Annotated in this window: 52 protein-coding genes, 1 tRNA gene and 3 pseudogenes (1 of these 56 cut by a window edge); 31 read left to right on the plus strand and 25 right to left on the minus strand. The window is 70.8% G+C overall.

The genetic code is table 11. The features are described from left to right. Positions 1–143: 143 nt before the first annotated feature. The 3 genes and pseudogenes from ACIQV3_RS19505 to ACIQV3_RS19515 form a co-directional block, all read left to right on the plus strand. Positions 144–926: a ribonuclease BN gene (locus tag ACIQV3_RS19505; RefSeq protein WP_403713651.1), complete on the plus strand. Its 783-nt coding sequence runs from the start codon at positions 144–146 to the stop codon at positions 924–926. 135 nt (positions 927–1,061) lie between these two features. Continuing rightward, positions 1,062–1,448, plus strand: coding sequence for a hypothetical protein (locus ACIQV3_RS19510; protein WP_403713652.1), 387 nt, complete (start codon positions 1,062–1,064; stop codon positions 1,446–1,448). Positions 1,449–1,606: 158 nt separating this feature from the next. Further along, positions 1,607–2,300: pseudogene (locus tag ACIQV3_RS19515) on the plus strand (VOC family protein); the annotation flags it as partial. Between the two features lie 521 nt (positions 2,301–2,821). Here ACIQV3_RS19515 and ACIQV3_RS19520 read toward each other — a convergent pair. Beyond that, positions 2,822–3,685, minus strand: a complete 864-nt coding sequence (locus ACIQV3_RS19520; RefSeq protein WP_112446191.1) for an MBL fold metallo-hydrolase — start codon at positions 3,683–3,685, stop codon at positions 2,822–2,824. 459 nt (positions 3,686–4,144) lie between these two features. On the opposite strand from ACIQV3_RS19520, the gene ACIQV3_RS19525 reads away from it, so the two are divergent. Further along, a complete protein-coding gene (locus ACIQV3_RS19525) occupies positions 4,145–5,392 on the plus strand; it encodes an NAD(P)/FAD-dependent oxidoreductase (protein WP_403713653.1) in 1,248 nt (415 codons plus the stop codon). 119 nt (positions 5,393–5,511) lie between these two features. Here ACIQV3_RS19525 and ACIQV3_RS19530 read toward each other — a convergent pair whose 3' ends face one another. Both ACIQV3_RS19530 and ACIQV3_RS19535 read right to left on the minus strand, forming a co-directional pair. After that, positions 5,512–6,780: an MFS transporter gene (locus ACIQV3_RS19530; RefSeq protein WP_403713654.1), complete on the minus strand. Its 1,269-nt coding sequence runs from the start codon at positions 6,778–6,780 to the stop codon at positions 5,512–5,514. After that, complete coding sequence (locus ACIQV3_RS19535) at positions 6,777–8,141, minus strand: rhodanese-like domain-containing protein (protein WP_403713655.1); 1,365 nt, start codon at positions 8,139–8,141, stop codon at positions 6,777–6,779. The genes ACIQV3_RS19530 and ACIQV3_RS19535 overlap by 4 nt, the downstream gene beginning before the upstream one ends. 86 nt (positions 8,142–8,227) lie before the next feature. Here ACIQV3_RS19535 and ACIQV3_RS19540 point away from each other — a divergent pair, with 86 nt between their 5' ends. Beyond that, on the plus strand, positions 8,228–8,893 hold the full coding sequence (locus ACIQV3_RS19540) for an ArsR/SmtB family transcription factor (protein ID WP_403713656.1): 666 nt from the start codon (positions 8,228–8,230) through the stop codon (positions 8,891–8,893). Positions 8,894–8,948: 55 nt separating this feature from the next. Here the strand turns inward: ACIQV3_RS19540 and ACIQV3_RS19545 are convergent, their stop codons facing one another. Beyond that, entirely contained in the window at positions 8,949–9,077 is a 129-nt protein-coding gene (locus ACIQV3_RS19545; RefSeq protein ID WP_403713657.1) for a hypothetical protein, read from the minus strand. Between the two features lie 176 nt (positions 9,078–9,253). Here ACIQV3_RS19545 and cutA point away from each other — a divergent pair, with 176 nt between their 5' ends. After that, positions 9,254–9,571: a divalent-cation tolerance protein CutA gene (gene cutA / locus ACIQV3_RS19550; protein ID WP_376508244.1), complete on the plus strand. Its 318-nt coding sequence runs from the start codon at positions 9,254–9,256 to the stop codon at positions 9,569–9,571. Here the strand turns inward: cutA and ACIQV3_RS19555 are convergent. Further along, positions 9,568–10,851, minus strand: coding sequence for a helix-turn-helix domain-containing protein (locus ACIQV3_RS19555; RefSeq protein ID WP_403713658.1), 1,284 nt, complete (start codon positions 10,849–10,851; stop codon positions 9,568–9,570). The genes cutA and ACIQV3_RS19555 overlap by 4 nt on opposite strands. A gap of 238 nt (positions 10,852–11,089) precedes the next feature. On the opposite strand from ACIQV3_RS19555, the gene ACIQV3_RS19560 reads away from it, so the two are divergent. The 6 genes from ACIQV3_RS19560 to ACIQV3_RS19585 all read left to right on the plus strand — a co-directional run bounded on the left by ACIQV3_RS19560 (position 11,090) and on the right by ACIQV3_RS19585 (position 15,022). Continuing rightward, on the plus strand, positions 11,090–11,317 hold the full coding sequence (locus ACIQV3_RS19560; RefSeq protein ID WP_037929703.1) for a hypothetical protein: 228 nt from the start codon (positions 11,090–11,092) through the stop codon (positions 11,315–11,317). A 201-nt stretch (positions 11,318–11,518) separates the two neighbouring features. Next, the gene (locus ACIQV3_RS19565; protein WP_403713659.1) at positions 11,519–11,650 is read left to right on the plus strand and encodes a hypothetical protein; all 132 of its coding nucleotides are present in this window, start codon (positions 11,519–11,521) and stop codon (positions 11,648–11,650) included. Positions 11,651–11,669: 19 nt separating this feature from the next. Then, positions 11,670–12,854 (plus strand): cupin domain-containing protein, encoded by a 1,185-nt coding sequence (locus ACIQV3_RS19570; RefSeq protein ID WP_403713660.1) that lies wholly within the window; start codon positions 11,670–11,672, stop codon positions 12,852–12,854. A gap of 156 nt (positions 12,855–13,010) precedes the next feature. Continuing rightward, positions 13,011–13,745 (plus strand): hypothetical protein, encoded by a 735-nt coding sequence (locus ACIQV3_RS19575; protein ID WP_403713661.1) that lies wholly within the window; start codon positions 13,011–13,013, stop codon positions 13,743–13,745. Then, positions 13,726–14,556 carry a hypothetical protein gene (locus ACIQV3_RS19580; RefSeq protein ID WP_403713662.1) on the plus strand — a complete coding sequence of 277 codons (831 nt, stop codon included), beginning with the start codon at positions 13,726–13,728 and terminating at the stop codon, positions 14,554–14,556. The genes ACIQV3_RS19575 and ACIQV3_RS19580 overlap by 20 nt, the downstream gene beginning before the upstream one ends. Before the next feature lie 28 nt (positions 14,557–14,584). After that, positions 14,585–15,022 (plus strand): NUDIX domain-containing protein, encoded by a 438-nt coding sequence (locus tag ACIQV3_RS19585; protein WP_403713663.1) that lies wholly within the window; start codon positions 14,585–14,587, stop codon positions 15,020–15,022. Positions 15,023–15,181: 159 nt separating this feature from the next. Here ACIQV3_RS19585 and ACIQV3_RS19590 read toward each other — a convergent pair whose 3' ends face one another. From ACIQV3_RS19590 to ACIQV3_RS19610, 5 genes are all read right to left on the minus strand, one after another. Further along, positions 15,182–15,478 carry a hypothetical protein gene (locus tag ACIQV3_RS19590; protein WP_403713664.1) on the minus strand — a complete coding sequence of 99 codons (297 nt, stop codon included), beginning with the start codon at positions 15,476–15,478 and terminating at the stop codon, positions 15,182–15,184. A gap of 358 nt (positions 15,479–15,836) precedes the next feature. After that, positions 15,837–17,537: a relaxase/mobilization nuclease domain-containing protein gene (locus tag ACIQV3_RS19595; RefSeq protein WP_403713665.1), complete on the minus strand. Its 1,701-nt coding sequence runs from the start codon at positions 17,535–17,537 to the stop codon at positions 15,837–15,839. Then, on the minus strand, positions 17,534–17,995 hold the full coding sequence (locus tag ACIQV3_RS19600) for a plasmid mobilization protein (RefSeq protein ID WP_403713666.1): 462 nt from the start codon (positions 17,993–17,995) through the stop codon (positions 17,534–17,536). The genes ACIQV3_RS19595 and ACIQV3_RS19600 overlap by 4 nt, the downstream gene beginning before the upstream one ends. Before the next feature lie 194 nt (positions 17,996–18,189). Beyond that, positions 18,190–19,014: a DUF2637 domain-containing protein gene (locus ACIQV3_RS19605; RefSeq protein ID WP_403713667.1), complete on the minus strand. Its 825-nt coding sequence runs from the start codon at positions 19,012–19,014 to the stop codon at positions 18,190–18,192. Positions 19,015–19,337: 323 nt separating this feature from the next. Then, positions 19,338–20,615, minus strand: a complete 1,278-nt coding sequence (locus tag ACIQV3_RS19610) for an AAA family ATPase (protein WP_403713862.1) — start codon at positions 20,613–20,615, stop codon at positions 19,338–19,340. 1 nt (position 20,616) lies between these two features. Between ACIQV3_RS19610 and ACIQV3_RS19615 the strand changes: the two are divergent. Continuing rightward, a pseudogene (locus tag ACIQV3_RS19615) lies at positions 20,617–20,979 on the plus strand (tyrosine-type recombinase/integrase); the annotation flags it as partial. A gap of 223 nt (positions 20,980–21,202) precedes the next feature. Here ACIQV3_RS19615 and ACIQV3_RS19620 read toward each other — a convergent pair. The 3 genes from ACIQV3_RS19620 to ACIQV3_RS19630 form a co-directional block, all read right to left on the minus strand. Next, complete coding sequence (locus ACIQV3_RS19620; protein ID WP_403713668.1) at positions 21,203–21,763, minus strand: hypothetical protein; 561 nt, start codon at positions 21,761–21,763, stop codon at positions 21,203–21,205. 112 nt (positions 21,764–21,875) lie between these two features. Continuing rightward, a complete protein-coding gene (locus ACIQV3_RS19625) occupies positions 21,876–22,904 on the minus strand; it encodes a hemolysin family protein (protein WP_403713669.1) in 1,029 nt (342 codons plus the stop codon). Then, positions 22,901–24,232, minus strand: coding sequence for a hemolysin family protein (locus ACIQV3_RS19630; protein ID WP_403713670.1), 1,332 nt, complete (start codon positions 24,230–24,232; stop codon positions 22,901–22,903). Before ACIQV3_RS19630 ends, ACIQV3_RS19625 begins: the two co-directional genes overlap by 4 nt. Positions 24,233–24,643: 411 nt before the next feature. Here ACIQV3_RS19630 and ACIQV3_RS19635 point away from each other — a divergent pair, with 411 nt between their 5' ends. The 3 genes from ACIQV3_RS19635 (at position 24,644) to ACIQV3_RS19645 (ending at position 26,519) form a co-directional block, all read left to right on the plus strand. Continuing rightward, the gene (locus ACIQV3_RS19635; protein ID WP_403713671.1) at positions 24,644–24,865 is read left to right on the plus strand and encodes a hypothetical protein; all 222 of its coding nucleotides are present in this window, start codon (positions 24,644–24,646) and stop codon (positions 24,863–24,865) included. An 86-nt stretch (positions 24,866–24,951) separates the two neighbouring features. Next, entirely contained in the window at positions 24,952–25,956 is a 1,005-nt protein-coding gene (locus tag ACIQV3_RS19640) for a sporulation protein (RefSeq protein WP_403713672.1), read from the plus strand. Between the two features lie 107 nt (positions 25,957–26,063). Continuing rightward, a complete protein-coding gene (locus tag ACIQV3_RS19645) occupies positions 26,064–26,519 on the plus strand; it encodes a tellurite resistance TerB family protein (RefSeq protein WP_403713673.1) in 456 nt (151 codons plus the stop codon). Between the two features lie 65 nt (positions 26,520–26,584). Here ACIQV3_RS19645 and ACIQV3_RS19650 read toward each other — a convergent pair. Beyond that, positions 26,585–27,522: pseudogene (locus tag ACIQV3_RS19650) on the minus strand (M56 family metallopeptidase). 4 nt (positions 27,523–27,526) lie between these two features. Beyond that, positions 27,527–27,937 (minus strand): BlaI/MecI/CopY family transcriptional regulator, encoded by a 411-nt coding sequence (locus ACIQV3_RS19655; protein WP_403713674.1) that lies wholly within the window; start codon positions 27,935–27,937, stop codon positions 27,527–27,529. Positions 27,938–28,113: 176 nt separating this feature from the next. On the opposite strand from ACIQV3_RS19655, the gene ACIQV3_RS19660 reads away from it, so the two are divergent. After that, positions 28,114–28,683, plus strand: coding sequence for a TerD family protein (locus tag ACIQV3_RS19660; RefSeq protein WP_403713675.1), 570 nt, complete (start codon positions 28,114–28,116; stop codon positions 28,681–28,683). Positions 28,684–28,792: 109 nt separating this feature from the next. Here ACIQV3_RS19660 and ACIQV3_RS19665 read toward each other — a convergent pair whose 3' ends face one another. Together ACIQV3_RS19665 and ACIQV3_RS19670 are read right to left on the minus strand one after the other, a co-directional pair. Next, positions 28,793–29,497, minus strand: a complete 705-nt coding sequence (locus tag ACIQV3_RS19665; protein ID WP_403713676.1) for a restriction endonuclease — start codon at positions 29,495–29,497, stop codon at positions 28,793–28,795. Positions 29,498–30,238: 741 nt separating this feature from the next. Then, a tRNA-Gly gene (locus ACIQV3_RS19670) sits at positions 30,239–30,309 on the minus strand. A gap of 455 nt (positions 30,310–30,764) precedes the next feature. Here ACIQV3_RS19670 and dcd point away from each other — a divergent pair. Together dcd and ACIQV3_RS19680 are read left to right on the plus strand one after the other, a co-directional pair. After that, entirely contained in the window at positions 30,765–31,352 is a 588-nt protein-coding gene (gene dcd / locus ACIQV3_RS19675) for a dCTP deaminase (protein WP_243330723.1), read from the plus strand. Further along, positions 31,349–31,861: a phosphoribosyltransferase gene (locus tag ACIQV3_RS19680; RefSeq protein ID WP_403713677.1), complete on the plus strand. Its 513-nt coding sequence runs from the start codon at positions 31,349–31,351 to the stop codon at positions 31,859–31,861. The genes dcd and ACIQV3_RS19680 overlap by 4 nt, the downstream gene beginning before the upstream one ends. A 127-nt stretch (positions 31,862–31,988) precedes the next feature. Here the strand turns inward: ACIQV3_RS19680 and ACIQV3_RS19685 are convergent, their stop codons facing one another. Beyond that, on the minus strand, positions 31,989–32,927 hold the full coding sequence (locus ACIQV3_RS19685; RefSeq protein ID WP_403713678.1) for a Yip1 family protein: 939 nt from the start codon (positions 32,925–32,927) through the stop codon (positions 31,989–31,991). A gap of 252 nt (positions 32,928–33,179) precedes the next feature. On the opposite strand from ACIQV3_RS19685, the gene ACIQV3_RS19690 reads away from it, so the two are divergent. Continuing rightward, positions 33,180–34,250: a hypothetical protein gene (locus tag ACIQV3_RS19690; protein WP_403713679.1), complete on the plus strand. Its 1,071-nt coding sequence runs from the start codon at positions 33,180–33,182 to the stop codon at positions 34,248–34,250. 111 nt (positions 34,251–34,361) lie between these two features. On the opposite strand, the gene ACIQV3_RS19695 is transcribed toward ACIQV3_RS19690, so the two are convergent. Together ACIQV3_RS19695 and ACIQV3_RS19700 are read right to left on the minus strand one after the other, a co-directional pair. After that, positions 34,362–36,980 (minus strand): (Fe-S)-binding protein, encoded by a 2,619-nt coding sequence (locus ACIQV3_RS19695; protein ID WP_403713680.1) that lies wholly within the window; start codon positions 36,978–36,980, stop codon positions 34,362–34,364. A gap of 187 nt (positions 36,981–37,167) precedes the next feature. Continuing rightward, positions 37,168–37,728: a sugar transferase gene (locus ACIQV3_RS19700; RefSeq protein WP_403713681.1), complete on the minus strand. Its 561-nt coding sequence runs from the start codon at positions 37,726–37,728 to the stop codon at positions 37,168–37,170. 184 nt (positions 37,729–37,912) lie between these two features. On the opposite strand from ACIQV3_RS19700, the gene dnaK reads away from it, so the two are divergent. From dnaK to ACIQV3_RS19720, 4 genes are read left to right on the plus strand one after another with little or no spacing between them, the layout of a single operon-like run. Then, positions 37,913–39,760, plus strand: a complete 1,848-nt coding sequence (dnaK, locus tag ACIQV3_RS19705; protein ID WP_403713682.1) for a molecular chaperone DnaK — start codon at positions 37,913–37,915, stop codon at positions 39,758–39,760. Further along, positions 39,760–40,437 (plus strand): nucleotide exchange factor GrpE, encoded by a 678-nt coding sequence (gene grpE, locus ACIQV3_RS19710; protein ID WP_403713683.1) that lies wholly within the window; start codon positions 39,760–39,762, stop codon positions 40,435–40,437. The genes dnaK and grpE overlap by 1 nt, the downstream gene beginning before the upstream one ends. Positions 40,438–40,497: 60 nt before the next feature. Next, positions 40,498–41,685 (plus strand): molecular chaperone DnaJ, encoded by a 1,188-nt coding sequence (gene dnaJ, locus ACIQV3_RS19715; protein ID WP_403713684.1) that lies wholly within the window; start codon positions 40,498–40,500, stop codon positions 41,683–41,685. Position 41,686: 1 nt separating this feature from the next. Further along, positions 41,687–42,139 (plus strand): heat shock protein transcriptional repressor HspR, encoded by a 453-nt coding sequence (locus ACIQV3_RS19720; RefSeq protein WP_403713685.1) that lies wholly within the window; start codon positions 41,687–41,689, stop codon positions 42,137–42,139. A 168-nt stretch (positions 42,140–42,307) separates the two neighbouring features. Here ACIQV3_RS19720 and ACIQV3_RS19725 read toward each other — a convergent pair whose 3' ends face one another. Then, a complete protein-coding gene (locus ACIQV3_RS19725; protein WP_403713687.1) occupies positions 42,308–43,342 on the minus strand; it encodes a helix-turn-helix transcriptional regulator in 1,035 nt (344 codons plus the stop codon). A gap of 288 nt (positions 43,343–43,630) precedes the next feature. Here ACIQV3_RS19725 and ACIQV3_RS19730 point away from each other — a divergent pair, with 288 nt between their 5' ends. Continuing rightward, complete coding sequence (locus ACIQV3_RS19730; protein WP_403713689.1) at positions 43,631–43,942, plus strand: (2Fe-2S)-binding protein; 312 nt, start codon at positions 43,631–43,633, stop codon at positions 43,940–43,942. Positions 43,943–44,126: 184 nt separating this feature from the next. Here the strand turns inward: ACIQV3_RS19730 and ACIQV3_RS19735 are convergent, their stop codons facing one another. Beyond that, a complete protein-coding gene (locus ACIQV3_RS19735) occupies positions 44,127–44,573 on the minus strand; it encodes a pyridoxamine 5'-phosphate oxidase family protein (protein WP_403713691.1) in 447 nt (148 codons plus the stop codon). Between the two features lie 99 nt (positions 44,574–44,672). On the opposite strand from ACIQV3_RS19735, the gene clpB reads away from it, so the two are divergent. Further along, positions 44,673–47,258 carry an ATP-dependent chaperone ClpB gene (gene clpB, locus ACIQV3_RS19740; RefSeq protein ID WP_403713692.1) on the plus strand — a complete coding sequence of 862 codons (2,586 nt, stop codon included), beginning with the start codon at positions 44,673–44,675 and terminating at the stop codon, positions 47,256–47,258. 61 nt (positions 47,259–47,319) lie between these two features. Here clpB and ACIQV3_RS19745 read toward each other — a convergent pair whose 3' ends face one another. Then, a complete protein-coding gene (locus ACIQV3_RS19745; protein ID WP_403713693.1) occupies positions 47,320–47,877 on the minus strand; it encodes a hypothetical protein in 558 nt (185 codons plus the stop codon). A gap of 120 nt (positions 47,878–47,997) precedes the next feature. On the opposite strand from ACIQV3_RS19745, the gene ACIQV3_RS19750 reads away from it, so the two are divergent. Further along, entirely contained in the window at positions 47,998–48,552 is a 555-nt protein-coding gene (locus ACIQV3_RS19750) for a YbjN domain-containing protein (protein ID WP_403713694.1), read from the plus strand. Positions 48,553–48,586: 34 nt separating this feature from the next. On the opposite strand, the gene ACIQV3_RS19755 is transcribed toward ACIQV3_RS19750, so the two are convergent. Both ACIQV3_RS19755 and ACIQV3_RS19760 read right to left on the minus strand, forming a co-directional pair. Further along, on the minus strand, positions 48,587–49,780 hold the full coding sequence (locus ACIQV3_RS19755) for a mannosyltransferase family protein (protein ID WP_403713696.1): 1,194 nt from the start codon (positions 49,778–49,780) through the stop codon (positions 48,587–48,589). A gap of 123 nt (positions 49,781–49,903) precedes the next feature. Continuing rightward, positions 49,904–51,088: a pyridoxal phosphate-dependent aminotransferase gene (locus tag ACIQV3_RS19760; protein WP_403713697.1), complete on the minus strand. Its 1,185-nt coding sequence runs from the start codon at positions 51,086–51,088 to the stop codon at positions 49,904–49,906. Positions 51,089–51,852: 764 nt separating this feature from the next. Here ACIQV3_RS19760 and ACIQV3_RS19765 point away from each other — a divergent pair. The 4 genes from ACIQV3_RS19765 to ACIQV3_RS19780 all read left to right on the plus strand — a co-directional run. Beyond that, positions 51,853–52,452 carry a DUF2617 family protein gene (locus ACIQV3_RS19765; RefSeq protein ID WP_403713698.1) on the plus strand — a complete coding sequence of 200 codons (600 nt, stop codon included), beginning with the start codon at positions 51,853–51,855 and terminating at the stop codon, positions 52,450–52,452. A gap of 228 nt (positions 52,453–52,680) precedes the next feature. Further along, on the plus strand, positions 52,681–54,354 hold the full coding sequence (locus ACIQV3_RS19770; protein ID WP_403713699.1) for a polyamine aminopropyltransferase: 1,674 nt from the start codon (positions 52,681–52,683) through the stop codon (positions 54,352–54,354). Positions 54,355–54,429: 75 nt separating this feature from the next. Beyond that, on the plus strand, positions 54,430–55,374 hold the full coding sequence (locus ACIQV3_RS19775; protein WP_403713701.1) for a CoxG family protein: 945 nt from the start codon (positions 54,430–54,432) through the stop codon (positions 55,372–55,374). Positions 55,375–55,530: 156 nt separating this feature from the next. Next, on the plus strand, positions 55,531–55,801 hold the 5' end (the start) of the coding sequence (locus tag ACIQV3_RS19780; RefSeq protein ID WP_403713702.1) for an aldose 1-epimerase. It continues 518 nt past the right edge of the window; the window shows 271 of its 789 coding nt (coding positions 1–271); the start codon lies at positions 55,531–55,533; the stop codon falls past the right edge of the window.

Consider the following 55,801-nt stretch of genomic DNA (forward strand, 5'->3'; position numbering starts at 1 on the left):
GCCGCCGCGATCTGGCACAACCACAAGACCCGCCAGCCGGTCACACGATCACTGATCGCCTACGACCACTGATCATTCGGAATGACTCGTCTAGCGAGGGCATCTCCTCCGATGCCGTGGGCCGCTTGTCTCCGCTCGGGCGCTTGCGCAGCGCGATCCGCCGCTCGCGGGCCGGGCGCAGGTGGGGGCGGGGCAGCGATATCGACCTGTGGCAGCAGGCGCTGGGGTTCGCGGCGCTCGGGTTCCTGACGCTGGTGCCGCTGCTGATCGTTGTGTCGGCGGCCGATCCGGCGAGCGGTCGGGGGTTCGCGCAGTGGCTGGGAGACGGGCTCGGCGTCTCCACGGCCGCCAGGGGGGAGATCGAGCGATTGTTCGCCCTGCCGGGCCAGGCGTGGCGGACCACGACGGCGTTCGGCCTCGCCGTGCTCGCCGTATTCGGTCTGTCGTTCGGAGCGGCGGTGCAGTGCGGCTACGAGAAGATCTGGGATCTGCCCCCGGCCCGCTGGTGGGCCAGGTGGCGGCACGTACTGTGGCTCGCCGTCCTCATCGGGATCCTCTTCCTGTCCGCGATCACACCCCTGTGGCGGGACTCCTCGGCCCGCGGAGCGGTCACGGTGCTGAGCGGCACCCTGTTCTTCTGGTGGTCCCAGCGGCTCCTGCTCGGCGGCAGGGTCGCCTGGGCCACCCTGCTGCCCGGGGCGGTCGCCACCATGCTCGGGCTGCTCGGCCTCAGGCTGTTCTCCAGACTTGTGTTCTCACCGCTGATCGCATCCAGCGCCGTCACCTACGGCCCGTTCGGAACCGTCCTGGTCATCCAGTCCTGGCTCGTCGGCGTCGGAGTCGTCGTATTCGGCGGCGCCCTGGCAGGCCGACTGCTCCACGACGAGGCCCCCCGCCTGGCACGCGCGCTGAAACGGCGAGACTGAGGTCCGGTCGTCAGAACAGGAGAACCCTTGCGGCCTGACATGACCGCTCGGCAGGCAGGTGGGAGAATTTCACTAACACGGGTAAAGCGCGCGTACGTGTGCGTCCATCCCGATACAAGGACAGCAGGTCAGGCCATGACCAAGCAACCGAAGCCGTCCCAGCCCCGCGATGGCGAGGGCATCAGCCGGCACAAGGGGAAGCAGCACGGCTGGTCTCCGGATGTGGACGAGACCCACCAGGAAGAGAACCCCAGCGCGCACCGCTCCTTCCACCCGGAAAAGTACGCTCCCGACAAGGGCCCCGGCAGAACGATCTCCAAGGAAGAAGCGGGCAACCCCCACGGCAACCCCTCCAAGAGCATGGGCGCCCGCGGGGAGGATCAGAGCAAGGGGTCCGGAGCCAAGGGCATGCACGACCTCGGCCCGCGAGGCCGCTCACAACGCCCCAGCGGAACCAAGGACGCCTCCGCCTCCACTGGTGTTGACCCCCAGGACCCGCCCGGTATACGCAGCGCCGGATAGCGCGCTCACAGGCGTCGGTCGTTTCTCGACGGCGGCCCGAACGTACGCAGGTGCCGCCCGGCGCCAAGGCGGGCCCCGCCCCAGTGACGGTGAGCGGCGGATGAACCATGCCAACGTCAAGCCGTGAGGTGTTCGGCGCACCGTGCTGGGTCAGCCTGATGGCCCAGGACCTTGCCTCGGCTCAGCGGTTCTACGGGGCCGTGATGGGCTGGGAGTTCCGCAGCACCCGGCCCGGGGAGGGGTTCGCCGTCGCTGTCCGCGAGGGAGCCCCGGTCGCCGGCATCGGCGTACTGGCTCGTCGCCTGGGTTTGCCGGTGTCGTGGACGCCGTACTTCGCCGTTGACGACGCGGACGTGACCGCCGCAAGGATCCGAGAGCGCGGCGCCACCGTGGTGGCGGCCCGCTCTCCTTCGGCACGGGACGCGCGGCGCTGGCCGCCGAGCCCAACGGGGCGGTCTTCGGATTCTGGCGAGGGACAGTGATCCCCGACTGGACGGTCGGCCGCGGTAGAGCCCCGCATGGCTTGAACTCCGCACCCGCGACGCCTTCACCGCCGCCATCTTCTACGGGGAAGTCCTCGCCTGGGCCTGCGAACGCCCCGGCTGCTGCGACGTCGCTTACGAACACGGCCACGTCGTGATCCGCCACGGCAACGACACCGTCGCACGGATCAGCGGCGGAGCCCTCGAAGCCGACCCCGACCCACAGGTCCGGCCACGCTGGCACGTCCACTTCCACGTGCCCGGCCTGGAAGCGGCGGTGGGAACAGCCACCCGCCTCGGAGGCCAGGCCGTCTCACCGGTCCAAACCTCGCCAGTCAGCCGCTGGACCGCTCTGAGCGACCCCGACGGCGCCCGAGATGCCCTCCGAGCAGGGCATTCCTGCGAGTTGGGGCACGCGGAGGGCACGGAAGGGCCTGAAAGGTCTAGACAACGAAGAAGGCCCAGGTCGCTGACCTGGGCCTTCTTGTAAGAGCGGATGACGGGAATCGAACCCGCGCTATAAGCTTGGGAATCTACTGCGCGGAGCGTGTGGAGATGGCGCCTGACCTGCATAAACAGTTCCTGGGGTGTCCTTCGTAGAGCCCCTCCGTGATCCCCTTCTGACCGCTGCTGACCGTCCTTAAGGGCACGGTTGGGGCACGTACCCGGCACACGCCCGGCGAGGGTTCGACCCAGGTGGCGATACCGGCGATGCCGAGGCCCAACGACGGCATGCCCGAGAGGGGACCTTGCAAGCGCAATCGCTGCTTCGCTGGGCGGCTCGACCTGTGCGATGCCGAGGGCTGGTCTCTGGGTCAGGGGCTTCGGCTCCCGAGTGGCCCCGGCAGGCGAGTCTGAGCGTCGGCGGTCTGTCGTTGGCCGGGCTTGACGTTACTGCGATGACGCCTTGGCCCGCTTTGCTCCACCCCAGAGTGAGCCCGGGTTCGCCCGGGTCGGGTACAGAGCGAGCATCGCCTCGTACAGTTCGGCCGCAGTCTTGGTCTCGGCGTCGAGCCGGTTGAAGTCCGCCAGGTACTGCTTGGTCTCGGCCAGGATCTTCGGGTCGTCGGGCAGGTCGGGGTTCTTGTGGCCGGCGACGACGTAGGCGGGGTCGAGTGCGGCGAGGGTGTCGGTGGCGCGCATCCACTCCTCGCGTGACGCGGTGGTGGTCTCGCCCAGGTACTGGTGGATGCCGTTGTAGGCGACATCGCCGGCGACGACCAGCCGCAGGTCCGCCGCCCACAGCGCGGTGCTGCCCTCGCAGTCGGTGAAGCCGGTCTCCACTGCCCGTAGCTCATGGCCTTCGAGGGTGAAGGTGTCGCCTTCAAGGACTTCCGGGAAGACCTGGGGCAGCGGGACCTGCCCAGGGAAACGCGAGGTCCAGAAGGTGTCGACGTAGGGCGGTGTGCCCTCGAACCTGGCCTTGGCCACGGCTGCGGCGGTCGAGATCGCCTTGGCCTCGGGAAATGCCTCGAGGAGCTGCTTCACGCCGAAGCCGTGGTCGCCATGGCCGTGCGTGATGTAGACGTAGGCCAGGTTGCGGTCGTGGGCCTTCACCCAGTCGACGAGCTGCTGGTTCTGTTCGACGGTGAGGAACGTGTCGACCAGCGCGGCGTCACGCTCACCGAGGATCAGTGTCGCGGTGTTGACCACCCACTGGAGCTCTGGCGGAGTGCCGGCCGGCAGGTCGCGGGTCAGACCTGACCGGCGCAAGCACAACGTCTCGTACCGCAGCGCTGATGTGGCTTCCGGCATGTAGTGGCTACCTTCCACTCTCGTCGAGATCCAGGCCAACACATCCGGCTTGGTCGGGCGCCAGGTTGGCCTCGGACCCAGGGCCGGGACTCGACGAGCTGCCGACCCGACTTCCAAGACCCATCCTGCGGGCTCGCATCCGATCCGCAACACGACCACCAGCCCGCCGCCGTCCGGCGTCCAGGCCTGTCACCGGTCACGTAGGCACAGGCCGGCGTGTTCAGCCCTCGATGCGGGCTGCTCGTCCGCGTAGCTCCCGTGTTTCCGGGACACCACTGACGGGATCGCGGTGAAGGTCTCCGCAACCTCCTCGACGTGCTCCGGCGGGCCCCGAAGCCGAGCCTGGTCTAGCGTGGAAGGGGGCCGAAACCGCATCGCGACGACGGGTGGGCCTCCCGGCTCCTGATCGACCGGATCAGGAGCCGGGAGGGCGGTGCCGACCGATGGGCAGGTGGGGCCATGACCAGTGCAGCCAGCGCGACTGGCACCGACACCGGCACCCGCGACCACGACGTGATCGTCGTCGGTGGACGCTGCGCAGGGGCACCGACCGCCATGCTTCTCGCCCGCCTCGGACACAGGGTCCTCCTGGTCGACCGGGCGACGTTTCCGAGCGACACGATCTCCACCCATCTGATCCACCCGCCGGGCCTCGCCGCGCTGGAGCGTTGGGGGTTGCTGGATCGGGTGGTCGAGACCGGTTGCCCGCCCATCGACACCTACGCGTTTGACCTCGGCCCCTTCACCATCACGGGTTCGCCGGCCGGAGAGGGCTTCGACGCCTCGTACGCACCGCGACGCACCGTCCTGGACGAGATCCTCATCGACGCTGCGGCGGAGTCCGGTGCCGAGGTGCGCCAGGGGTTCACCGTCGAGGAGATCTTGACCGACGGGGACACGGTGACCGGTATCAAGGGCCACGGCAAGGACGGGAGGACCGTCACCGAGTACGCCCGGTTCGTCGTGGGCGCGGACGGACTCCACTCGTCGGTCGCGAAGGCGGTGGGCGCCGTCGGCTACGCGGAGAAACCGAAGATCAACGCCTACTACTACACCTACTGGTCCGGGCTTCCGATGCGCGGGACGTTCGAGGCGTACGACCGCGGGGACCGGGCCTTCGCCGCCTGGCCCACCAACGACGATCTGACACTGCTCATCTGCGCCTGGCCGATGCGTGACTTCGAGGCCAACCGTGCGGACGTCGAAGGCAATTACCGTGCGACGCTGGCCCTGGCGCCGGCCTTCGCCGAGCGGGTCTCGGCCGCCACCCGGGCCGAGCGGTTCCTGGGCATGGCCATCCCCAACTACTTCCGCAAGCCCTACGGCCCAGGCTGGGTGCTGGTCGGCGATGCCGGATACCTGAAGGACCCCATCACCGCCCAGGGCATCCAGGACGCCTTCCGGGATGCGGAGCGGTGCGCCCGGGCACTGGGCGACACACTCGACGGACGGCAGCCCTTCGACGAAGCCATGCGGGCGACCCAGGAGGCGAGGGATGCCCAGGTCATGAGCATGTACGAATTCACGGCGGAGTTCGCAACGTTGGAGCCGCCGCCTCCTGAGATGGAGCAGCTGCTCCTCGCGGTGTCCCAGAGCCCGTCGGCGCAGGACGAGTTCGCCAGGGTGACGGCTGGAGTGACGCCGCCCGAGGTGTTCTTCGGACACATGGAGGAACGGATGAGCGGCCATACGGGGAACGCGGCCTGACCGCCTTGACCGGCGTAGTGGCACGCGCCCCGGCGTAGCGTGTCGTCACCGGGAGGTTCGGCGACGCCGACAGGTGCCACGGCGCCTCGTGTGGCTGGGGAACCTCGACGGTGTGGTGGTCAGGTGCGGGGGTGTGTTTCGTACATGCGGACGGCGACGAGGAGGCCGGAGGCGGCGGTGAGGGCGGCGATGGCGTAGATGGCGGTGGTCAGGCCGTAGGCGTCGGCGAGGACGCCGGCGAGGAGTGCGCCGACGGCGAAGCCGCCGTCTCGCCAGAGGCGGTAGACGCCGACGGCGCGGGCGCGCCAGGCGGGGTGGGCGACGTCGCCGATGACGGCGAGCAGGGTCGGGTAGACCAAGGCGGTGCCGATGCCCAGCAGGATTTGCGCGGTGGCCCAGACACCGAAGGTGGTGCCGGCGGCGACGAGCGCGATGGCGGCGGCCTGGAGCAGCATGCCCGCGGTGATGAGGTGCTTGCGGCCGATGTGGTCGGACCACCAGCCCGTCAGCATCTGTCCGGCGCCCCAGACGGCCGGGTAGAGGGCGGCGAGGATGCCGATCTGGGCGATGGACAGGCCGTGGGCGGCGAAGAGCAGGGGGAAGATGCCCCAGGCGAGGGCGTCGTTGAGGTTGTTGACGAGGCCGGCCTGGCTGGCGGCCGAGAGGGCCTTGTCGCGGAGGCTGGTCAGGCGGGCGATCTGGCCGGTGGTCAGTTCCGCGTCGTGACCGCCGCCTGTGGGGTTGGTGTGGCGGGCGGCTTCGAAGCGGGCGTGGTCGCGGGTCTCGCGTACGGCGAAGGTGGACAGGCCCAGCGCCAGGACGGCGTAGGCGGCCCCGAGGAGGAACGGGGCGGGGCGCAGGCCGGCGTGTTCGGCGATGGCGCCGGTGGCCATGGCGGTGGCGGCGACGGCGACGTATCCGGCGGCTTCGTTGAAGCCCATGGCGAGTCCCCGGCGTTCGGGGCCGGCCAGGTCGATCTTCATGATGACGGTGGTGGACCAGGTCAGGCCCTGGTTGATGCCGAGCAGGATGTTCGCGGCGATGATCCAGCCCCAGGACGGGCCCCAAGCGAGCATGGCGGGCACGGGCAGGGCGATGAGCCAGCCGGCGATGAGGACCGGTTTGCGGCCGTACCGGTCCGACCAGGTCCCGGCGAAGAAGTTGGTGACGGCCTTCGTCGCGCCGAACGCCACGATGTAGGTGAGGGCGGCGGTGTAGGCGGACAGGTGGAAGACGTCGTCGGCGAGCAGCGGCAGGACGGTGCGTTCCTGGCCGAGCATCCCGCCGACGAGCGCGTTGACCGCGACGAGCAGGGCGAACTGGGGGAGGTTGGCCCGCAGTCCGAGCCGTATGCCGGTACTGGAATCGCCGCTTGCGTGGATGCTCACGCCCCCTCCTGCAGGGGGCGGCCGGTGGCCTCGGCCCAGTCGCCCGGGCCGCCGTCGAGGACGGCGAGGTCCCGCTGCCCGGCGCGCTGCAGGAGGCTGGCGGCCGTCATGGCACGTTCGCCGTGACCGCAGGCCACCACGGCACCCTCCGGAGTCTCACCGGAGCGGGCTGCGAGATCGCCGAGTTCGATGTGGACCGCGTCAGCGATGTGCCCCGCGGTGTGTTCCGCACGCTGGCGGACGTCCAGTACGGGCCGGCCCCCGATGCGGTCGGCGGTGAGCAGTTCGATGCTCTGGCGCCGTCCCCCGGCGGTGGTCCAGGCGTCCATGCCGCCTTCGAGGTGCCCGGCCAGCCGCTCGTATCCGATCTTCAGGGCCTGCCAGGTGAGCTCCGCGAGGTCCTGACCGGGGGAGGTGACGAACACGAGCGGGCTGTCGTCGGGCAGCAGCCAGCCGAGCCAGGTGGCGAACTGCCCGCGCAGCGGGTTGGAGATCGCGCCGGGTATGTGGCCTGCGGCGAAATCGGCGACGGAGCGGACGTCGACGAGCTGAGCGCCCTGCCCGAGGAGGCCGCGGACCTCGGCCACCGTGAGCGGGGCGAGCGTGGGTGCGGAGCCTAGGACCGCGGGCCCGCGCCGGTTCACCTCACCGAGCCGGTCGAAGTACGCCGGGTAGGAACCGAGACTCCCCAGCAGCTGCCGCACGAAGGCGTCCTCGTCCGGCGCAGCGAGCAGCGGGTTGGCCCGACGCTGGTCACCGATGGTTGTGGTGCGCTCGGCGCCGGGAGGGGCGGAGCAGAACGAGCCCGCGCCGTGGGTCGGCCAGACCGCCGTGCTGTCCGGCAGCTCGACCAGGCGCCCCAGCGACCGGTACTGGGCGCGGGCCAGCTCCTCGGCGCGGTCGGCGCCGAGGAGGTCGGTGCGCGCGGCTGAGCCGACGATCAGCGAACCCCCGGTGAAGACGCCCAGCTCGCGTGTGCCGTCCAGGAGCAGGAAGGAGAGGTGTTCGTCGGTGTGGCCGGGGGTGGCCAGCGCACGGAGGGTCAGGCCGCCGAGGTCGGTCTCGTCGCCGTCGGCGAGGGGTGTGTGCGGGAAGGCACGGTGGCCGGCGGCCGAGGCCAGGACCGTCGCGTCGTCGTCGTGCGCGAGCTGGACGGCGCCGGAGAGGAAATCGGCGTGCAGGTGGGTGTCGGCCGCGTACGCCACCCGCAGCCGCCGCCGTCCGGCAGAGGCACGCAGTGCGCGCAGGTCCCGGCTCGCGTCCACCGCGAGGGCACGTCCGTCACCGAGGTCGACGAGGTAGGAGCTGTTTCCCAGCCCCTCGTCAACCAGCGGTATCAAGTGATCGTCGGCGAAGCCCATCAGGTCCTCCAGATGTCACGGTAGGGGCTCGGTGGTCCCAGCGCCTACCCACAGATACAATATTCCATGGATCTATGGAGGATGTCATGGGAGATGCCGCACGCAAGTCGGCCCTGTACGACGCTTTCGCCCTCACGGGCAAGGCACTGAGCAGCGGGAAGCGCTTGGAACTGCTCGACCTGCTGGCGCAGGGCGAGCGCACGGTCGACGCGCTCGCCAAGGCGGCCGGACTGAACCTGACCACGGCCTCGGCGCACCTGCAGACCCTCAAGCAGGCCGGACTCGTCGCCACCCGCCGAGAGGGGGTACGGATCCACTACCGCCTCGCCGGCGACGACGTCGCCGCCCTCTACGCCCTCCTGCGACAGGTAGCCCAGACCCACCAGGCCGCTGTCGAACCGGCTCGCACCGCATATCTCGGCACGGACGCAGCGGAAGAGGTCGACCGCGAGGAACTACGGGCCCGCGCCCAAGCGGGCGAAGTCGTCGTCCTCGACGTCCGCCCGGCCGAGGAATACGCCGCAGGCCACATCCCTGGTGCGATCTCCATCCCGGTCGAGGAACTCGCCGAGCGCATCGCCGAACTACCGGACGACGTCGAGGTCGTCGCGTACTGCCGCGGCGCCTACTGCGTCCTCGCCCACGACGCCGTACGCCTGCTCCACCAGCACGGCCGCAAGGCCCTGCGACTCACCGACGGCATGCTGGAATGGCGCCTGGCCGACCTGCCCGTCGAGGCGGACGCCGCCTGATCCTTTGCCTGCACCCGTCCCACGAGTCACGCGCTCCGCTGGGGGCTGTACCGGCTCATGGCGCCGCCGTCGAGGCGGGAGCTGGCCAGGCCTTCTGGGTGACGAGGGTGTCCGGAGGGAGTGCGTCGAGGTCGATGCCGGGGTTGGTCATGCGGTGATCGTTCTTCCCGTTCTTCAGGTACATGCTCCGAAAGTAGGGTTCCGGCAGGCGCGGTAAAGGCTCGCGTCACCCGTTTGGCCAGGAGCGCGTAAAGGTGCTGGGGTCGTGCGGGGCGCCCGGCGTGATCGGTTCTCGTCGATCTCGCCGGAATCAATGGCCTGTGCAAGCCAACGCAGCGTCAGGCCAGGTACGTTGCCCCCATGGCTGACTTCTTGATCGTGATCACGACCGTGGACAATCAGGACGCCGCGCGGAAGCTATCGCGCTCAGCAGTGGAGGCGAATCTGGCCGCTTCCGGGCAGGTGACCGGGCCCATCGAGACGACGTACCGGCACCTCGGAGAGGTCTCCGAGGGGAACGAGTTCCAGGTGACCTTCCGTACGGCCGGTGACCGGCGCGAAGCGCTGGAGAAGCACCTGGTGGACAACCATCCCTACGACTCGCCCGAGGTCATCGCCTTCACCATCGACGCCGGCCGAGCGGAGTACCTGGACTGGATCACTCGGGCCACCCGCTAACCTTTGGCCCGTTCCAGCAGGGCACCAACTGGGGCGAGGGACCGGTGGGGCTCCAGTCGCTTGACCATCAGGCGGGCCCGCACCATCGGCCGGATCGAGGCGAGTCCCTCGGAGAGGTCGAACACCCGGGTCGTGATCGCGGTCGCGTGCTCGATCTCGCCGGCATCCAGGTAGGCCGCCGCAAGCCACGACAGGTAGAGCGCCTTGTCACGGGACCGGGAGTCGTCGTACCGGTCCAGGGCGTCCTCCAGGGCCGGGATCGCCCGCAGGGGCCGGTGCAGCTCCGACCAGCACCTGCCCGTCATGATCGCGACCTCGTCGCGGTCCACCCAGTACGCCCAGTCGGGGCCCAGCTCGTCGCCGGGCTCGTGGATCGCCTCCTCGGCGAGGCCCAGGGCGTAGTCCGCGTCCCGGGCGTTCCCGGAGGTCGCGTGCTGCCAGGCCAGTCGGTCGGCCAGTAGTGCCCGTACGACGGGTGCCGTCCCCGAACCGAGCGCCTCGTACGCGGCCGTGGCGAAGCGGATCCCGGAGCCGCTGCCCACGGTCCATTCCAGGTAGGCGAGGAAGGCCAGCGAGTTGCCTTCCAGAGAGCTGTCCTCGGCCGTGCGTGATGCGGCCAAGGCGGTCATGTAGTGCCCGCGGGCCTCCACGTACTGGCCCGCGTCGTACGCTGCCCAGCCTGCGAGTTGGGCCTGCTCGGCGATGATTCCCCGCAGCCCCCTGCCGGTCGCCTCGCTGTAGACCCCCTCGTCGGCCAGCCGGGTCGTGGTCGCCAGCTCCCGGACGTACATCTGGTAGGTGTCGCCGCCGCCCACGAAGTCGTCGAGGCGCCGGAGCCGGGCGGTGCGCTGGCTCAACTGCCTTGGAACGTCGGCTCCGATTCTCCGTCCTGACGAGAGCAGGGAAGAGGGCTGTATGACGGCGATCCCAGCGCCGGCCGAAGCCGTCATGAATCCGCGGCGGTCGAACACTTCGTTCTCCTGGTCGGTCTGGTCCTTCTGCTCCTGTCGGCGAAGGCGCCGGGCGAGAGAGACGGCCCGGCGGAGCTCCTCCTCCGGTACGCCGAACTCCGCGGCCAGCAGTGCCCGTGAAGCCGGGTCCGGGAGCCGCTCGTGGGTCTCCCACCTGGAGACCGCGCCCTGCTCCAGCGGGTACCCCCGTCGTGCGGAGAGATCGGCCGCCAGGCCCTCCTGTGTGCGTCCGCCGGCCATGCGCAGGCGCCGCAGCAGCGGCCCGATCGGCTCCACACCGTCGCCCTCGTTCGTGGTCATCATCGCCATCCCCCGACCGTCGGCAGAGCCCTGATCCCAGCCTGGCCATAAAACCTGGCCATGTCCCCGGAATGGCCATGCCTTCTGGCCCATCCATCCAAACGCGTAAGGCAGTTGACTGGTTACAGCCGCCCGGGAAGGGCGGCCTCCCCCTCGCAGCGGGTCGTAAGGCCGTACCCCATGTCGCACCTGCGGCCCGCTGCGTTCCCGGAGCGAAGCGCGCCAGCCCGAGACCAAGGAGAGAGTCGTGGCCCCTCAGATCCGTCCGCGACAGCGTCAGACCGTGCCCGGCTGGGTCAGCGAAGGAACGCCGGTCTTCGACCCGCTGGAAAACCGGCGGGGCATCGTCCAGTTCATCGGCGAGTACGAAGACCCGGCCACCCGTGTTTCGTACGCGAACGCGGTCTTTGCCCGGCCCGAGGGCGGAGGCTCGGAGTGGATCGTCAAGGACCCCTCCAGCCTGGAGCGAGGCTGAACCGCAGGGCCCTGCGGGGATGGCGCCAGCAACTCGCAGTCCTGCTCTACATCGCAGCCACCTGCGTCCTGGTGGTCGCTCTCGCCCTCGCCGGCGATACCGGGCCCTGACCCCGCGGGTGCACGCGCAGCACCATCCCCACCCCCAGATTTCCCGCAGGAACCCCTGCGGGCCACATCAAGGATCAGGAAGGAGTACGGGATGAACGAGAACGCTCCCACCGAGCAGGCCAGCGGTCTGCTGATCGGTGTCGGCCGGATCAACGCGGCGCGGTCGCGCGCCGAAGAGGCTTCGGACAACACCGGTGGCAAGTCGGACATGAACGACACCTGATCGACCGAGGAGACCCACGGTGATTGATTCCGCATCGTGGGCGCAGCGTCTGGGCGGGGACACGTTCCTCGCCCAGACGTGTTTCCGCGCCCACGCAGTGATCCGTTCAGCCGGCACCGCCGTTCCTACCCTGCTGACCTGGGACGACATCAACGAGATCATCTCTGCGCACCGGCTGGAGCCGCCCCGCTTGCGACTCTCCCGCGCGGGGGAGGCCGTCCCCGCGACGGCGTACTCCGTCCTGCGCACGAACCGGCGCGGGGTGTCCTGGTATCAGCCGCAGCCGACGGAGTTCCACGCGCGCCTCGCCGAGGGCGCGTCCCTCGTCATCGACGCGATCGACCAGATCCACCCGCCCGTCCGGGCAGCCGCCGCCGGCCTCGAACGGTTCTCCCGGACCCCCGTCCAGGCCAACGCGTACGCCTCCTGGACGTCCGAAGAGGGCTTCGGTACTCACTGGGACGACCACGACGTCGTGGTCCTCCAACTTGAAGGCTCCAAGCGGTGGAAGATCTACGGAACCACCCGGCAGGCGCCGGCCTGGCGCGACGTCGAAGCCCCCGAGGCCCCGACGGGCGAGCCGATCGCGGACATCGTCCTGACGCCCGGCGACCTGCTCTACCTGCCGCGCGGCTGGTGGCACGCGGTGAGCGCCGACCAGGGCACCGCATCGCTCCACCTCACCTTCGGGCTGGCCACGCAGACCGGTGCCGAGTTCCTCGGCTGGCTCTGCGACGACCTCCGGACCAGCGCAACCGTCCGCTCCGATGTCCCCCGCTTCAGCACCCCCGAAGAGCGGGCGGACTACCTGGGCGCCGTACGCACGGAGGTGCTGGCCGCTCTGGAGGACCCGGAGGTTCTGAACCGGTGGGAGAGGTCGCTGGACACCACACACCCGGGACACCCGCGCCTTTCCCTGCCGCACCTGGCGACGGTTCCGCCCGAGCCCGGGATCACCGTCCAGGTCACCGTGCCCCGCGCCCGGGTGGACCAGGACGCCGAGGCGGTGACCTTCTCCGGCGCCGGGCGCGAGTGGACCTTCACACTGCCCGCCGCACCGCTGCTGCACCGCCTGGCCAGCGGGCCGCCGGTCACGCTCGGGGACCTCGCCACCGAATCCGGCCTCACCGTCGCCCAGTGCGCCGAGGTCGTCTCGGCCTTGGTCGGCGGACAGGCCGCCGCCGTGATCGGGGCGACCGGGTGACCGCTGCCCTCGGGCTCGGGACGTACCGGGTGCGCACTGTCGAGGAGCCGGCGCGCACCGCATGCTCCGACGGGCTGGTCTGGCTGGACACGGCACCCAACTACGCCACGGCCCACCGGACACTAGGCCCGGTCATCGCCCGACCACCCCCGTGCGATGGTCGCGACGAAGACCGGGTTCTTCACCCGGCAGGAAGGCGAGGCCGCGGTGGCGGCCGGAGTCCTCACACCCGCCGAAGCCGCTGCCGGCCACAGCCTCCACCCCGGCTTCGCCCGCTGGCAGACCGATCGCTCCCTCGCGGCCCTGGGCCGCGCCGACATCGTGTTCGTCCATAACCCCGAGCACGCTGACCAGGACCGTGCGGTGCTGCACGCGCGGCTGCGCGGTGCGTTCGCCGTGCTGGAGGAGTACGCCACCGAAGGCCGCATCGCCGGGTACGGAGTGGCCACCTGGTCCGGCTTCCAGCACGAGGCATTCACCGTCCCCGAACTCCTCGCCTTGGCCAAGGAAGCTGCCGGATCGGGTGAACACCACCTCGGCGCCATCCAGCAGCCGGTCAGCCTCGTCATGGTCCGCCCGATCGCCCTCGCCCTCGGCGGGCGGGGCCCGCTCGTCCAGGCCCGCGCCGCCGGCCTGCTGACCTTCGGCTCCTCTCCCCTGCACGGCGGCGAACTCCTCGACTTGGCCACACCCGAACTCGCCGAGTTCATACGCCCCGGCACCAGCACGGCCGCGGCCTGCCTCCTGGCTGCGGTGTCCTGCCCGAGCCTGGACGTGGTACTGCTGTCCGCCAGTACGCCGCTGCACTGGAAGGCCGCCAAGGAGGCCATTGCCTCGCCGCTCGAACCGGACCAGCTCAGGAGGGTCACCGATGTACTCGCCCAAGGATGAGACCACCAGGGCCCGCATGGAGGACGCCCTCGCCACCGCATCCTCACATCTGGCCACCGCTCCGACGGGTCCGCTGTCTTGGGGATGGCTCGGCCGGACCGTCGGCTCCCGCACCGAGAACGGCCACTGGCTCCGCGTCCACTGCGGTGAAGCTGCCAAGACCCCCACCACCCGGAACGAGGGCATCGCGCTCGCCGACGAACGGGTCTCGGACAAGGTGTCCCGCCCCCACCTCCACGACCTGTACCGGTGGGGGCGCGGGGAGTACGTCTTCGAGGCCGAGCTGATCGACTACGTCGCCCAGCCCGTCATCTCTCCGGAAACCCCCGACCTTACGGAGGACCCAGGTCTCCCGGACTCCTGGTGGGCGACGCTGCGGGAGAGCCTGGACGCCCTCAGCGCTGCCGAGCCGCCCCGCGAGACCATCCGCCAGTCCTGGGCGAACCGCGTGTTCCCCGAGTTCCTCGGCATCCCCGCGCCGACCATCACCGAACGCGTCACCGGCCACGCCGATCTCCAGTGGGCCAACCTCACCCACCACCCCCTCGTCATCCTCGACTGGGAACGCTGGGGCGCCGTCCCCGTCGGCTACGACCCGGCCATGCTCCACGTCAACAGCCTCCGCGTCCCCGCCGTCGCCGCGCGCATCCGCATCGAATTCGCCGACGTCCTGGACACCCCCGCCGGCCGGATCGGCGAACAGATCGCCCTCGCCGAAATGCTCCAGGCCGTCGGCCGCGGTTGGTACAGGGAGCTGGCTCCGCTGTTGCGCCAGCGCGCGGAGGAAGTGACGGGCGTCCTTCCTCGCTGAGCGTCAACAACCAAGGAGACAGACCAACATGATCGAACGAGTCCGAGCCGTCCTCATCACCGCGGACGACACGATGCTGGTCATCCGCCGCACCAAGCCCGGAATGCCCGTGTACTGGGTGCTGCCCGGCGGTGGGGTCGAGGAGAGCGACGAGTCCCGGGAGGCCGCCCTCCACCGGGAGATCCACGAAGAGATCGCGGGGAAGGCCGACATCGTCCGTCTCCTGCACACGATGGAGTCCGACGACGAGCGTCAGCTCTTCTACCTCGCCCGCATCACGACGTGGTCCTTCGAGGACCGCACCGGCCCCGAGTTCAGCGCAGAGGGCCGCGGCGAGTACGCGCTGGAGGAGATCCCGCTGACCGCGGAGGGGCTCGACGGCATCGACCTCAAGCCCGAGGAGATCGCCCACGTTCTGCGGGGCGCTATCGGCGCCGGCATGCTCGGGGCTGGGGTCGTGGTCTAGCCGTACGACATGCGGACATGCGGACAGGCCACCGGGGCCAACGCGGAATCGTGTTGGCCCCGGTGGGCGGTGTTGGTCAGAAGGTGTACGCGGTGAAGCGGCGAGGCGGCTCGATCGTGCGGCCAAGCAGCTTGTCCAACTGGGCCCTTTCGGCCTCGGTCATGAGCTCGACGGCATTGCCGGGGTCTTGGTGCTGAGCTGGTCCATGAACGGTGCGAGGAACTGCTGGAGGGCTTCCGGAGCCTGCTCCTTCGTCCGCAGATACTCCATGTAGCGGGTGTGCTGTGCAGCGAAGTCTTCGAACTCCGCGCGGGTGGCATTCAGGGCGGTTGCCTGTTCCTCCTTGGTGAAGGGGCGGCCGTCTATGTGGGACCAGGTGTTGGTGTCCCGCCGGAATTTGAAGTCGGAGTCGCAGAGCAGGGCGACGACGGCGGGCCGGATTTCGGTTTCGGGCATGCGAGTGCTCCTCGAAGGTGTGCGGGAAGGGCGATATTTCAAGTGTCTGGAGATTCCCCGGTTTGGCTGACCGGGGATCGTCGGCTATGTTGCGCCGCGCGCTCCGGTCAGCGGTGGCGGAAAACGCGTGTGGCCTGGGGGATCGGGTGCTCTGCACCGACGGGCCCGGCGGGAGCGGCGGGGCGGGCCTGGATGCTCGTGACGCACATCGAGCGCGATGGTTCCGGCACGGGATTCGGGTTGGGCATGCGGGGATTCCTTGCGGGGCGATTAGTGGTGACACCTTCAATGCTCCGGAGGATCACGGAATTTGATAATCCCGGATCGTCGGATATAAGGGGCGCCACGATTGGCCGGCTCAGCGGCGGCGGGCGTTGTCGCCGGCGGCCTTGATAGCCGTCTGCGTGGTGGACGGCGGCGCGGGGACCTTGTGGGCGCGAACGGCCTGGGGACGTGCGGCCGCGGGGTCGGCGGGGAGCTGCGCGAGGCGTCGGAGCCGCCAGACGAGGACGTCGCTGATGGACGTGGCGCTGCCCAACTCCCTGCGTTGGGTCGCTTCGGTGAGCAGGTCGACGGGGCTGTGGCCGGCGGCCTGGGCGTCGGCGAGGGTGGCGGCCAGGGCCGGCCAGCCGGGCTCGGCCAGGATCTGTTCCGCCAGGTCTGGGATCGCCTGGCGCAGGGCCGCTGTGTGCTGGCGCTGCAGGGGCTGAGCCATGTGGCGTCCGCGCTGCTGGAGGACGGCCATGGGCTGGGCTGCGGCTGTCCGGTAGGCGGCGCGGAGGTGTTCGGCTGCCTGGAGGGCGGCAACAGCCTGCTGGGCGTGGTTCTTCTTGGCGTGCCAGGTGGCGGCGGCGGTGGCGAGGAAGAACGCCATGTCGATCAGCATCGCGGCTGTGGCGCCGTCTTCGCCTCGGCCCAGGGCCGGACCGCCGTGGATCAGATTGCGGGCGGCTTGGCGCAGGGCACGGTCGTGGCCGCGTTCGGCGCGTACGTGGGAGCGGGCCGCCCGCTCGAACGCCGTGGCCGCTTGCCTCAGCTGGTGGCGAGTGCGGGCGGGGGAGGTTTCCACGAGGGCGTCGAGGACCTCGCCGGCGGCGGCGATCTGGGCGGCCACGGTCCCGTCGTCGCCGTGGTCGATGAGCAGGACGGCCTGCCAGACGGCTTCGGTGGCGTGGCGGCGGGCGCCCGCGGGACGGCTGGCCTGGGCGGGAGTCGGCTGGGTCGATGAGCCGGTCCAGCGTTCGCGGATGCGGGGCAGGGAGAGGTCGGGGGCCAGCTTCGATCCGGAGTAGTAGACGGGCGCCCCTTCCTTGTTGCGGTCCCCGGGCAGGGCGACGGTGTAGCCGAGGGTGTCGCCGGACGGGGCGGTCCGGCGGCGGACGAGGAGGCCTGCGGAGGCGAGGCGGTCGAAGAACTCCGTCTCCGAGGCAGTGCCCGCCGCAGCCTGGCGGACGCTCTCGCGCAGTTCCTCGCGGGCGGTGCGGTCCCGGCCTCGGCTCTGGGCTTTGTGGCGTTCCGCGCTGGTGGGGCGCTTGGCGGCGGTGCCGTCTCCGGGCGCCACGCGGTACAGGTCGTAGTCGGCCTCGATGCGGCGGCATTCGTTCTGGGCGCGCTGGCCGGAGCGGTGGTGGTCGGGCTTGCGGCCGTCCTCGCGGACGAGCGTGGCGATGAGGTGGATGTGGTCGTCGGCGTGGCGCACGGCGGCCCAGCGGCAGCCCGCCCCGTCGCCGGGGTCGATGCCGGTGGCGGCGATGACCCGGCGGGCGATGTCCGCCCACTCGTCGTCCGTGAGCGTCCGGTCGCCGGGGGCGGAGCGTACGGAGGCGTGCCAGACGGGCTTGTCCGGGCGGGTGCCCGCGGGCAGCAGGCGGAGCGGTTCGTCGAGGAGCTGTTGGAGGTCTTCCTCGGTGGCGCCGGGGTCGCGGCCGGGGTCGGGGGCGAGGCCGTCGAAGGAGGCGACCAGGTGTGGGTCGACGTGCTCTTCACTGCGGCCGGCGCCGAAGAGGTAGGCGAGCAGACCAGCGGTGCTGGTGCCCTGCTTCTGGATGGAGGGGATCAAGCCGCTTGGGTTCCTTCGTCGGGGTTCGTCATGCGGGCGGTGACCTGGCGGACGCCATCGGCGGCGCGGTGGACGGCGGCGATGGTTGCGTCGAGGTCTTCGGGGGCGAGGCCGAGGTGCAGGGCGCGGGCTGCCTGGTTGAGGTTGTTGTTGGCGTGGCCGAGCTGGCGGCGAAGGGCGAAAAGCGCGGTGAGGACGTCCTGCTCGGTGGCGATGGCGGCGGCCGTTCGGTGTTGATCACGGGCTGCCGCGAGACCGGAGTGGGCGAGGAACCCGGCGACGCTCATGCCGACGGCCTTGGCGCCGGCGGCGATGCGTAGGTACTCGGGTTCGCTCAGGCGGACGCTGCGTGCGGTGCGCTGCTCGTCAGCGCGGATACGGGGCTTGCCCCGGTACCCGTCAGGCTGCGGTCCGCCCTCGGTCGCAGCCTCCCCGTCCCGCGCCCCCTGGCGCGGCACGGAGTCCGCCACCCCCGGGGCGGGCTTCGGTTCGGACGCACCCCCGACGGGGGAGTGTCCGAACCTCCAACTTGCTCCGCCTGAAGCTGCGATGGTCTCTTCCGGATTGAGGGGCGAAGGGTCTTGCTGGTCATGCATGTGGTGCTCCTGCGTGGGGTGAGTCGGTGCGGGGTGGGGTGCCGTGATGTGGCTGATCAGGACGGTGTCTCGCTGGTCCCGTCGAGTTCGGCCTGCAGAACGCGCTGGGCGTCCTGCGCTCGGACCCGGCTGATGGAGAAGCCCTTGGCCCGGACGGCTGCCTCGATGTGGCGGCGGGAGACTCGGCCTTTCGGGCCGAGCTTGGCCGTGCGGCCGATGTCGAGGACCTCCTCCATAGAAGCTTTGGGGAGCCGACTGTCGGCCCGCTTGGCCGGCTTCGTGGGCGACGCCACCTCCTCGGTGCCTACCGCCACTTCGTCGGCGGGCGTCGCGCTCGCGGCTGGCCGCCGGGCGAGCTGGTCCGGAGGGGGTTCGGCGACGAGCCGCCCCGGCGCGGGTGTGGCGCTTCGATCAGGCTGGGCGTCGTTGTGGCTGTGGCTGTCCACAGTCTCTGGGCCTACCGAACGAGACTCCTGGGCCTCCGCCACCGTGGCGTTCGTGTCGGGGGAGGGCGTGGCGACGAGGCGGTGGATCTGCCGCATGAGCACGCCGAAGGCCAGCAGTGCCGCAGTCGGCGGGACCGCGGCGACCACGTAGTCGAGGACGGGGACCGGGGCGTCCCCGGTGCCGCTGACCCCGGCCACGTTGAGCACGATGGACCCGACCGAGCCGGTGGCGGTCAGCGCGATGGCCCACCCGTCCGGCTCCCGACGGAGCCCGGCGTGCAGCATCAGGAGTTCGCCGATGACGACGAAGGCGTCCAGAGTCGCCGGCCACGCCCACTGGCGGATGGGGGAGGCAGCCAGGCCGTGGGCTCCGGCGACCTCGGCCAGGTGCGCGTACGAGAGCCAGAACCCGGCGGCGGTCAGGACGATGATCACGGCGCCGGCGGCGGCGAGGACGTAGCGCCCGGCTGCCTCCGCAGAGGTGGGTCGGGATATGGGGTTGGTGTGCAGAGGGGTTCTCCTGATGGGGGTTGGAGGGGGCGATGACGGCGTTCACGGAGGGGGCGTACACGCGAGCCCCCTTCTAAAGGGGGGCTCGCGCGTGAACGCTCTGGCACGTGTACGGCGTGTACGGGTGCGTGACCGCCTGACCTGCGGTTTCTGTGATGCGTGTACGCCTGCGGGGTGGCGTGGGCGGGGCTGTGCCCCGAGGGCGCGTGTACGCCCCCGTGTACGGGACGCGCGCCCGGACGGCGGCCTTAGGAGACGGCGCCGATGTGGCGGACGGAGGTCCGGTAGCGGGCCTGCTGGCCGCCCCCGTTGCCGCCTGCCGCGCCCTCGGCCTTGGCCGCCAGGCCGTTCTTGACGAGGCGGTCGAGGATCCGCCTGGCCTTCTCCGTGGCGGCACGGTCCGGGTTGTTCTCGCCGCTCTGGATGACGGCGAGTTCGCGGACGGTCAGCCCGTCGGGACGCTTGCGGAGCATCTCGGCGGGATCCAGCGCGGGGTCGACCTGGGAGGTGCCGCGCTCGTGGTCGTGGATCACCTGGAGGGGGCCGATCTCGCCCGTGGAGCACTTGACCTGGTGGATGGTGACGGCGAGGTCGCCGGCCTCTCCGGACACGAACAGGACGGTGCCCGCGCCAGAGGTCAGCCACGTAGAGCCGTAGACGCGGTCTAGCGACGGCCGCTGGGCGCGCGGCGTGCCCTCGCTGCCCTTGCGTTGGTGATGGAGCTCCATGACCTCGACGCCGTTGCGTATGGCCCGCTGGCGGGCGTTGTTGTACGCGACCGCGAGGGCGTCGTCGACCAGGGTGCTCATCGCGTCCTTCAGGCTGTCGATCACGATGGTGTCGGCCTGGTGGGCGGCGGCGAGGTCGGCGAGGAGGTCCGGTTCCTTGTCCAGGGTCGCGGGCAGTGGGCCCTGCCAGACGGCGAGCCCGTCCCGCATGCGGGACTCGTGCTCGGGCCCGATCCGGCGGGCCATGGCGTGCGCGATCTGCTTGGGCCGGTCCATCGCGAGGTACAGCACGCGCTTGCCCTGGGCGACCGGCATATCGAGGACGCTGTCGGTCAGGCCGAGGCGGGCGAAGATCAGCTGATGCGCGAGCGTCGTCTTCCCGACGCCCGGAGCTCCGAGGATCATCAGGCTCTCGCCGGAAGCCCAGGCCGTCTGCTCCCTGGTCCCCCACAACGGTTCCTTGTCGGCGCCGGTCTCGGTGATGAACCGCCATCCGTCGGTGATGTAGCGCGACAGCCGCCCCTGACCGGAGGCCAGGGCCCGCTCGCGCTCGGCCCGGACCTCGGACTCGACCTCGCTGCGGATGGCGTCAGGGTCGGCGCCCGGCTCCATCGCGCGCTGCACCGTGCGGATGCCGGAGGCGAGCAGGCGACGCAGGTCGGCCTTCTGGCGGTCGATGCCGGCGTAGTGGAGCGCACCGTCGACCGATGGCGTGGCGCCGTACAGCTGGTGCATGTAGACCTTGCCGCCGACCCGGTTCAGGTCACCCTGTTCCTGGAGGCGGTTGCCGAGGACGATGGTGGACTGGTTCGCGGAGAAGGAGCCCGGCGGGCTGCTGTTCGTGGGGGAGAAGGGAGCGCCGTTCCGGCGAACGTCCTTCGGTCGCAAGTGGGCCAAGGCCCGCGTGAAGGTCGGCCTGCCGAAGGACTTCCGCTTCTACGACCTGCGCCACACCGGCCATACCCTCTCCACCCAGTCTGGCGCGACGCTGAAGGACACGATGGTCCGCGCGGGCCAGTCCTCGGAGAAGGCCGCGATGATCTACCAGCACTCCGACGACGAACGTCAGCAGGAGGTCGCTGGTGGCCTCGATGCGCGGGTCCGCGCGGCCCGCGAGAAGGCGGGCGCGAAGTCGAGGCCGCGACTCGTGCGGGAAGCCTGACCAATACGCCGACGGGCGGGAACGACCTCCGGGTTGTCCCAGCCCGTCGGCGTACGTGCCGGGAAATCTGAGGTCCTCCAACGGGCACCCGTTGGAGTGTGTCTCCCATAGAGGCCTGCTGAACTCCGGAAACATAGTCTCGGTTGGCTTGCGTGGCGGCTACCGGACGAGCCCCTGGTGACCGCTGTCTACCGCCCTGACTGGTACGTAGTTGCACGTCGGCTTATGGCCGCAGCTGGGCGACCGCGTCGCGGGCTGCGTCGATGGCTCCGGTGCGGACGGCCTCGCGGTCGTCGTCGCTGCGGGCGTATGTGATGGTGATCAGCAGGTTGCTGCGGCGGAAGACGACCTGCGCGGTGATGTTCTTGCCGGGGTCCGTCGGCCCGAAGCGGAGGAAGGCCTCCTCACCGAGGCCGGGCAGGTCCTCCTGGGTGCCCTTCTCCCAGCCGCGTTCCTTGCCGCTGCGCTGTTCGCGGTAGTTCTCGCGGGCCATCTCGACCGTGAGCCGTGATGCCCGCAGGTGGACGTTGGCCCGGTACACGCCCTTCTCCCTTGGGGCGGCCCAGGTGCACGACCCCAGGTCCTCGCGCCCACCGTAGGCCGTCGGCAGCAGCCGGTGGATGGTTTCGGGGGCGACGAGTTCGCAGTAGTAGGGGTTGCGGGTGAACTCGCCGGCCTGGCGCCGCTCCCACCAGCGCCACGACGTGACCGAGGCGCTGACTACGACGATCAGCAGGACCGCCGCTATCAGAGGGCGACGCGGAAGCTTGGAGGGTGTGGTCACGGCCGCAGCATAAGTGCCGCGAACCGGCCACGACATAGGAATTCCGGCTGCCGCCGCGCCGATGGCCGGCACCCGCAGTGGGTGCCGGCCATCGGGGTGAGGGACCGGGGGATCAGGCGGCGCCGTCGTGGGCGGCGCCGACCAGTTCCTCCAGGAGGTCTTCCATCGTGACGAAGCCGATCACCGTGCCCGTGGCGGCGGCGACGGCCGCGAGGTGGGTGCCCGCGTCGCGCATCGCGGTCATGGTGTCGTCGAGCGGGGTGTCGAGGGCGACCGTGATGACGGGGCGCATGGCGCTGCGGGGGAAGGGGGCGGAGCGGTCGCCGGCGGCGAGGGCATCCTTGATGTGCAGGTAGCCCCAGATCTCCCGTCCCTCCGGACCGATGACGGGGAGGCGGGAGTAGCCGTGATCGGCGGCGGTCCGCTCCAGGCGTCGGGGGGTGATGTCGCCGGGGACGGTGACCACCTTGTCGAGCGGGACCATCACTTCGCCGACCGGGCGGGTGCCGAGTTCCAGGGCGTCCCGGAGGCGCTCCCCGTCCTCGGGGCCGAGGAGGCCTGCGGCGCTGGAGTCCTTGACGAGGCGGGCGAGTTCCTCGTCGGTGAAGACGGAGCCGACCTCGTCCTTCGGTTCGACCTTCAGCAGCCGCAGCAGGGTGTTGGCGAAGGCGTTGATGCCGAAGACGAACGGCCGAAGGGCGCGGGTGAGGGCGACCAGCGGCGGCCCGAGGAGCAGCGCGGTCGGCGCGGGGGCAGCGAGCGCGATGTTCTTGGGGATCATCTCGCCGACGAGCATGTGCAGGTACGTCGCCAGGGTGAGCGCGATGACGAAGGCGATCGGGTGGATCAGCCCCTCGGGCACCCCGATGGCGTGGAACGGCGGTTCCAGCAGGTGCGCGATGGCCGGCTCGGCGACCGCGCCGAGCACCAGGGAGGAGACGGTGATGCCGAGCTGGGCGGTGGCCATCATCGCCGAGAGGTGCTCAAGACCCCACAGCACGGTCTTCGCCCGCCGGTCGCCCTTGAGCGCGGCCGGTTCGATCTGGCTGCGGCGTACGGCGATCAGCGCGAACTCGGCACCGACGAAGAAGGCGTTGGTGATCAGGGTGAAGGCGCCGATCAGCAGCTGGATCGCGGTCATCGGGCCTGCTCCTCATCGGTGGCGGAGAGCGCCGGCGCCGTGATCGACACACGGTCGGCGCGGTGGTGGTCTACGTCGAGAACGGACAGCTCCCAGCCGTCCACCTCCACGGTGTCGCCCTCGACCGGGATACGCTCCAGACGGGTCGCGATCAGCCCGGCGAGGGTCTCGTACGGGCCTTCGGGCGCGGTCAGACCGAGCTCCTCCAGCTCGTCGACGCGGACGCTGCCGTCGGCCTCCCAGACCTTGCGGCCGTCCTGCTCGGGGCCTTCGACGAGGTCGGGGGCCTCGAACGGGTCGTGCTCGTCGCGGACCGAGCCGACTACTTCCTCGACGATGTCCTCGACGGTGGCGACGCCTGCGGTGCCGCCGTATTCGTCGATGATCACGGCCATGGTGTGGGCCTTGCGCAGCCGCCCAAGGAGGATGTCGACGGGTAGCGAGTGCGGTGCCATCAGCGCGGAGCTCATCAGGTCGGCGACGGTCGTCACCGGGCGGTCGTCCTCGTCGAGGTCGAGAACGTCGCGGATGTGGATGGTGCCGACGACGTCGTCGAGGGTGTCGCGGTAGACCGGGAAGCGGGAGATGCCCGTGGCCAGCGTCAGGTTGGCGGCATCGGCCGCGGTCGCGTGGAGCTCCAGGGCCTGGACGTCGACGCGCGGGGTCATGACGTTCTCCGCGGTCAGCTCGGCCAGGTGCAGGGTACGGACGAACAACTCGGCGGAGTCCGCCTCGATCGCGCCGGCGCGGGCGGAGTGCCGGGCGAGCGCCACCAGCTCCTCCGGTGTACGGGCGGAGGCCAGTTCCTCGGCGGGCTCCAGGCCGAAGCGCCGTACGAGGCGGTTGGCGGTGTTGTTCAGGTGCCGGATCAGCGGGCCGAACGCGGCGGTGAACGCGCGCTGCGGACCGGCGACGACCTTGGCCACGGCCAGCGGCCGGGAGATCGCCCAGTTCTTCGGGACCAGTTCGCCGACCACCATCAGGACGACGGTGGAGAGCGCGACGCCCAGCAGGGTCGCCGTGGTCGGCACGGCCCCTGCGGGCAGGCCGATGGCCTCAAGAGGGCCACGTAGCAGCGCCGAGACGGACGGCTCGGCCAGCATGCCGATCACCAGGGACGTCACCGTGATGCCCAGCTGGGCACCGGACAGCTGGAAGGTCAGGCGCTTGGCGGCCTTCAGGGCGCCTTCGGCGCCGCGTTCACCGGCGGCGGCGGCCCGTTCAAGCTCACTGCGCTCGACCGTGGTCAGCGAGAACTCGGCGGCGACGAACACCGCGCACGCCAGCGTCAGAGCAAGCGCAAGAAGCAGCAGCAGGACTTCGGTCACCGTGCCACCCCCGCTCCCGGCGCGATCATCTGCGGGCAGGACGTGGCACGGCTTGGACTGGGAGGTTCACCCATTGCGGGTCTGCTGCTCCTTCTGCACTCGGCGGCACCGTCTCCGGTCCGCGGATGGGTTCTGGGAATTGTCCCCGACCTCATCGTAAAGGGTCGGTAAAGTCCTCGGCGATACGGAAGGGCCTTCGCCGGCTGATCGCTCCGGAGTCGGCTACAGGGGGCCGCGTCCAGATGGCCAGCCCTGCGCAAGGCCGGCTCAGGGTCCCGCTGGGGCCGGGGGGTGTTTTCCGGACTTTCCCCTTCAGGTCCCCTTGGTTGTTGCCCCCGTGCAACGTTCCGCATCTATGCTCGTTTCTACAGTCATGTAGAAACATGACGGCGAGCGCACTGGAGGATTGCCGTGGCTTCGATCGATCTCGACAAGGTGCTGGACAAGGCGTGGCGGGACAAGAGCCTGCCCGAGATACTCGCGGCCCCCGTCTCGGCCCTCAATGGCATCTCGGAGCGTGAGGGCGAGCACCTGAAGGACGCGTTCGGCGTCAAGACCGTCGCCGACCTGGCCGATCTGAAGTACGTCCGCTGGGCCCAGGCGCTGGCCGCGCTGGACACCTCCGCCAAGTAACGCAGATCCGTGGGTCGGTGCCTCCCCCGCGGCGGGATTGCGCCGGCCCACGGCCCGTACGCACAGATGAAGGAGTGAACGCCATCATGGTGTTCAAGAAGCTGCTCGGCTCGCTCGGTGTGGGCGGCCCGACCGTGGACACGGTCCTCGATCCGGTCTCCGCCGTGCCCGGCGGCACACTGAGCGGCGAGGTCCGTCTTCACGGCGGCAAGGCCGACTTCACCATCGAGCACATCACCCTGGAGCTCGTCGCCCGGGTGGAGGCCGAGCATGACGACGGCGAGTCGCAGGGCATGGTCGTCTTCGACCGGTTCACCGTCGGGGGCGGCTTCCGCCTCGCCGAGGGCGAGCGACGCGCCGTCCCCTTCGCCATGACGCTGCCGTGGGAGACGCCGGTCACCGAGCTGTACGGGCAGGCCCTCGGCATCGTCCTCGGCGTACGGACGGAGCTGTCGGTCGCGGGCGCCAAGGACAAGGGCGACCTCGACCCGCTCACCGTACGGCCACTGGCCGCCCAGGAGGCGGTCCTGGAAGCCCTCGGTCAGCTCGGCTTCGGCTTCAAGTCGGCCGACCTGGAGCTGGGGCACATCCGCGGCACCGGCCAGCAGCTGCCCTTCTACCAGGAGCTGGAGCTCACCCCGCCCGCGCGGTACGCGCACCAGGTCAACGAGATCGAGGTGACCTTCCTCGCCGACGCCGCAGGGCTGGAGGTCGTACTCGAAGCCGACAAACGCGGCGGCCTCTTCTCCGAGGGCCACGACGCCGTCTCCCGCCACAGGATCACGCACTCCGAGGTCCCGCACCGCGACTGGAACGCCGAGGTCGACGCCTGGATCCGGCAGTTGATCGACCACCGCGCGGGGCACGGCTCGCACGGGGCCCCGTACGGGCAGGGCGGCGGTCACGCGCATGGAGACGGCCACCACGGCCACCACTCCGGTCCGGGCATGGGCACCGTCGTCGCCGCAGGTGCGGCCGGCCTCGCGGTCGGTGTCGTCGGCGGGATGGTCGCCGCCGAAGTGGTGGACGAGGTCGGCGACTTCTTCGAGGGAGACGAGGAAGGGGCCGAGGAGGGCGACGACGAGAGCTGAGGCTCCCTCACTCCCACCTGCTAGCTTCTACAGAAATGTAGTAATTCCGGCGTTCGACCAGGCTTGTCCCGGGCCGGATCCGCCAACTCGACACAGATGGAGTTCTCGTGGCCCTGTGGGACCGCTTCAAGGAATCCGCATCGACGATGCAGACCCAGCTCATGGCGAAGAAGAACGAACTGACCAGCGGCGCCTTCCGTGATGCGTCCATGGCCATGTGCGCCCTGGTCGCAGCGGCCGACGGCACGGTGGACGCCTCCGAGCGGCAGCGCGTGACCCAGCTGATCGCGACCAACGAGGTGCTGCAGAACTTCGACGCCGCCGACCTCCAGCGGCGTTTCGAGGCCAACCTCGACAAGCTGGCCGCCGACTTCGCCCTCGGTAAGGTCAGCGTGATGCAGGAGATCGCCAAGGCGAAGAAGAAGCCCGCCGAGGCCCGCGCCGTCGTCCAGATCGGCATCGTCATCGGCGGCGCCGACGGCGACTTCGACAAGACCGAGCAGGCCATCGTCCGCGAGGCCTGCTACACCCTCGATCTCCCGCCCCACGAGTTCGACCTCTGAGCCGAACGGGACCAGGCCGGGGCCGCTCGGTCAGCGACCCTGGCCTTCGGCGTCCCGGGCACCGGTCATAGCGGAGTCGCGGCGTGCAGGATGAAGAACAAGGTGACCGCCGAGTTCGCCGAGGACAGTGCTGAGATGGTGGTCCCGGCGGCGGCCCCCCAGGCGGCGAGACCCACGGCGGTGAAGGCGGGCGGCCACAGGCGTGCTGCCGGGGCCGGCCCCAGCAGCGCGGCCACCCGTCGAGGTACAGGGCCCACGGCGGCCGCGAAGCCCGCGAGCGTCGCGACCGGGGCGCCGCGGGAGACCAGCGCGGCCTTGCCCACCGCCCGCGCGACGGTGCGCCGACTGCCGACGCGAGCGGCCGCCTCCTCGTCCGCCCACCGCTCGGCGGTGTACGTCACGGCGGTGCGCAGTGGCCGCAGGAACGGGTTCGCCCGCGCGGCCAGCTGCACGGTCAGCAGGAACCGGTGGTGCTGCCCTGCGAGGTGGGCGCGTTCATGGGCGAACAGGGCCCGGCGCTCGGGTGCGCTGAGCGCCCCCAGTATTCCGGTCGTGGCCACGATCCTGCCGGTCCCCCGCCTGCCCGGCAGGGCGTACGCGTACGGGGATTCGTCGGGCAGGACGACCACGGGCGTGGCGGGCAGCCCCTTCAGCGCCTGCTCGGCGCGGAGACACACCCGGTGGTGCTGCCAGGCCGCCCTCGCGCACGAGGCGATCACTGCGATCAGCGCGGGGATGGCGACCTTGCCGGCGATCTCGTCGTACGGCACCGCCTCGCGCACCTCGGGATCCGACCAGCCGTCCGGCAGCGGGTTGCCCGGCAGCTGCGCGGTACCGACCACGACCAGCAGCGCGAGACACAGCGTGCTGCACACGGCGAGCACGGCGGCGACGGCGGTGAGCAGCAGGTGGCGGCGCGCGGGTGGAGGTGGTGCTCGGCGAGGCGGGCGATGGGCCAGGCGGTCAAGGGCAGGACGAGCGGCAGGAAGACGAAGACCCCCATTGCGTCAGCGCTCCCCTTCTCCTTCTTCCGTCGTCTGCGCCAGCAGGTCCCGCAGCACTCTCTCGTCGCCGGCCGAGAGGGCGGTGACGAAGCTGGTCAGTACGGCCTCCCGGTCCGGCTCTGCGTCCAGCACCTTACGCATGCGCAGCGCGGCGAGACCGGCCTCGTCCGCGACCGGAGTCCACTCGAAGGACCGGCCCGCCCGCTTGCGGCTGACAGCACCCTTGACGTGCAGCCGGGTCAGGATGGTCATCACCGTGGTGTACGCGAGCCCGCTCCCCAGGTGCTCCTGGACCCAGCCCGCGTTGGCCGGCCCCGGAGCCCGGTGCAGCGCGGCCAGCACCTGGGCCTCCAGTTCGCCCTGCCCCCGGCGCCGGGAAGGCTCGTCGGCGCTGCTGTCGATCTGGTCCGTCATGCCGTCAACCTCCCGTGGCCCGGCCCCGTCTACCTCCACGGGGCGGTTCATCGTACTGATGGCTGTCCGCGGCAGAGCACGGCCGCGCCCTCGCGACCGAGCCCAACTTCTACATTAATGTAGTTTTCTGTTTCTGCTACCCGGCTACCCGGCTTCGGCCACGAGAGGGATGCGACATGGGTGTGAGCCTTTCCAAGGGCGGCAATGTCTCGCTGAGCAAGGAGGCTCCGGGCCTGACCGCGGTACTGGTCGGCCTGGGCTGGGACGTCCGCACGACCACCGGCACCGACTACGACCTCGACGCCAGCGCCCTGCTGGTCGGGGAGTCCGGCAAGGTGCCCTCCAGCGGGCACTTCGTCTTCTACAACAACCTGAAGAGCCCCGAAGGCTCCGTCGAGCACACCGGCGACAACCTCACCGGCGAGGGCGAAGGCGACGACGAGGTCGTCAAGGTCGACCTGGCCGCCGTCCCGGCGGACATCCAGAAGATCGTGTTCCCCGTCTCCATCCACGACGCGGACGCCCGCGGCCACAGCTTTGGCCAGGTCCGCAACGCCTTCATCCGCGTCGTCAACCAGGCCGGCGGCGCCGAACTCGCCCGCTACGACCTCTCAGAGGACGCCGCGACCGAGACCGCGATGATCTTCGGTGAGCTCTACCGCAGCGGCGACGAGTGGAAGTTCCGCGCCGTCGGCCAGGGCTACGCCTCCGGCCTGGCCGGCATCACCGCTGACTTCGGCGTCTGATCGGACGGCTGAGACCCGGCGGGCCGGAAGTCCAGTCCGGCCCGCCGCGGGCCTTGCCATCCGTATCGGCTGCCCGACTGTCCCCGCGGCGAGTGCGGACCGGACCTCGTCAGGACAGCGCGGTGGGTTTGCGTGGTGGTGGGACGGCGTGGAGGAGTTCCCACAGGGGGCTCGAGCCGCTGGCCCATTGGGCGAGGAGGTGGCGGTCGACGAGGTGGAGGCGCTGGGACTTGGCGAAGGTGAGTGCGGGTCCGGAGAAGCGGCCGTTGGTGAGCATGACGAGGACGTCGCCGCCGTGTATCTGGCGGCCGGTGCCGTTGAGGACCTGGAGGTCGGGGGTGCCGACCGCTGACCCCTGCCAGCCGGCCTTGCGGTGCTTGCACTGGATCACCCAGCGGCGGCCGTAGGGGTCGGTGGCTTTGACGTCGGCGCCGTTGTCGCCCCGGCCGCCGACCTTCTGCGCGTCGGCGCAGCCGTCGCGGTGCATGAGGTCCCGTACGGCGAACTCGAAGTCATTGTGGTGGAGGCTGTCGAGGTGTTCGACGGCGTAGCGGAGGCCCTGGGCCCGGACCTGGTCCCATCGCGCGGCCTCCTGGCGTCGGCGCAGCCACAGCGCGCCCGCGGCACCGGCTACGAGGAGGCCGAGTACCAGAACCCAGGGATGGGCCGCGAGCCACGACATCACCGCCACGACGACACTGAGGGCCACGAGGCCGGCCAGGCCGATGAGCCACAGCTCCTCCGAGCCGGTGGCCTTCCGGCGCCGCGCTGTGCTGGTGCGCCTGCGCCTCTTCGCGGGTGGGCGGGGGCTCACCTGCCGTTCCCCGCGCTGGGGAAGACGATCGGATAGGAGACCGTCGGTATGGGTTGGGGTGCTGGGCGGTTTTCCCACGCCGGCCACTTGATCGGGTAGACCACCGTCGACTGCGGCCTGGGTAACTCCTGACCCGAGCCTGCTCCGGCCCCCGCAGATGTTGTTCCGTTCCCGAAGACGATCACTCCGGCGACGATCAGGCCGAGCGTCGCGGTCTCCCGCCGGGCCCCGGCAGGTAGCCGGATGTGGCCTTTGACCCGGGTGCCGTCTGCTCGGAAATAGTCATTGATCCAGGGCACAGCTGTATCCCCCCACCAGTCGCGATGCGCCTCCCTGCGCACCGGACCCATGAAAGCACCCACCACTGACAACGCGTCACCTACTTGTCACCACTGGTGATCATCGGCTGAGTCGGCGTGGGCCCGCCTGGGCTTTGGTAAGGAGCGCCTTCGGTGGCATCGGAGGAGTGTCGTGCCGTCGTCAACTTGGCCGCGCAAGCGGTGTGGTTGAGGGCTTGCTTCAGGGTCGCGAACATGCGAATCCGGGCGGCAAAGTGGCGCGGGCACATGCAATGCGTCTCGCGATCCGAGACGATTCCGCGTCCGAGTGGTGCAAGTGGTGCACGCAAGGCCCTCCGAGCAGGGCATTCCTGCGAGTTGGGGCACGCGGAGGGCACGGCAAGGCCGGATGGGTCTAGACAACGAAGAAGGCCCAGGTCGCTGACCTGCGCCTTCTTGCAAGAGCGGATGACGGGAATCGAACCCGCGCTATAAGCTTGGGAAGCTCATGTTCTACCATTAAACTACATCCGCGTAGGCGTCCAGTTGCCTGGAGCGCTATCGTTTCTCACCCTACCCCATGATCGTCCCCTGGTGAATTCGTCCCGGGAGTGGTGTCGCGTGCGGGGTGCACGGAGGGTCGTGCGGGCGGGAGTTGGGGCGTACCTTGTGTGTGCGGAGCGGCGGCTGGAGTGGGTCTTGTTCATCCCCTAATGTGGCGATTCATCGCAGTACGGCTGGTTGGGGAAAGGGACTCGATGGAGCACACCGTCGTCCGTTGTGCCGAAGGGCACGTGTTCAGCACCGCTTCGTTCCCGCTGCAGCACCTCGGTGCCGGCCGGATCGGGCCGGGGCGGCTGTTGCGGTGTCCGCGCTGTGCGCGGCTGCGGCACGCCGTGCCCGTGGGAGCGGCGCCGAAGCGGTAGACACCGGCGCGCGGGATTCCGCCTCGATTGGGGCGGCCCGCGCGCTCTGCGTATCCTCGGGGCGTGCTTCTCTCTGATAAAGACATCCGGGCCGAGATCGACAGCGGACGGGTTCGCATCGACCCCTTCGACGAGTCGATGGTGCAGCCCTCCAGCATCGATGTACGTCTCGACCGGTTCTTCCGGGTCTTCGAGAATCACCGGTACGCGCACATCGACCCCGCCGTCGAGCAGTCCGATCTGACCCGGATGGTCGAGCCCGAGGGTGACGAGGCGTTCATCCTCCACCCGGGTGAGTTCGTGCTCGCGTCGACCTACGAGGTCATCTCGCTGCCCGACGACATCGCCTCCAGACTGGAGGGGAAGTCCAGTCTCGGCCGGCTGGGGCTGGTGACCCACTCGACCGCCGGGTTCATCGACCCGGGGTTCTCCGGGCACGTGACGCTGGAGCTGTCGAACCTCGCCACGCTGCCGATCAAGCTCTGGCCGGGTATGAAGATCGGGCAGCTGTGTCTGTTCCGGCTCAGCTCGCCCGCGGAGTTCCCGTACGGGAGCGAGCGGTACGGATCGCGGTACCAGGGCCAGCGCGGCCCGACGGCCTCGCGGTCCTTCCAGAACTTCCACCGGACCCAGGTGAGGCACGAGGCATGAGCGACGTAGTGAGTGGCGGAGTGCGTGAGAACCTTGATTACGAGGGGTTCGGGCGGGCCGTGCGCGAGCTGGCGCAGACCATCGCCGACGACGGCTACGAGCCCGACATCATCCTGAGCATCGCCCGCGGCGGCGTCTTCGTCGCCGGTGGTCTGGCGTACGCGCTCGACTGCAAGAACATCCACCTCGTGAACGTGGAGTTCTACACCGGGGTGGGGACCACCCTGGAGATGCCGGTCATGCTGGCGCCCGTGCCCGAGGCGATCGATTTCACCGACAAGAAGGTGCTGATCGCCGACGACGTCGCCGACACCGGCAAGACGCTCAAGCTGGTGCACGACTTCTGCCTCGGGCACGTCGCCGAGGTCCGGTCCGCGGTGATCTACGAGAAGTCCCACTCGCTCGTGAAGTGCGAGTACGTGTGGAAGAAGACCGACGAGTGGATCGAGTTCCCGTGGTCGACGCAACCGCCCGTGGTGATGCGTGAGGGACAGGTTCTCGACGCCTGAGACCCGTCCGAAGACGTGAGAGCGACGTGAGAGCGACGTGAGAGCGACGTGAGAGGGGCCCGCCGCGCGGTGTTCGCGCGGCGGGCCCCTTCGTGTTCCTGCGCTCCTGCGCTCCTGCGCGCGTGCGCTAGATCGTGCCCAGCTTGATGATCGACAGCAGGGCGATCAGCTGGATCGCCGACGCGCCCAGGGCCTTGGGCCACGGCAGGTCGTGCGATTTGCTGATCAGGGAGGCGAAGAGCGCGCCGGCCGCCACCCAGGTGGCCCAGCCCAGGATCTGGACGAGCATGTTGTCGCCGCCCAGGAACATGGCGAACAGCAGGCGCGGTACGTCCGTCAGGCTCATGACCAGCATCGACAGGCCCACCGTCGGCTGCCACGCCCCGTCGCCGCCCAGCTGGCGGGCCAGGGTGTGGGTGACCGCTCCGAGGATCAGGCCGCAGATCACGAAGGCCACGCCCGCCGAGAGGACGATCGGGACGGCCTGGGAGAAGGGGCTGTCGATGACGTCCTTGCGGGCGTCGTCGAGGCCGAAGACCGCGAGCGTTCCGTAGAGGAAGGTCACGATCAGCGCCGGGCCCCAGACGGCGTAGTCGCGCATCTGCAGGAAGGTCTGGCCCGGGCGGGTCACGATGCCCCGGAGCAGGTCCTTCCACGGCAGCCGCGGACCGGTCGGGGCGGCGTCCTGGGCCCCGCCCGCCTGGTAGGTCGCGCCCTGGTTGTACGAGTACGGGTCCTCGCCGATGGCGAAGGCCTGGGTGTACCCCGGGGAGTCGCCCGGGCCGCCGGCTCCCTGGGCGGGGGGATGGCCGTAGCCGTAGCCGGAGCCGTAGTCGTGTCCCTGGCCGTGACCCTGGCCGCCGTGACCGCCGTGCGGGTCGAAGTATTCGGGCTCGCCTTGGCCCCCGGAGGCGGCCTGCTGCGGCCACTGCTGGGGTGAGTAGGGCTGCTGGCCGTACGGCGGCGGCGCCTGGGGCGCCTGCTGCTGACCGTACGGCTGCTGCCGCGGGGGTTGTTGCGGGGTGCGGTTGTTGTCCCGGCCGCGTCCGATCCTGAATCCAGCCACGTGATCGAAAGTACCCGCTCCGGAGCGGGTGGATGGCCGGGGCGGCGGAAGAAGTCCCCTTTGCGGCTGAGCTGTGACATCCCCTAGGGGGTACCTGGAGGGGCTTCTCAGGGTGGGTTACGTGGCTGCGCGGCAGTCTGCCGATGCCTGTTACATCTCCTACGGAATACGGACATACCTGCTCCGTAGCGTCGTTGACGTAGCCACCGCCACGAAGCACGAAGCACGAACGAGCCCGAGAAGAGCCCCGTCATGCGTAGCCCGCACCGTCGTACCTCCCTCCGTACCGCCGCCGTCGTGGCCGGTGCGGCCGCCGTCCTCGCCCTTCCGGTGGGGTCCGCCTTCGCGGACTCCCCGGCGGCGGGGGACCAGCAGGTCCTGCCCGGCGCCGAGCAGCCGTCCGTGGACCCGCAGCAGCCCCAGGTGGACCCGAGCGTCCCGCCGACCACGCCTCCCACCACGCCGCCGACCACCCCGCCGGTGAAGCCTTCCGTCCGGGCCTACGTCACGACCGTGAAGCTGGCCGACGGATCGGTCGCCAGGGTCTACAAGATCGGTGAGGGCCACTTCGAGGCCGACATCTTCGCCGGCGGCACCGAGCTGGACACCCTGGTCAGCAAGGACGGCAAGGCCGCCGCCGGCCAGAACAACGGGCTGCACGTGGTCCTCCAGCCGAACGGCACCGTCACCTCGTGGGTCGAGGGCGCGACCAAGCCGGTCGAGAAGCCGAATCCGGTGGAGAAGCCGGTGGAGAAGCCGGTGGAGAAGAAGGAGAACTCCGTCCAGGTCGCCATGCCCGACGGGCGCAACGCGCGGCTGATCGACGGCCCGAACGGCAAGCGCGTCGAGCTCTCGATGCCGAACGGGAACCTCCTCGGCACGATCGACCTGAAGCACCCGACCGCGACGAACGAGGGCTGGACGTACAAGCTCGTCCAGGACGGCAAGCGCGTGAAGTTCGTCGTCATCGACGGCCGGGTCGGCAAGAGCGGCAGCGGCGGGGACAGCTGGGTCTACGACTTCGCCAGCGGCAAGCTGATCGAGACGTACAAGGTCGACAGGGGAGGCAAGGACGCGAAGCCCGTCGCGAAGCCGGTCGCGAAGCCGGTCGCCAAGCCGGTCGCCAAGCCGGTCGAGGAGAAGGCCGTCGAGCGGGTCGTGCCGAAGGGCGGTGTGAAGGCCGGTGCGGAGGGCGTCGCGCCGGTGTCCGCCGACGCCGACGGCACGCTGCTGCTCGCCGCCGGCGGGGGCATGGCGGCGGTGGGCGCCGCGGGCCTCGGCTTCGCGATGCTGCGCCGCAGCCGGTCGTCACACCAGTCCTGACCCCGGACCGGACCGACCGACCGACCGAGAACGCCGGAGCGGCCCGCCCCTTGTGGGGGCGGGCCGCTCCGGCGTTCGGTGCTGTGCGGGCTGCTGGCCGGGGGCTACGGGCTACTTCGCCTCGGCGTCGGTCGCCGGCTCCACGGGGGCTTCCGCCTCCGCCTCCGTCGCAGCCTTGGGCGCGGGCGCTTCGGCCTTGGCCGGGGCCTCGGCTGCTGCCTCCGCCTTCGGCGCGGGCTCCGCGGTCTTGGCCGGGGTCTCCGCCTTCGCGGCGGCCTCGGCCTTGGGCTCGGCCGGGGCCTCGGCCTTCGGCTTCGCGGCGGCCTCCGCCTTGGGCTCGGCCGCAGCCTCGGCCTTCGGCTTCGCGGCGGCCTCCGCCTTGGGCTCGGCCGCAGCCTCCGCCTTCGGCTTCGCGGCGGCCTCCGCCTTCTGCTCCGCCGCGGCCTTCGCCACCGGCTCCGGCGTGGGCTCGGGCTCCGGCGTGGGCTCCGGCGTGGGCTCCGGCTCCGGTTCCACCGGCTCCGGGGTCTTCACCGAGTCCAGCAGCAGCTGCGCCACGTCGACCACCGTGACGTGTTCCTTCGCCTGGCCGTCGTTCTTCTTGCCGTTCACCGAGTCGGTGAGCATGACGAGGCAGAAGGGGCAGGCGGTGGAGACGATGTCCGGGTTCAGGGACAGGGCCTCGTCGACGCGCTCGTTGTTGATGCGCTTGCCGATCCGCTCCTCCATCCACATCCGCGCGCCACCGGCGCCACAGCAGAAGCCCCGCTCCTTGTGGCGGTGCATCTCCTGCTGGCGCAGGCCCGGCACGGCCGACATGATCTCGCGCGGCGGCGTGTAGACCTTGTTGTGCCGGCCCAGGTAGCACGGGTCGTGGTACGTGATCAGCCCGTCGACCGGGGTCACCGGCGTGAGGCGGCCCTCGTCGATCAGGTGCTGGAGCAGCTGCGTGTGGTGGATGACCTCGTACTCGCCGCCCAGCTGCGGGTACTCGTTCGCGATGGTGTTGAAGCAGTGCGGGCAGGTGGAGACGATCCGCTTCGCCGACTTCGGCTTCCGCGTCGACTCGTCCTCGTCGTCCTCGCCGAACGCCATGTTCAGCATCGCGACGTTCTCCTGCGCGAGCTGCTGGAAGAGCGGCTCGTTGCCCAGGCGGCGCGGGGAGTCACCGGTGCACTTCTCGTCGCCGCCCATGATCGCGAACTTGACGCCCGCGATGTTCAGCAGCTCCGCGAAGGCCTTCGTGGTCTTCTTGGCCCGGTCCTCCAGGGCGCCGGCGCAGCCGACCCAGTAGAGGTAGTCGAACTCGGAGAGGTCCTCCGCGTCCTTGCCGATGATCGGGACCTCGAAGTCCACCTCCTTGGTCCACTCGACGCGCTGCTTCTTCGCGAGGCCCCAGGGGTTGCCCTTCTTCTCCAGGTTCTTGAGCATCGTGCCCGCCTCCGACGGGAACGCGCTCTCGATCATCACCTGGTAGCGCCGCATGTCGACGATGTGGTCGATGTGCTCGATGTCCACCGGGCACTGCTCGACGCACGCGCCGCAGCTCGTGCAGGACCACAGGACGTCGGGGTCGATGACCCCGTTCTCCTCGGCCGTGCCGATCAGCGGGCGCTCGGCCTCGGCCAGAGCCGCCGCCGGGACGTTGGCGAGCTGCTCGGGCGTCGCCTTCTCGTTGCCCTCCATGTCCTTGCCGCCGCCGGCCAGCAGGTACGGGGCCTTGGCGTGCGCGTGGTCGCGCAGCGACATGATCAGGAGCTTGGGGGAGAGGGGCTTGCCCGTGTTCCAGGCCGGGCACTGCGACTGGCAGCGGCCGCACTCCGTGCACGTGGAGAAGTCGAGGATGCCCTTCCACGAGAACTGCTCGACCTGCGAGACGCCGAAGACGTCGTCCTCGCCCGGGTCTTCGAAGTCGATGACCTTGCCGCCGCTGGTCATGGGCTGGAGCGCGCCCAGCGCGACCGCGCCGTCCGCGTTCCGCTTGAACCAGATGTTCGGGAAGCCGAGGAAGCGGTGCCAGGCCACACCCATGTTGGTGTTCAGCGAGACGACGATCATCCAGATCAACGAGGTGCCGATCTTGATCATCGCGGTGAAGTAGATGGCGTTCTGCAGCGCGCCGAGCGACATGCCCTTGAAGGCCAGCACCAGCGGGTACGAGACGAAGTACGCCGGCTCGTACGAGTCCACGTGGTGGATCGCGCCTTCGAGGCCGCGCAGGCACAGGATCGCGAGGCCGATGGTCAGGATGATGTACTCGACGAAGTACGCCTGCCAGGCCTTCGAGCCCGCGAAGCGGGACTTGCGGCCGGCCCGCGAGGGCAGCGACGCGAGGCGGATCCCCATCAGGACGAGGATGCCGACCACGGTCATCAGGCCGATGAACTCGATGTAGAGCTCGAACGGCAGGAAGCCGCCGATGACCGGCAGCATCCAGTCGGCCTGGAAGAGCTGGCCGTACGCCTGCACCAGCGTCGGCGGCAGCGTCAGGAAGCCGATGGCGACGAACCAGTGGGCGAAGCCGACGAGGCCCCAGCGGTTCATCCGGCTGTGGCCGAGGAACTCCCGGGTCAGGGTGATCGTTCGGGATTTCGGGTCGTCCGTGCGGCTGCCTGCCGGTACGGGCTGTCCGAGCTTCACGAAACGGTAGATCTGCGCCACGGCTCGGGCGAGCAGCGCGACGCCGACCACGGTCAGGACCAGCGACACGATGATCGCGGCGAGTTGCATGGGAGGGCTCCTCGGGCGGCACTTACTAAGCGGTAACTTATCCAGTCAAGGCTTGAGGTTACCCAGTCCCGACGCCGCAATGTAGCCGAGCGCGCGGTGATCTGCGTCGCTCGCCCCCGCCGTGACGGGTCGCGTCCCCGCAGGGGCCCCCGCCGCCTCACCGCCGGGTCCCCGCCCGGGCTCCGCTTCAGGGCCGCCCGTGCCGCCAGGCCGCCCGCGGGGTCTGCGCGAGGATCGCCAGGTCCATCCCCAGCCAGTGGTTCTCCACGTAGTGCCGGTCCAGCAGGTCCATCTCCTCCCACGGTAGGTCCGAACGCGCGCTCACCTGCCACAGCCCGGTCATCCCGGGCCGTACGAGGAGCCGCTCGGGCCGGTCCGACGTGCTGTTCCCGGGTCGTGGCCCGACCAGCGACATCTCGCCCCGCACCACGTTGAGCAGCTGCGGCAGTCCGTCCAGGGCGTACCGCTCCAGCGCCGCCCCGGCCCGGCCCTTGCCGACGCGCAGCCGCCACGCCCGGTAGGGCCGCCCGGCCAGGCCCGCGGCCGGCTCCCGTACGAGGACGCCCGCGCCCTGGGTCGCGTACAGCAGTCCGGCGGCCAGCAGCAGCGGTACGAGGAGCACCCCGAGCAGGAGCGCCGCTCCGGTGAGGTCGAGCACCCGCTTGGCCGACGGCCTGGCCTGCCGGGGCCAGGGCCAGGGCCACGGCCATGGCCCCGGCCGGGCGGGGAGCGCGAGCAGCTTGTGCATGCCAGCACGGTGCCGTACGCCTCCGGCGGAGTGCGGGTGCCGCGCGGCCGTGGTGCCCCGAATGGCGCCCCTGAGCGTAAGCGCAGCCTAAAGGTTGAGTCCCCTCGACTCACCTCTGTTGACACGGTCGGAGCCGTGATGCACTCTTGAGTCTGTTCCACTCAAGTCAGCTGGAGGAATCAAAATGGCACGTGCGGTCGGCATCGACCTGGGCACCACTAACTCCGTCGTCAGCGTTCTGGAAGGCGGAGAGCCCACCGTCATCACCAACGCCGAAGGCGCCAGGACCACGCCGTCCGTCGTCGCCTTCGCCAAGAACGGCGAGGTCCTCGTCGGCGAGGTGGCCAAGCGCCAGGCGGTCACGAACGTGGACCGGACCATCCGCTCCGTCAAGCGCCACATGGGCACTGACTGGAAGATCAACCTGGATGGCAAGGACTTCAACCCGCAGCAGATGAGCGCCTTCATCCTGCAGAAGCTGAAGCGCGACGCCGAGGCGTACCTGGGCGAGAAGGTCACGGACGCGGTCATCACCGTCCCGGCCTACTTCAACGACTCCGAGCGCCAGGCGACGAAGGAGGCCGGCGAGATCGCGGGCCTGAACGTCCTGCGCATTGTCAACGAGCCGACTGCCGCCGCCCTGGCCTACGGCCTCGACAAGGACGACCAGACCATTCTCGTCTTCGACCTCGGTGGCGGCACCTTCGACGTGTCGCTCCTCGAGATCGGCGACGGCGTCGTCGAGGTGAAGGCCACCAACGGTGACAACCACCTCGGTGGCGACGACTGGGACCAGCGCGTCGTCGACTACCTGGTGAAGCAGTTCCAGAACGGTCACGGCGTCGACCTGGCCAAGGACAAGATGGCGCTCCAGCGCCTGCGCGAGGCCGCCGAGAAGGCGAAGATCGAGCTGTCCTCCTCCACGGAGACCTCGATCAACCTGCCCTACATCACGGCCTCCGCCGAGGGCCCGCTGCACCTGGACGAGAAGCTCACGCGCTCGCAGTTCCAGCAGCTCACCGCGGACCTGCTCGACCGCTGCAAGGCGCCGTTCCACAACGTCATCAAGGACGCGGGCATCAACCTGTCCGAGATCGACCACGTGGTCCTCGTCGGCGGCTCCACCCGCATGCCGGCCGTCGCCGAGCTCGTCAAGGAGCTCACCGGCGGTCAGGACGCCAACAAGGGCGTCAACCCGGACGAGGTCGTCGCCCTCGGCGCGACCCTCCAGGCGGGCGTTCTCAAGGGTGAGGTCAAGGACGTCCTGCTCCTCGACGTGACCCCGCTGTCCCTGGGTATCGAAACCAAGGGCGGCATCATGACCAAGCTCATCGAGCGCAACACCACGATCCCGACCAAGCGGTCCGAGATCTTCACGACGGCCGAGGACAACCAGCCGTCCGTGCAGATCCAGGTCTACCAGGGCGAGCGAGAGATCGCGGCGTACAACAAGAAGCTCGGCATGTTCGAGCTGACCGGCCTGCCGCCGGCCCCGCGTGGCGTCCCGCAGATCGAGGTCTCCTTCGACATCGACGCGAACGGCATCATGCACGTCACTGCCAAGGACCTGGGCACTGGCAAGGAGCAGAAGATGACCGTCACCGGCGGCTCTTCCCTCGCCAAGGACGAGGTCGACCGCATGCGCCAGGAGGCGGAGCAGTACGCGGACGAGGACTCCCGCCGCAAGGAGGCGGCCGAGTCCCGCAACCAGGGCGAGCAGCTCGTCTACCAGACGGAGAAGTTCGTCAAGGACAACGAGGACAAGGTCCCGGCCGACGTCAAGGAAGAGGTCGAGGCCTCCATCGCCGAGCTGAAGGAAAAGCTCAAGGGCGAGGACGCCGCCGAGATCCGCACCGCGACCGAGAAGCTCGGTGCCGTCAGCCAGAAGCTCGGCCAGGCGATCTACGCCGACGCCGGTGCCCAGGCCGCCGGTGGCGCGCCGACCGGTGACGCCGGCCAGGCCGACGCCAACGACGACGTCGTCGACGCCGAGATCGTGGACGACGAGAAGCCGAAGGGCGGCGCTGCCTGATGTCGGAGGAGACCCCGGGCTTCGACGAGAAGCCCGAAGTCCCCGCCGACGGCACGCCTGACGACGACGCCGCCGAGCCGAAGGCCGCAGCTTCCTCCAAGGAGGAGGCCGCGGCCCCGGCCGGGGACTCCGCAGCAGCACAGGGCGTCCAGGAAATCGCTCTCCTGGCCCAGCTGGACCAGGCCCGTACCGCGCTCGGCGAGCGCACCGCGGACCTCCAGCGCCTCCAGGCGGAGTACCAGAACTACCGCCGCCGGGTGGAGCGGGACCGGATCGCCGTCAAGGAGATCGCGGTCGCGTCCCTCCTGACGGAACTCCTCCCGACCCTGGACGACATCGGCCGGGCGCGGGAACATGGCGAGCTGGTCGGCGGCTTCAAGTCGGTGGCCGAATCGCTGGAGACCGCCGCGGCGAAGATGGGCCTGCAGCAGTTCGGCAAGGAGGGCGAGCCCTTCGACCCGACGATCCACGAGGCCCTGATGCACTCGTACGCGCCGGACGTCACAGAGGACACCTGCGTGGCGATCCTGCAGCCGGGGTACCGGATCGGCGAGCGCACGATCCGTCCCGCGCGGGTCGCGGTGGCCGAGCCCCAGCCGGGCGCGGCGCCGAAGTCCGAGGCGGCGGAGGGCGAGTCGGCGTCGGACAAGGACGCGGATGCCCCCGACAAGGGCTGACGCTGCGGCGCCCTTTGCACGACACGTAGAAGAAGAAGCGCGAGAGGAGGGACACCGGGGATGAGCACGAAGGACTTCGTCGAGAAGGACTACTACAAGGTTCTCGGTGTCCCGAAGGACGCCACCGAGGCCGAGATCAAGAAGGCGTACCGGAAGCTCGCCCGTGAGTTCCACCCGGACGCCAACAAGGGCGACACCTCGGCCGAGGAGCGCTTCAAGGAGATCTCCGAGGCGAACGACATCCTCGGTGACGCGAAGAAGCGCAAGGAGTACGACGAGGCCCGCGCCCTGTTCGGGAACGGCGGCTTCCGCCCCGGTCCCGGCGGGGGCGGCGGCTCGTTCAACTTCGACCTCGGCGACCTCTTCGGAGGCCAGCAGCAGGGCGGCGCGGCCGGCGGCTTCGGCGGCGGCGGACTGGGCGACGTCTTCGGCGGCCTGTTCAACCGTGGCGGCGCCGGCGCGGGTGCGGGCACCCGTACCCAGCCGCGCCGCGGCCAGGACATCGAGTCGGAGGTCACCCTCTCCTTCACGGAGGCGGTGGACGGGGCCACGGTCCCGCTCCGGATGTCCTCGCAGTCCCCCTGCAAGGCCTGTTCGGGCACCGGCGACAAGAACGGCACGCCCCGCGTGTGCCCGACCTGCGTCGGCACCGGCCAGGTGTCCCGCGGCAGCGGCGGCGGCTTCTCGCTGACCGACCCCTGCGCGGACTGCAAGGGCCGCGGCCTCATCGCCGAGACCCCGTGCGACATCTGCAAGGGCAGCGGGCGGGCCCGCAGTTCCCGCACCATGCAGGTCCGGATCCCGGCGGGGGTCTCCGACTCCCAGCGGATCCGGCTGCGCGGCAAGGGAGCTCCGGGCGAGCGCGGCGGCCCGGCCGGAGACCTGTACGTGGTCGTGCACGTGGACGCGCACCCGGTCTTCGGCCGCAAGGACGACAACCTCACGGTGACCGTTCCGGTGACGTTCGCGGAGGCGGCCCTGGGAGCCGACATCAAGGTCCCGACCCTGAACGGCCCCTCGGTGACGCTGAAGCTGCCCCCGGGCACCCCCGGCGGCCGCACGATGCGGGCCCGCGGCAAGGGAGCGCTCCGCAAGGACGGCACCCGCGGCGACCTGCTCGTCACGGTGGAGGTCGCGGTTCCGACCGAGCTGAACGACAAGGCCCGCGAGGCCATGGAGCTGTACCGCGAGGCGACGGAGTCCGAGGACCCGCGCTCCGCGCTGTTCGAGTCCGCGAAGGGAGCATGACATGGACGGCCGCCGTAGGAGCCAGTACCAGCTCACCGACGAGACCCCGGTCTACGTGATCTCGGTGGCCGCCCAGCTCTCGGGCCTGCATCCGCAGACGCTGCGCCAGTACGACCGCCTCGGCCTGGTCTCCCCGGGCCGTACGGCCGGGCGCGGCCGGCGCTACTCGGCCCGTGACATCGAACTGCTCCGCACGGTGCAGGCGCTGTCCCAGGAAGAGGGCATCAACCTGGCCGGCATCAAGCGGATCATCGAACTGGAGAACCAGGTCGCCGCGCTCCAGCAGCGCGTGGCCGAGCTCTCGACGGCCGTCGACGGCGCCGCCGCCGTCCTCCAGCAGCGCGAGGCCCAGGTGCACGCCTCGTACCGGCGCGACCTGGTCCCGTACCAGGCTCCGCAGCCGGGCAGCGCCCTGGTCGTCTGGCGCCCGACGCCGAAGCGGCCGCTGGGCTGATCCGGCGCATGCGCACAGAGGCCCCGCCCGAACCCTTCACGCAGGGCCTGGGCGGGGCCTCCGCGTGCGTCCGCCGTCCGCATCCGCCCCGCGGGCCGTCCGAGCCCTCGGCGGGGCCTAGGGCAGGCCCTCGGCGTCCGCGGGGCCCGTCCGAGCCCTCGGCGGGGCCTAGGGCAGGCCCTCGGCGTCCGCGGGGCCCGAGTCGTGCAGGATGCCGGACTCGGCGATGAGGTATCCCAGCTGGGCCCTGCTGCCGCTGCCCAGGGCGGTGGCCAGTTTGGCGATGTGCGCGCGGCAGGTGCGCACGTTCATGCCCAGGCGCCGGGCGATGGCCTCGTCGACGTGCCCCTCGATGAGGAGGTGGGCGATGGAGCGCTGCACGCCGGAGATCCCGTCCGGGCTGTGCGTGTACGTGACCTTGTCGTTCAGGGGTACGGCCCTGCGCCACAGCTGCTCGAACACCTTGATGAGGTACTCGATCAGCCCCGGGTGCCGCAGTTCCAGGGCGACGCGCCGATCATGGCTCGCGGGGATGAAGGCCACGGTACGGTCGAAGATCATGAGACGCTCGATGAGTTCCTCCAGCGTGCGGATCTCGACCTTGCCCGTCGAGATCCTGTCCACGTAGGCGAGCGTGCCCTGGCTGTGCCGCACGGTGTGCTGGTAGAGCGTACGGATCTTCACCCCGCGGTCGATCATCGGCGAGGCGCGCTCCAGGGACTGGCTGAGGCTGAACATCGGCCGTGCGCCACCCGGCTGGACGGTCAGGGCCTCGGTGTGACACTCGGAGGTGGCCAGGTCGATGGCGGCGTTGATCTGGTCGAATCCCTCCAGCACCGTGATGGCGTGGGTGTTGGCGGGGCTCCGGGCGCTGAGGGCGAGGAACGGCTCGAACGCGTCGGTGAGATCCACGGCGGTCCGCCGGCGGTCCTGGATCTCGCGTTCGATCGGGTGGAGCCGTTGGGCGAGGGCGACGGACGGGGGAACCGCGCGCAGCTGGTTCGCGTCGTCCGGGTCGGGGCGCAGCAGAGCGAATTCGAGCAGGCAGGGGGCGTTCTTCACTTCACCGCGGGCGACGCGGCCGGTGCTCAGGGCCGCTGCGTAGAGCCGGGTTCCTTCGGCGCACATCTCCGTGACGGGGTGGTGATGTGTCGGGTTTGTTGTGCTCTGCGGCAAATCTCCACCCCCCAGGGTCCTGAACATGTAAGAACATGATGCATCGTCCCTGTGGCACTGACGTGCCTGAATGAGCCATCGTCTGTCAGTGCGGGGGAGAAGATTCCATCAAGTGAGGACGAAGCCGACCATGTATAAGAGAATGCTTCGCTCGGCGCTTGCCGTTGTTTTCTCCGTCGCCGCGATTTTTGGGGCAGTCGCCGCTGTCAACGGGGACACGGGAAGCGCTGGTACCGGTGCGAGTGCGCCCGTCGAGAAGAAGGCCGGGAACGACTTCGGCTGGGACACCATCCCTGCGCATGCGCAGGTTTCCTGATGACCCCCGACGACCACGGATTCCGCCGTGAAATGGCATCGGCATACCGCTCCGGCTGGCAGTTCATCGATCTCACCAGTGCCATTCCTTACGCAGGTGACTCGCTGAAGGTCACCCTCTTCGGCCAGCCCGTCATCGTGGTGCGGGAAGAGGACGAGGACGTCCGCGCCTACCGCTGTCTGCGTCGTCCCCGGGGCGCGCCGCAGCCCGTCCGCTGCGAGATCCGGTACGGCATGGTCTTCGTCAATCTGGACCAGCGTGACCACCAACTTTTCGAACCCGACTCCGCCGCCACCCCCCGCAGTGCCTGAAGCGATTCCCCTGTCGTCGCAGATCGCTCAGGTGCTACCCCCCACACAGCGGCGCCATCGTGGACCTGACCACGATGGCGCCGCTGTGATGTTCGTGTCCAGTGCTTGAACCGGACGTAGTCGAACGGGACGTGGCCGAAGGGGACGTGACCGAACGGGACGTGGCCGACGGGGACATGCGCGACTACGCGCGCCCCATCGCCCGCTCCAGGCTGATCTCCACGACCACCCGGTCCGGGTTCGGCGAGGGCGTCCGCCCGTACCGCTCCGCGTAGCGGCGTACCGCCTCCGCGACCGAGGCCTCGTCCGTACGGACCACCGCGCGGCCCTCCAGGGTCGCCCAGCGCCGCCCCTCCAGCTGGCACACCGCCACCCGGGCCCCGCCCTGCGGGCCGCCCTGCGACGCCAGCACGTTGCGGACCTTCTTGCTGTGCTTGTTGCTGATCACCCGTGCCAGCCCGGCCTCCGGGTCGTAGGTCACGCCCACCGGGACCACGTGCGGGCTGCCGTCGGGGCGGTGGGTGGTCAGCGTGCAGATGTGCCGCTCCCGCCAGAAGGCGAGGTAGTCCGGCGTCGGGTTGAGTACGTCTTGGGTCGGGCGGGCCGTGCCGGCCGGGCTGGGAGTCGACATGCGCGAAGGGTACGTCCCTCCACCTTGAGTGGAATAGACTCAACTTTGTGCAGGTTACTCATGTAAAGCACACACAGGAGAGGAAGGGAGAAGGCGCACGTGGATGCCGAGCTGACCAACCGGAGCCGGGACGCGCTGAACGCGGCCACGACCAGGGCCGTCAAGGACGGGCACGCCGACCTGACGCCCGCGCACCTGCTGCTGGCGCTGCTCGCCGGCGAGGACAACGAGAACATCACCGACCTGCTCGCCGCGACCGACGCCGACCAGGCCGCCGTACGTGCCGGAGCGGAGCGGCTGCTCGCCGCCCTGCCCAGCGTCACGGGCTCCACGGTCGCGCCCCCGCAGCCCACCCGCGAGCTGCTCGCCGTACTGGCCGAGGCCGACGCGCAGGCCGGGAAGCTCGGCGACGAGTACCTCTCCACCGAACACCTACTCATCGCCCTCGCCGCCAAGGGCGGCGCGGCCGGCGAGCTCCTTTCCGCCCAGGGCGCGACCGCCAAGAAGCTGCGCGAGGCCTTCGAAAAAGCAAGAGGAGGGCGGCGGGTGACCACCCCCGACCCCGAGGGCCAGTACAAGGCCCTGGAGAAGTTCGGCACCGATTTCACGGCGGCCGCCCGCGAGGGCAAGCTCGACCCCGTCATCGGCCGCGACCACGAGATCCGCCGCGTCGTCCAGGTGCTCTCGCGCCGGACGAAGAACAACCCGGTGCTCATCGGCGAGCCCGGCGTCGGCAAGACGGCCGTCGTCGAGGGCCTGGCCCAGCGCATCGTCAAGGGCGACGTCCCCGAGTCCCTGAAGAACAAGCGGCTGGTCTCCCTGGACCTCGGCGCGATGGTGGCCGGCGCCAAGTACCGCGGCGAGTTCGAGGAGCGGCTCAAGACGGTCCTCTCGGAGATCAAGTCCAGCGACGGCCAGATCATCACCTTCATCGACGAGCTGCACACCGTCGTCGGCGCGGGCGCCGGCGGGGACTCCTCCATGGACGCGGGCAACATGCTCAAGCCCATGCTGGCCCGCGGTGAACTGCGCATGGTCGGCGCGACCACCCTCGACGAGTACCGCGAGCGGATCGAGAAGGACCCGGCGCTGGAGCGGCGCTTCCAGCAGGTGCTGGTGGCGGAGCCGAGCGTCGAGGACACCATCGCGATCCTGCGCGGGCTCAAGGGCCGCTACGAGGCCCACCACAAGGTCGTCATCAACGACAGTGCGCTCGTCGCCGCCGCCACCCTCTCCGACCGCTACATCACCTCCCGCTTCCTGCCGGACAAGGCCATCGACCTCGTCGACGAGTCCATGTCCCGGCTCCGGATGGAGATCGACTCCTCGCCGCTGGAGATCGACGAGCTCCAGCGCTCGGTCGACCGCCTGCGCATGGAGGAGCTGGCCCTGAACAACGAGTCCGACCCGGCCTCGCGCGAGCGCCTGGAGAAGATCCGCAAGGACCTCGCGGACAAGGAGGAGGACCTGCGGGGCCTCACCGCCCGCTGGGAGAAGGAGAAGCAGTCCCTCAACCGGGTCGGCGAGCTCAAGGAGCGCCTGGACGACCTGCGCGGCCAGGCCGAGCGCGCCCAGCGCGACGGGGACTTCGACACCGCCTCCCAGCTGCTCTACGGGGAGATCCCGGCCCTGGAGCGGGAGCTCGTGGACGCCACCGAGGCCGAGGCGGAGGTCTCCAAGGACACGATGGTCAAGGACGAGGTCGGCCCCGACGACATCGCGGACGTGGTCGGCGCCTGGACGGGCATCCCGGCCGGCCGCCTCCTGGAGGGCGAGACCCAGAAGCTGCTCCGCATGGAGGAGGAGCTGGGCCGCCGCCTGATCGGCCAGGGCGAGGCCGTGCGCGCCGTCTCCGACGCCGTGCGCCGCACCCGCGCGGGCATCGCGGACCCGGACCGGCCGACCGGCTCGTTCCTCTTCCTCGGGCCCACGGGCGTGGGCAAGACGGAGCTGGCCAAGGCCCTCGCGGACTTCCTCTTCGACGACGAGCGGGCCATGATCCGCATCGACATGTCGGAGTACGGCGAGAAGCACAGCGTGGCCCGCCTCGTCGGCGCCCCGCCCGGGTACGTGGGCTACGAGGAGGGCGGCCAGCTCACGGAGGCCGTCCGGCGCCGCCCGTACAGCGTCGTCCTCCTGGACGAGGTCGAGAAGGCCCACCCCGAGGTCTTCGACGTCCTGCTCCAGGTCCTCGACGACGGCCGCCTCACGGACGGTCAGGGCCGCACGGTGGACTTCCGCAACACGATCCTGATCCTGACCTCGAACCTGGGATCGCAGTTCCTGACGGATCCGTCCACAGGTGTGGACGAGAAGAAGGCCCGGGTCCTGGACGTGGTGCGGGCCTCCTTCAAGCCGGAGTTCCTCAACCGCCTGGACGACCTGGTGGTCTTCTCCTCCCTGAGCGGGGCCGAGCTGGCCCACATCGCCGAGCTCCAGATCGGCCGCCTGGCCAAGCGCCTGGCCGAACGCCGCCTGATCCTGGACGTCACCCCCGAGGCCCTGGCCTGGCTGGCGGACAAGGGCAACGACCCGGCGTACGGCGCCCGCCCCCTGCGCCGCCTGATCCAGACGGCCATCGGCGACCGCCTGGCCAAGGAGATCCTCGCGGGCGAGGTCCGCGACGGCGACACCGTCCGGGTATCGGTGGCGGGCGACGACCTCCTGGTGGGCAAGCTGCTCTGACGCCCCGCGAAGGGCGCTGGGGGCCCCGGGGGGCCCGGGAGCCCCGGGAGCCCCGGGGTACTTAAGACCTCTCCGGGGCCCCTCGTACGTCGGAGGCCTCGAACCCGACCAGGACCGTGACGGGGGACGTGACGGGGGACGCGGCGGGCGAAGCGGCTGCGGCTGCGGCCTCGGAGGCTCCCGCCTCCGGGATTACGCGGATCTTCAGGTACCGCGCCGAGCCGGCCACCGGTTCGGCGTAGTCGACGCTGCGGCACCACGCTGCCGGCGGGACCTGCGCGCCCTGGCCGGCGGGGCAGGAGGTCCCGGCCGTCCCCGGGGGGAAGGTGCCGGCCAGCCATGCGTCGACGGCGTCGCGTTCCATCCGGAAGGACCCACGCATCTCGGTGTCCAGCCAGTCGAGCCGCTCGCACTGCCCCTCCCGGGCCCCGGCCGGCAGGCTTCCGCGGGCGAACGCCAGGGCTTGTGCGCAAGGGACCTCCGCCCGATTCGCGGGGCCTCCTCCGGGCCCGCCCCAGCCGCTCAGGTCCGTCGCCAGCCAGATCGCCCCGCCTACGCCGATCGCCGACACGGCCGTCACCGAGATCGCGAGTACGCGCAAACTCCCTTGAATGGCCATCCATCCCCCTTACGGGCGCCCTACGCCTGTCCGCCCGGAGCGGATCGTGGCTGCCGGGGTGGACACGGGGTGGGCGCGATGGGGGAGGATGGCGGCATCCGCACGAAGGGAAGTCACACGGTGAGCATCGACCCGGCCTCGATTCCGAACTTCGGAGGGCAGCAGCCCGATCCGCAGGCCACTGGACCGGCGGGCCCCGTCGTCCCCGACCAGGACCTGGTCAAGCAGCTCCTGGAGCAGATGGAGCTCAAGTACGTCGTCGACGACGAGGGTGACCTCGCGGCGCCGTGGGAGGACTTCCGCACGTACTTCATGTTCCGCGGCGAGGACGAGCAGCAGGTCTTCTCCGTGCGGACGTTCTACGACCGCCCGCACAAGATCGACGAGAAGCCCCAGCTCCTCGAGTCGATCGACGACTGGAACCGCCGCACGCTGTGGCCCAAGGTCTACAGCCACACGCACGACGACGGCTCCGTCCGCCTGATCGGCGAGGCGCAGATGCTGATCGGCACCGGCGTGAACCTGGAGCACTTCGTGTCCTCCACGGTCAGCTGGGTCCGCGCGTCGATCGAGTTCGACAAGTGGCTCGTCGAGCAGTTCGGCCTGGAGAAGGAAGTCGACTCGGCGGCCGACCAGAAGGACGGCGAAGAGGGCGGCGACAGCGGGACCAACTAGGTCTTCGCGGCCTCGCGGCCTCGCGGCGGCACGCCTACGGCGCCACCCCGGACGCGAGCAGCAGGTACGGCCCGTACGCGTACGAGAGCCCGGCCAGCACCCCGGTCACCACGACCGCGGTGCGCGGCCGGGCTTTCGCCATGAGGGCCGCCGCCGGCAGCAGCAGCGCGAACGCGGGCAGCAGGAAGCGCGGCTTCGATTCGAAGAAGCCGGCGCCGCCGTAGGTCATCACCAGCAGCACGCCCGTGTACACGAGCAGCGGCAGCGGTATCCGCCGGTCGGCCGCCAGCAGCCCGGCGAGCACCAGCGCCGCCACCAGCAGGACCACCGTCACGATCGTGGCGAGCTCCACCTGGCCGGGCGAGCCCAGGGCGTGCCGGGCGGAGCGCAGCGCCCCGGCGCCGAAGTCGAAGCGCGAGCCCCAGCCGCTCTGGACGGCGAAGTAGCCGCCGAGCGGATCCCCCCGGTGCACGCCGACGAGCAGGACGTACGAGGCCCAGCCCGCGGGAGCGGCCAGCCCGGCTGCCCACACCCGCGCGGGCGCCCGGCCCCGCCGCCGGCAGATCTCGTACGCGGCGGCCGCCGTCACGGCCGCGGCGACCGCGATCCCGGTGGGCCGGGTCAGCCCCGCGAGGACGGCGAGCCCCGCCGCCCACCCCCAGCGGCCGCGCAGCAGCGCGTACAGGGCCCAGGCGGCGAAGGCGGTCAGCAGGGCCTCGGTGTAGGCGAGCGTCAGCATGAGGGCGTGCGGCAGCGCGGCCCACAGCGCGACGAGCAGCACCCCGGCGCGGGCCCCGAGCAGGTGCGCCCCGACCCGGTACACCCCCGCGGCGGCCGCGCCCGCGGCGATCCAGGCGACGGCCAGCGCGGCGACGGTCAGCGAGCCGGGCAGCACGAGGGAGGCGCAGCGGATCAGGACGGGGTACAGCGGGAAGAACGCGGAGTCGCTCTGCACGGACCCGATGCCGGGATAGACCTGGGTCCGGCCGTAGCCGTGCTCGGCGATCCGCAGGTACCAGACGGAGTCCCAGGACTCCCCGAGCACCCGCAGGGGGCTGCGCCCGCTCCACCAGGCCGCCACGGCCACCGCCAGCACCCCGGCCCCGCGCACGGCCGCGTACACCCCGAGCGCGAGGAAGACCCCCGGAACCCGGCCGGCCCGGCCGGTGCGCCGCCCGGACCGCGTGCCGTTCGACAGCGTGCCGTTCGACAGCATTTGCGTCGCCATGCGTCCCGACTTTCTGGGGGCCCGCCCCCGGTCGGAGCCGCCACGATGGGGAAACCCTACGTCGACGGGTCCGCCGGGCCCCGGGATCGGCGGCGGCTTGTCCGCTTTCCGCGTGCACCCGGCTCAGAGCCGCCGCAGCCGCTCCACCGCCTCCTCCAGGACGTCGGTGCGCTTGCAGAAGGCCCAGCGGACGTGGGAGGCGCCGGCGGCCTTGTCGTCGTAGAAGACCTGGTTCGGGATGGCCACCACCCCGCAGCGCTCCGGCAGGGCCCGGCAGAAGGCCAGGCCGTCCCGCTCGCCGAGGGGGGTGATGTCGGTGGTGACGAAGTAGGTGCCCTGCGGGCGGAACACCTCGAAGCCCGCCGCCGCGAGGCCGTCGGAGAGGAGGTCGCGCTTGGCGGCCAGGTCCGCGCGGAAGGAGTCGTAGTACGCGTCGGGCAGGGCGAGGGCCTCGGCGATGGCGTACTGGAACGGGCCTGAGGACACGTACGTCAGGAACTGCTTCGCCGAGCGGACGGCCGTGACCAGCTCGGGCGTCCCCGTCACCCAGCCGACCTTCCAGCCCGTGAAGGAGAAGCTCTTGCCGGCGGAGGAGATGGTGACCGTGCGCTCGCGCATGCCCGGCAGGCTCGCCAGCGGGGTGTGGACGCCCTCGAAGACCAGGTGCTCGTACACCTCGTCCGTGATGACCAGCAGGTCGCGGGAGACGGCCAGCTCGGCGACCGCGGCCAGCTCGGCGGGGTTCAGGACGGTGCCCGTCGGGTTGTGCGGGGTGTTCAGGAGCAGGAGGCGGGTGCGGGGGGTGACCGCCGCGCGCAGCGCGTCCACGTCGAGGCGGAAGTCCGGGGCGCGCAGGGTCAGCGGCACCCGGACGGCCCCGGCCATGGCGATGCAGGCGGCGTAGGAGTCGTAGAAGGGCTCCAGGGCGATGACCTCGTCTCCCGGCTCCAGCAGGGCCAGGAGCGAGGCGGCGATGGCCTCGGTGGCCCCGGCGGTGACGAGCACCTCGGTGTCCGGGTCGTAGGCCAGGCCGTAGAAGCGCTGCTGGTGCGCGGCGATCGCGGTACGCAGCTCCGGAACGCCGGGGCCCGGCGGGTACTGGTTGCCCCGGCCGTCGCGGATCGCGCGGGCCGCCGCCTCGGCGATCTCGGCGGGGCCGTCGGTGTCGGGGAAGCCCTGGCCGAGGTTGATCGATCCCGTGGCGGTGGCCAGGGCGGACATCTCCGCGAAGATCGTGGTGCCGAAGGCCGCCAGCTTGCGGTTGAGGAAGGGGCGGGCGGGGCCGTTGGTGCGTTCGGGATCGCTCATGGGCGCAATCCTGCGGGGAAGCTCTGGACTTGCTCAAGTGTGCTTTGGGCCGCGCAGGGCGCGGGCATCCCCCCAGCACGCGGGACGAAGGGGATCCCGCACCCCGGGGAACCGGGGGAGCAGAGAGGGGTCGGGGGATGATCCTCGGAATAGTGATCTTCGTGGCGGTGGTCGTGGTGATCGTCGTGGTGGCGGTCAAGGCCGGAGGCGGCCGGGGTGGCCGGGGTGACCGCGGGGGCGGCAGCGCCGCCGCCGCCGGTGGTGGTGCGGGCTGGTGGGCCGGGGGCGGCTCCTCGGGCCACTCCTCCTCGTGCGGCTCCTCGTCGTCCAGCTGTAGTTCGTCGTCCTCGTCCTGCGGCGGCGGCGGAGGATGCGGTTCCAGCTGACACGGGGCAGCATGGAGCCATGGGATCCATGGCTTTCGACGCCGGACCACCCTTCGTACCGCGTCCCGCATACGTGAGGCGCCCGCCGGGCACAACTTCCGTCGGGCGTCTTCTTGTTCGGACGTCACGGCCGCGCATTACGGCGTACGGGCGGCATGTGATTGAACACGTGAACTGTGTAGCCCCCGAGGGGATGTAAACCCCTGCAACTTGGGTAAAAACGCTGTGAGTGCCGTGCCTTTCATGATTCCCTCGGTTGAGTAGACCAGTCCTCGGACCTCCCTGGACTTCCTGTGGACCCGTGCCGGTGTCCCCCACCCGTTGACTACCGCTGGCGGGCCCCGGCCCATCTCCCTCGCGCGTTTGCGGAGCCGACTCATGCTCACGACCCTCCAGACCACCTATACCGACACGCGTGCCGCCGATCTCGCCTGGGCCCTGGGTCGGGAGCGGCTGCCCGCCCTGGCCGTACTGAACCTCGAACTGGGTGGCGCGAAAGTGGAGTTGCGCCTGCTCGGCGCCTCCCACCAGGTGCTCCTGGAGGAGGGCGACGTGCTCTGCTCCGAGACCGTCGCCTGCATGCCCGGCAGCAGCACCCCGCTTCCGCTCGGCGTGGCCAAGCGCGTCGGCGACTGGGAGTACGAGTTCGCCGCGCGCGTCGAGAACCTCTCGCGCGGCTCCTTCGCAGGGCGGGCGCAGGAACTGCTCGCGCTGGTCGCGGATCACCCGAACGGGCTCGCCGGTACCTTCCCCGGCAGCCCGCACGCCTTCACCGCCATGCTCGCGCAGCGGTACGAGGGTCAGGTCCGGTGGCGGACCTGGCACGCGTATCCGCAGGAAGGGCAGTTGGTGGCCACGCGCACCCGGGTCGGCGTACGGGCGTCCGCGGCGGGCGCGGGAGCGGGAGCGGGAGCCGCAGCGGGCGCGGGTGCGGCGGGCGCCGCGCAGGTGGGCGCGCAGGCGCCGGTGCTGATCTAGGCCGCCTCCTTACGGATCTTGGGGGCGCCCGGCGGTTCACGGATCTTGAGGGCGCCCGGCCGTCGCCGGGCGCCGGCGCTGATCCGGGGTCCGCCGGGCCCGCCGGGTCGCGGGGGTCGCGGGGGTCGCGGAGTTGCCGGGTGGTTACGCCAACTGCCCGAACCAGTGCGCCACTTACACCCATGTGGGTGACCGGATGCGAGCAGACGGTGACGTACGGTTCGCTTCATGATCGACCGTTCCGCCCCGCGCGGGGTGCTTCGCACCCGGTGGCGCCGCCATCCGGCTCCGGAGCCGCGCGGTGTGGCCCGCGTCCCGGCCGCCCTGCCCGTACGGCCCAGGACCGGCCGACTCCTCGTCCTGGCCACCGTGTTCGTCTGCGCCGCCTGCGGGCTCGTATACGAGCTGGAGCTGCTCGCCCTCGGCTCGTACCTGATCGGCGACTCCGTCACCCAGGCGTCGGTCGTGCTGTCCGTCATGGTCTTCGCCATGGGCGTCGGCTCCCTGCTGGCCAAGGCCCTGCGCGGCCGCCCCGCCTTCGGCTTCGCCCTCGTCGAGGCGGGCCTCGCCCTGCTCGGCGGGCTCTCGGCCATGGCGCTCTACGCCAGCTTCGCCTGGCTGGGGGAGTCCCGGCCCGCGCTGGTCGCCTTCTCCTTCGCCATCGGCGTCCTCATCGGCGCCGAGATCCCGCTCCTGATGGTCCTCATCCAGCGCATCCGCAGACAGGACGCGGGCGGCGCCGTCGCCGACCTGTTCGCCGCCGACTACGTCGGAGCCCTCGTCGGCGGCCTCGCCTTCCCCTTCCTGCTGCTGCCCGTCCTCGGCCAGCTCACCGGCGCCATGCTCACCGGCACCGTCAACGTCGTCGCCGGCGGCGGCCTCGTCCTGTGGCTGTTCCGCCGGGACCTGAGCCGGCGCGCCCGCTGGCTGCTCGTCACCGTCAACGTCACCGTCCTGGGCGTCCTGGGCTGCGCCACCGTCCTCGCCGACGACTTCGAACGCGTCGCCCGCCGCGCCGTCTACGGCGCCGAGGTCCGCGTCGCCGTCCAGACCGGCGTGCAGGAGCTCGTCCTCACCGGTCCCCCGAACGGCTCACCGCGCTCCCTCGACCTCTTCCTCGACGGCCGCCTGCGGGTCAGCGGCTACGACGAGTACCGCTACCACGAGGCCCTCGTGCACCCCGCGATGACCGGCCCGCACACCCGCGTCCTGGTCCTCGGAGGCGGCGACGGACTCGCCGCCCGCGAGGTGCTGCGCTACCGCGGCGTCGCCTCCGTCACCGTCGTCGAGCTCGACCCCGGAGTCGTGCGGCTCGCCCGGACCGACCCGATGCTCTCCGCGCTGAACGAGCGGGCGTACGAGGACCCGCGGGTCGGCGTCGTCACTGCGGACGCCTTCCGCTGGCTGCGCGCACCCGCCGCCCGGGCCCGCTTCGACGTCATCGTCTCCGACCTGCCCGACCCCGGGATCACCCCCAGCACGAAGCTGTACTCGCAGGAGTTCTACGGGCTGGCCGCGCGGGCCCTGCGCCCCGGCGGGCGGCTCGCCGTCCACGCGGGGCCGCCCGGCACCAGGCCCCGTACCTACTGGACCGTCGAGGCCACCCTGCGCGCGGCCGGCCTGCGCACCGCCCCCTACAGTGCGGGCGGCCGCCTCTCGGGCTTCGCCGCCGGCCCCGACCGGGCGCTCGGCGCGGCTTCCGCCTCCGCGGCGAAGCTCCCGCAGGACTGGGGCTTCGTCCTGGCGGCCCGCGACGGCGTGCCCCGGCTCCGGGTGGACCGGGAGACGCCCGCCCTGCGCTCCCTGTCCACGCAGTCCCTGGCCGACGCGGCCCGGGACACGGAGCGCACCCGGGTGGGGGGCCTCCCGCCGTCGACGCTGCCGCACCCGCGGTACTCGTAGGCGCGGTGCTCGTAGCCGGGGTACGCGTAGCCGGGGTACTCGTGGCGGGGCTGCCGCGTCGGTAGGCTCGTCCGCATGGAGCATCAGGTGTTCGTACCGGTCCCCTCCGCAGACGTCCGCGCCGTGCTGCGCGACCCCGCCCGGCTGGCGCGGTGCGTGCCGGGGCTCCAGCAGGACGCCGATACCGAGGCCGGGCCGCTGTCCGGCCGGCTCAGGGTGCGGGTCGGCGGCCACACCGTCACCTACCGCGGGGCCCTCTCCGTCACCGAGCAGGACCCGGACCGCTTCACCCTCGCGGGCGAGGGCACCGAGGTGCGGGGGAGCGGGACCGTGAAGCTCACCCTCGCGGTGCGCCTGGCCGAGGCGGACGGCGGCACCCGGCTGGAGTTCACCGCCGAGTCCGCCGCCGACGGGCGCGCCGCCGCCTTCGACCCCGACGCGGCCGCCACGGCCGCGCACCGCCTCCTGGACCGGTCCGCCGGGCACCTCGCGGCCGTCGCGGTCGATGCGATCGACGGCACGGCCGGGCCCGGGGACGGGGTTTCGACGGACGCCGGCGTCGATGCCGACGCGGACGTAGACACGGACGCCGACATGGACGCCGACATGGACGCCGACACGGACGCCGACACGGACGCGGACCAGGACGCGGACCAGGACGCGGGCCAGGACGCGGGCCCCGGCCCGGGGTTCACCGAGGTCACCGCGTCCGTGTTCGACACCGAGGTCCCGGCCCCGTCCCTGGACCCGTTCCTGGAAGGCACCTTCGAAGGCATGGCCGACCTCGGGGACCTGGGCGGCCCCCCGCGTCCGCCGGCCGAGGCCGCGCACGCCCGCCGCACGATGATCGGCCGCAGCGCGGAGGAGGTGGACCACGCGCCCCCGCGCGGCCGCTACGCCCCGGTCCCGGCGCCCACGTCCGCCTCCGTGAACGCCGGCCTTCGCTGGATCGCCCCGGCCGCCGCCGTGGCCGTGGCCTCGGCGGTCCTCCTGGGCCGCGCCCTGCGCCGCCGCCGCTGACCCGGGGAACGCGCCCGCCCGCCCCCGGGGAACGCGCCCGCCGGACCCGGGGAACGCGCCCGCCCGCCCCCGGGGAACGCGCCCGCCGGACCCGGGGAACGCGCCCGCTTCTCCGTGCGGCCCTGATCACCCCGCCGGGCTGACTAAGGTCATGGCATGAGTACGCAACTGCGCGCCGGCGGCGCCGAGGTGACCATCGACCAGGAGAACGGCTGCCGGATCAGCAGTCTGCGCATCGACGGGACGGAACTGCTGCGGCAGGGGGACCACTACGGGTCCTTCCCCATGGTCCCGTGGTGCGGCCGGACCAGGAACGGGCAGTTCCAGGACGGCGCGACCCTGCACCAGCTGCCGCTCAACCACCCGCCGCACGCCATCCACGGCTTCGGCCGCGACGCCGCGTGGAGCCGCGCCCGGACCACCGCCA

Source organism: Streptomyces sp. NPDC099050 (assembly GCF_044759865.1).
Classification (GTDB): domain Bacteria; phylum Actinomycetota; class Actinomycetes; order Streptomycetales; family Streptomycetaceae; genus Streptomyces.

Coding starts and splice junctions, on each gene's coding strand:
- ACIQV3_RS19680 (WP_403713677.1), top strand. CDS start 31,349: ATGAGCGACGTAGTGAGTGGCGGAGTGCGTGAGAACCTTGATTACGAG.
- ACIQV3_RS19700 (WP_403713681.1), bottom strand. CDS start 37,728: ATGCACAAGCTGCTCGCGCTCCCCGCCCGGCCGGGGCCATGGCCGTGG.
- ACIQV3_RS19655 (WP_403713674.1), bottom strand. CDS start 27,937: ATGACGGACCAGATCGACAGCAGCGCCGACGAGCCTTCCCGGCGCCGG.
- ACIQV3_RS19565 (WP_403713659.1), top strand. CDS start 11,519: ATGAACGAGAACGCTCCCACCGAGCAGGCCAGCGGTCTGCTGATCGGT.
- ACIQV3_RS19545 (WP_403713657.1), bottom strand. CDS start 9,077: ATGTACCTGAAGAACGGGAAGAACGATCACCGCATGACCAACCCCGGC.
- ACIQV3_RS19520 (WP_112446191.1), bottom strand. CDS start 3,685: ATGCCGGAAGCCACATCAGCGCTGCGGTACGAGACGTTGTGCTTGCGC.
- grpE (WP_403713683.1), top strand. CDS start 39,760: ATGTCGGAGGAGACCCCGGGCTTCGACGAGAAGCCCGAAGTCCCCGCC.
- cutA (WP_376508244.1), top strand. CDS start 9,254: ATGGCTGACTTCTTGATCGTGATCACGACCGTGGACAATCAGGACGCC.
- ACIQV3_RS19625 (WP_403713669.1), bottom strand. CDS start 22,904: ATGACCGCGATCCAGCTGCTGATCGGCGCCTTCACCCTGATCACCAAC.
- ACIQV3_RS19770 (WP_403713699.1), top strand. CDS start 52,681: ATGATCGACCGTTCCGCCCCGCGCGGGGTGCTTCGCACCCGGTGGCGC.
- ACIQV3_RS19510 (WP_403713652.1), top strand. CDS start 1,062: ATGACCAAGCAACCGAAGCCGTCCCAGCCCCGCGATGGCGAGGGCATC.
- dnaK (WP_403713682.1), top strand. CDS start 37,913: ATGGCACGTGCGGTCGGCATCGACCTGGGCACCACTAACTCCGTCGTC.
- ACIQV3_RS19585 (WP_403713663.1), top strand. CDS start 14,585: ATGATCGAACGAGTCCGAGCCGTCCTCATCACCGCGGACGACACGATG.
- ACIQV3_RS19540 (WP_403713656.1), top strand. CDS start 8,228: ATGGGAGATGCCGCACGCAAGTCGGCCCTGTACGACGCTTTCGCCCTC.
- ACIQV3_RS19575 (WP_403713661.1), top strand. CDS start 13,011: ATGGTCGCGACGAAGACCGGGTTCTTCACCCGGCAGGAAGGCGAGGCC.
- ACIQV3_RS19590 (WP_403713664.1), bottom strand. CDS start 15,478: ATGCCCGAAACCGAAATCCGGCCCGCCGTCGTCGCCCTGCTCTGCGAC.
- ACIQV3_RS19535 (WP_403713655.1), bottom strand. CDS start 8,141: ATGGGCTTCGCCGACGATCACTTGATACCGCTGGTTGACGAGGGGCTG.
- ACIQV3_RS19725 (WP_403713687.1), bottom strand. CDS start 43,342: ATGTTCAGGACCCTGGGGGGTGGAGATTTGCCGCAGAGCACAACAAAC.
- ACIQV3_RS19525 (WP_403713653.1), top strand. CDS start 4,145: ATGACCAGTGCAGCCAGCGCGACTGGCACCGACACCGGCACCCGCGAC.
- ACIQV3_RS19695 (WP_403713680.1), bottom strand. CDS start 36,980: ATGCAACTCGCCGCGATCATCGTGTCGCTGGTCCTGACCGTGGTCGGC.
- dnaJ (WP_403713684.1), top strand. CDS start 40,498: ATGAGCACGAAGGACTTCGTCGAGAAGGACTACTACAAGGTTCTCGGT.
- ACIQV3_RS19760 (WP_403713697.1), bottom strand. CDS start 51,088: ATGAGCGATCCCGAACGCACCAACGGCCCCGCCCGCCCCTTCCTCAAC.
- ACIQV3_RS19745 (WP_403713693.1), bottom strand. CDS start 47,877: ATGGCCATTCAAGGGAGTTTGCGCGTACTCGCGATCTCGGTGACGGCC.
- ACIQV3_RS19735 (WP_403713691.1), bottom strand. CDS start 44,573: ATGTCGACTCCCAGCCCGGCCGGCACGGCCCGCCCGACCCAAGACGTA.
- ACIQV3_RS19720 (WP_403713685.1), top strand. CDS start 41,687: ATGGACGGCCGCCGTAGGAGCCAGTACCAGCTCACCGACGAGACCCCG.
- ACIQV3_RS19755 (WP_403713696.1), bottom strand. CDS start 49,780: ATGGCGACGCAAATGCTGTCGAACGGCACGCTGTCGAACGGCACGCGG.
- ACIQV3_RS19765 (WP_403713698.1), top strand. CDS start 51,853: ATGCTCACGACCCTCCAGACCACCTATACCGACACGCGTGCCGCCGAT.
- ACIQV3_RS19640 (WP_403713672.1), top strand. CDS start 24,952: ATGGTGTTCAAGAAGCTGCTCGGCTCGCTCGGTGTGGGCGGCCCGACC.
- ACIQV3_RS19775 (WP_403713701.1), top strand. CDS start 54,430: ATGGAGCATCAGGTGTTCGTACCGGTCCCCTCCGCAGACGTCCGCGCC.
- ACIQV3_RS19660 (WP_403713675.1), top strand. CDS start 28,114: ATGGGTGTGAGCCTTTCCAAGGGCGGCAATGTCTCGCTGAGCAAGGAG.
- ACIQV3_RS19555 (WP_403713658.1), bottom strand. CDS start 10,851: ATGGCGATGATGACCACGAACGAGGGCGACGGTGTGGAGCCGATCGGG.
- ACIQV3_RS19730 (WP_403713689.1), top strand. CDS start 43,631: ATGACCCCCGACGACCACGGATTCCGCCGTGAAATGGCATCGGCATAC.
- ACIQV3_RS19580 (WP_403713662.1), top strand. CDS start 13,726: ATGTACTCGCCCAAGGATGAGACCACCAGGGCCCGCATGGAGGACGCC.
- ACIQV3_RS19690 (WP_403713679.1), top strand. CDS start 33,180: ATGCGTAGCCCGCACCGTCGTACCTCCCTCCGTACCGCCGCCGTCGTG.